General features: G+C 61.2%; 54 protein-coding genes, 4 pseudogenes and 1 riboswitch (2 of these 59 only partly in view). Of the genes and pseudogenes, 31 read left to right on the top strand and 27 right to left on the bottom strand.

Annotation, left to right across the window (positions count from 1 at the left end):
- On the bottom strand, positions 1-1,472 hold the 5' portion of the coding sequence (locus O7A70_RS06670; protein ID WP_337139659.1) for a conjugal transfer protein TraG. It extends 520 nt beyond the left edge of the window; 1,472 of the gene's 1,992 nt are visible here — the first part of the coding sequence; the start codon lies at positions 1,470-1,472; its stop codon lies beyond the left edge, outside the window.
- A gap of 136 nt (positions 1,473-1,608) precedes the next feature.
- On the opposite strand from O7A70_RS06670, the pseudogene O7A70_RS06665 reads away from it, so the two are divergent.
- The 3 genes and pseudogenes from O7A70_RS06665 to O7A70_RS06655 form a co-directional block, all read left to right on the top strand.
- Positions 1,609-1,856: pseudogene (locus O7A70_RS06665) on the top strand (IS3 family transposase); the annotation flags it as partial.
- Between the two features lie 303 nt (positions 1,857-2,159).
- Positions 2,160-2,456: a hypothetical protein gene (locus tag O7A70_RS06660; protein WP_337139701.1), complete on the top strand. Its 297-nt coding sequence runs from the start codon at positions 2,160-2,162 to the stop codon at positions 2,454-2,456.
- Positions 2,453-2,659: a MucR family transcriptional regulator gene (locus tag O7A70_RS06655; RefSeq protein ID WP_442921166.1), complete on the top strand. Its 207-nt coding sequence runs from the start codon at positions 2,453-2,455 to the stop codon at positions 2,657-2,659. Before O7A70_RS06660 ends, O7A70_RS06655 begins: the two co-directional genes overlap by 4 nt.
- A gap of 320 nt (positions 2,660-2,979) precedes the next feature.
- Here the strand turns inward: O7A70_RS06655 and O7A70_RS06650 are convergent, their stop codons facing one another.
- Positions 2,980-3,192 (bottom strand): cold-shock protein, encoded by a 213-nt coding sequence (locus O7A70_RS06650; RefSeq protein WP_337128590.1) that lies wholly within the window; start codon positions 3,190-3,192, stop codon positions 2,980-2,982.
- A gap of 537 nt (positions 3,193-3,729) precedes the next feature.
- Here O7A70_RS06650 and O7A70_RS06645 point away from each other — a divergent pair.
- Positions 3,730-3,918: a hypothetical protein gene (locus tag O7A70_RS06645; protein WP_337139658.1), complete on the top strand. Its 189-nt coding sequence runs from the start codon at positions 3,730-3,732 to the stop codon at positions 3,916-3,918.
- Between the two features lie 448 nt (positions 3,919-4,366).
- Here the strand turns inward: O7A70_RS06645 and O7A70_RS06640 are convergent, their stop codons facing one another.
- The 4 genes from O7A70_RS06640 to O7A70_RS06625 all read right to left on the bottom strand — a co-directional run bounded on the left by O7A70_RS06640 (position 4,367) and on the right by O7A70_RS06625 (position 7,713).
- Positions 4,367-4,609: an ABC transporter permease gene (locus O7A70_RS06640; protein ID WP_337139657.1), complete on the bottom strand. Its 243-nt coding sequence runs from the start codon at positions 4,607-4,609 to the stop codon at positions 4,367-4,369.
- The gene (locus O7A70_RS06635) at positions 4,606-4,947 is read right to left on the bottom strand and encodes a DUF3307 domain-containing protein (RefSeq protein WP_337139656.1); all 342 of its coding nucleotides are present in this window, start codon (positions 4,945-4,947) and stop codon (positions 4,606-4,608) included. Before O7A70_RS06635 ends, O7A70_RS06640 begins: the two co-directional genes overlap by 4 nt.
- A 142-nt stretch (positions 4,948-5,089) precedes the next feature.
- Positions 5,090-5,323: a hypothetical protein gene (locus O7A70_RS06630; protein WP_337139655.1), complete on the bottom strand. Its 234-nt coding sequence runs from the start codon at positions 5,321-5,323 to the stop codon at positions 5,090-5,092.
- A 557-nt stretch (positions 5,324-5,880) separates the two neighbouring features.
- Positions 5,881-7,713 (bottom strand): potassium transporter Kup, encoded by a 1,833-nt coding sequence (locus O7A70_RS06625; protein ID WP_442921165.1) that lies wholly within the window; start codon positions 7,711-7,713, stop codon positions 5,881-5,883.
- A gap of 662 nt (positions 7,714-8,375) precedes the next feature.
- Positions 8,376-8,492, top strand: a riboswitch (TPP riboswitch).
- Positions 8,493-8,597: 105 nt separating this feature from the next.
- On the opposite strand from O7A70_RS06625, the gene thiC reads away from it, so the two are divergent.
- From thiC to thiD, 6 genes are read left to right on the top strand one after another with little or no spacing between them, the layout of a single operon-like run.
- Positions 8,598-10,421, top strand: coding sequence for a phosphomethylpyrimidine synthase ThiC (gene thiC, locus O7A70_RS06620; RefSeq protein ID WP_337139653.1), 1,824 nt, complete (start codon positions 8,598-8,600; stop codon positions 10,419-10,421).
- Positions 10,418-11,416, top strand: a complete 999-nt coding sequence (gene thiO / locus O7A70_RS06615; RefSeq protein ID WP_337139652.1) for a glycine oxidase ThiO — start codon at positions 10,418-10,420, stop codon at positions 11,414-11,416. The genes thiC and thiO overlap by 4 nt, the downstream gene beginning before the upstream one ends.
- Entirely contained in the window at positions 11,385-11,582 is a 198-nt protein-coding gene (thiS, locus tag O7A70_RS06610; protein WP_337139651.1) for a sulfur carrier protein ThiS, read from the top strand. Before thiO ends, thiS begins: the two co-directional genes overlap by 32 nt.
- A gap of 1 nt (position 11,583) precedes the next feature.
- Positions 11,584-12,357: a thiazole synthase gene (locus O7A70_RS06605; RefSeq protein WP_337139650.1), complete on the top strand. Its 774-nt coding sequence runs from the start codon at positions 11,584-11,586 to the stop codon at positions 12,355-12,357.
- The gene (locus O7A70_RS06600; protein WP_337139649.1) at positions 12,354-12,959 is read left to right on the top strand and encodes a thiamine phosphate synthase; all 606 of its coding nucleotides are present in this window, start codon (positions 12,354-12,356) and stop codon (positions 12,957-12,959) included. Before O7A70_RS06605 ends, O7A70_RS06600 begins: the two co-directional genes overlap by 4 nt.
- Positions 12,950-13,711, top strand: a complete 762-nt coding sequence (gene thiD, locus O7A70_RS06595; protein WP_337139648.1) for a bifunctional hydroxymethylpyrimidine kinase/phosphomethylpyrimidine kinase — start codon at positions 12,950-12,952, stop codon at positions 13,709-13,711. Before O7A70_RS06600 ends, thiD begins: the two co-directional genes overlap by 10 nt.
- Positions 13,712-13,954: 243 nt before the next feature.
- On the opposite strand, the gene O7A70_RS06590 is transcribed toward thiD, so the two are convergent.
- Positions 13,955-15,349, bottom strand: coding sequence for a dicarboxylate/amino acid:cation symporter (locus tag O7A70_RS06590; protein ID WP_337139647.1), 1,395 nt, complete (start codon positions 15,347-15,349; stop codon positions 13,955-13,957).
- Positions 15,350-15,568: 219 nt separating this feature from the next.
- On the opposite strand from O7A70_RS06590, the gene O7A70_RS06585 reads away from it, so the two are divergent.
- Complete coding sequence (locus tag O7A70_RS06585) at positions 15,569-17,440, top strand: sensor histidine kinase (protein ID WP_337139697.1); 1,872 nt, start codon at positions 15,569-15,571, stop codon at positions 17,438-17,440.
- A 6-nt stretch (positions 17,441-17,446) separates the two neighbouring features.
- Positions 17,447-18,877, top strand: coding sequence for a sigma-54-dependent transcriptional regulator (locus O7A70_RS06580; RefSeq protein ID WP_337139646.1), 1,431 nt, complete (start codon positions 17,447-17,449; stop codon positions 18,875-18,877).
- A gap of 130 nt (positions 18,878-19,007) precedes the next feature.
- Here O7A70_RS06580 and O7A70_RS06575 read toward each other — a convergent pair whose 3' ends face one another.
- From O7A70_RS06575 to O7A70_RS06545, 7 genes are all read right to left on the bottom strand, one after another.
- Positions 19,008-19,169 (bottom strand): hypothetical protein, encoded by a 162-nt coding sequence (locus O7A70_RS06575; protein ID WP_442921164.1) that lies wholly within the window; start codon positions 19,167-19,169, stop codon positions 19,008-19,010.
- Positions 19,170-19,270: 101 nt separating this feature from the next.
- Positions 19,271-19,792, bottom strand: a complete 522-nt coding sequence (locus O7A70_RS06570) for a hypothetical protein (protein ID WP_337139645.1) — start codon at positions 19,790-19,792, stop codon at positions 19,271-19,273.
- Between the two features lie 384 nt (positions 19,793-20,176).
- Positions 20,177-21,916 (bottom strand): relaxase/mobilization nuclease domain-containing protein, encoded by a 1,740-nt coding sequence (locus tag O7A70_RS06565; RefSeq protein ID WP_337139644.1) that lies wholly within the window; start codon positions 21,914-21,916, stop codon positions 20,177-20,179.
- 246 nt (positions 21,917-22,162) lie between these two features.
- Complete coding sequence (locus tag O7A70_RS06560) at positions 22,163-22,867, bottom strand: lytic transglycosylase domain-containing protein (protein ID WP_337139643.1); 705 nt, start codon at positions 22,865-22,867, stop codon at positions 22,163-22,165.
- A 389-nt stretch (positions 22,868-23,256) separates the two neighbouring features.
- Positions 23,257-23,583 (bottom strand): DUF736 domain-containing protein, encoded by a 327-nt coding sequence (locus tag O7A70_RS06555; protein WP_337139642.1) that lies wholly within the window; start codon positions 23,581-23,583, stop codon positions 23,257-23,259.
- A gap of 35 nt (positions 23,584-23,618) precedes the next feature.
- Positions 23,619-24,179, bottom strand: coding sequence for a S26 family signal peptidase (locus O7A70_RS06550; protein ID WP_337139641.1), 561 nt, complete (start codon positions 24,177-24,179; stop codon positions 23,619-23,621).
- The gene (locus O7A70_RS06545; RefSeq protein ID WP_337139696.1) at positions 24,176-24,640 is read right to left on the bottom strand and encodes a DUF2840 domain-containing protein; all 465 of its coding nucleotides are present in this window, start codon (positions 24,638-24,640) and stop codon (positions 24,176-24,178) included. Before O7A70_RS06545 ends, O7A70_RS06550 begins: the two co-directional genes overlap by 4 nt.
- Positions 24,641-24,965: 325 nt before the next feature.
- Between O7A70_RS06545 and O7A70_RS06540 the strand changes: the two genes are divergently transcribed.
- From O7A70_RS06540 to O7A70_RS06525, 4 genes are read left to right on the top strand one after another with little or no spacing between them, the layout of a single operon-like run.
- Positions 24,966-25,544, top strand: coding sequence for a TnsA endonuclease N-terminal domain-containing protein (locus tag O7A70_RS06540; RefSeq protein ID WP_337139640.1), 579 nt, complete (start codon positions 24,966-24,968; stop codon positions 25,542-25,544).
- Positions 25,541-27,208: a Mu transposase C-terminal domain-containing protein gene (locus tag O7A70_RS06535; RefSeq protein ID WP_337139639.1), complete on the top strand. Its 1,668-nt coding sequence runs from the start codon at positions 25,541-25,543 to the stop codon at positions 27,206-27,208. Before O7A70_RS06540 ends, O7A70_RS06535 begins: the two co-directional genes overlap by 4 nt.
- A complete protein-coding gene (locus O7A70_RS06530; RefSeq protein WP_337139638.1) occupies positions 27,199-28,101 on the top strand; it encodes a TniB family NTP-binding protein in 903 nt (300 codons plus the stop codon). The genes O7A70_RS06535 and O7A70_RS06530 overlap by 10 nt, the downstream gene beginning before the upstream one ends.
- On the top strand, positions 28,088-29,626 hold the full coding sequence (locus O7A70_RS06525) for a TniQ family protein (protein WP_337139637.1): 1,539 nt from the start codon (positions 28,088-28,090) through the stop codon (positions 29,624-29,626). The genes O7A70_RS06530 and O7A70_RS06525 overlap by 14 nt, the downstream gene beginning before the upstream one ends.
- Before the next feature lie 249 nt (positions 29,627-29,875).
- On the opposite strand, the gene O7A70_RS06520 is transcribed toward O7A70_RS06525, so the two are convergent.
- Positions 29,876-30,739 (bottom strand): replication initiator protein A, encoded by an 864-nt coding sequence (locus tag O7A70_RS06520; protein ID WP_337139636.1) that lies wholly within the window; start codon positions 30,737-30,739, stop codon positions 29,876-29,878.
- Between the two features lie 23 nt (positions 30,740-30,762).
- Positions 30,763-31,044 (bottom strand): helix-turn-helix transcriptional regulator, encoded by a 282-nt coding sequence (locus O7A70_RS06515; protein WP_337139635.1) that lies wholly within the window; start codon positions 31,042-31,044, stop codon positions 30,763-30,765.
- Between the two features lie 285 nt (positions 31,045-31,329).
- On the opposite strand from O7A70_RS06515, the gene O7A70_RS06510 reads away from it, so the two are divergent.
- The gene (locus O7A70_RS06510; RefSeq protein WP_337139634.1) at positions 31,330-31,572 is read left to right on the top strand and encodes a hypothetical protein; all 243 of its coding nucleotides are present in this window, start codon (positions 31,330-31,332) and stop codon (positions 31,570-31,572) included.
- On the opposite strand, the gene O7A70_RS06505 is transcribed toward O7A70_RS06510, so the two are convergent.
- From O7A70_RS06505 to O7A70_RS06490, 4 genes are all read right to left on the bottom strand, one after another.
- A complete protein-coding gene (locus tag O7A70_RS06505; RefSeq protein ID WP_337139695.1) occupies positions 31,564-31,914 on the bottom strand; it encodes a DUF2285 domain-containing protein in 351 nt (116 codons plus the stop codon). The two genes, O7A70_RS06510 and O7A70_RS06505, sit on opposite strands and share 9 nt — an antisense overlap.
- A 214-nt stretch (positions 31,915-32,128) precedes the next feature.
- Positions 32,129-32,353 carry a transcriptional regulator domain-containing protein gene (locus tag O7A70_RS06500; RefSeq protein ID WP_337139633.1) on the bottom strand — a complete coding sequence of 75 codons (225 nt, stop codon included), beginning with the start codon at positions 32,351-32,353 and terminating at the stop codon, positions 32,129-32,131.
- A 133-nt stretch (positions 32,354-32,486) separates the two neighbouring features.
- Positions 32,487-32,765, bottom strand: a complete 279-nt coding sequence (locus tag O7A70_RS06495) for a DNA -binding domain-containing protein (protein WP_337128555.1) — start codon at positions 32,763-32,765, stop codon at positions 32,487-32,489.
- Positions 32,758-32,916 (bottom strand): hypothetical protein, encoded by a 159-nt coding sequence (locus tag O7A70_RS06490; protein WP_337128554.1) that lies wholly within the window; start codon positions 32,914-32,916, stop codon positions 32,758-32,760. The genes O7A70_RS06495 and O7A70_RS06490 overlap by 8 nt, the downstream gene beginning before the upstream one ends.
- Before the next feature lie 37 nt (positions 32,917-32,953).
- Between O7A70_RS06490 and O7A70_RS06485 the strand changes: the two genes are divergently transcribed.
- Positions 32,954-33,214: a helix-turn-helix domain-containing protein gene (locus tag O7A70_RS06485; RefSeq protein ID WP_337139632.1), complete on the top strand. Its 261-nt coding sequence runs from the start codon at positions 32,954-32,956 to the stop codon at positions 33,212-33,214.
- 194 nt (positions 33,215-33,408) lie between these two features.
- Here the strand turns inward: O7A70_RS06485 and O7A70_RS06480 are convergent.
- Positions 33,409-34,050, bottom strand: a pseudogene (locus tag O7A70_RS06480) (DUF932 domain-containing protein); the annotation flags it as partial.
- A gap of 183 nt (positions 34,051-34,233) precedes the next feature.
- Between O7A70_RS06480 and O7A70_RS06475 the strand changes: the two are divergent.
- From O7A70_RS06475 to O7A70_RS06460, 4 genes are read left to right on the top strand one after another with little or no spacing between them, the layout of a single operon-like run.
- Positions 34,234-35,379 carry a tyrosine-type recombinase/integrase gene (locus tag O7A70_RS06475; protein ID WP_337139631.1) on the top strand — a complete coding sequence of 382 codons (1,146 nt, stop codon included), beginning with the start codon at positions 34,234-34,236 and terminating at the stop codon, positions 35,377-35,379.
- Entirely contained in the window at positions 35,369-37,135 is a 1,767-nt protein-coding gene (locus tag O7A70_RS06470) for a hypothetical protein (RefSeq protein ID WP_337139630.1), read from the top strand. Before O7A70_RS06475 ends, O7A70_RS06470 begins: the two co-directional genes overlap by 11 nt.
- A gap of 4 nt (positions 37,136-37,139) precedes the next feature.
- Entirely contained in the window at positions 37,140-39,002 is a 1,863-nt protein-coding gene (locus O7A70_RS06465; protein ID WP_337139629.1) for an integrase, read from the top strand.
- Positions 38,992-39,450 (top strand): TetR family transcriptional regulator, encoded by a 459-nt coding sequence (locus tag O7A70_RS06460; RefSeq protein ID WP_337139628.1) that lies wholly within the window; start codon positions 38,992-38,994, stop codon positions 39,448-39,450. The genes O7A70_RS06465 and O7A70_RS06460 overlap by 11 nt, the downstream gene beginning before the upstream one ends.
- On the opposite strand, the gene O7A70_RS06455 is transcribed toward O7A70_RS06460, so the two are convergent.
- Positions 39,451-40,341, bottom strand: a complete 891-nt coding sequence (locus O7A70_RS06455) for an ArdC family protein (RefSeq protein ID WP_337139627.1) — start codon at positions 40,339-40,341, stop codon at positions 39,451-39,453.
- 41 nt (positions 40,342-40,382) lie between these two features.
- Positions 40,383-40,977, bottom strand: a pseudogene (locus tag O7A70_RS06450) (DUF932 domain-containing protein); the annotation flags it as partial.
- 422 nt (positions 40,978-41,399) lie between these two features.
- Here O7A70_RS06450 and O7A70_RS06445 point away from each other — a divergent pair.
- Positions 41,400-41,933 (top strand): MucR family transcriptional regulator, encoded by a 534-nt coding sequence (locus tag O7A70_RS06445; RefSeq protein ID WP_337139694.1) that lies wholly within the window; start codon positions 41,400-41,402, stop codon positions 41,931-41,933.
- Between the two features lie 98 nt (positions 41,934-42,031).
- Here the strand turns inward: O7A70_RS06445 and O7A70_RS06440 are convergent, their stop codons facing one another.
- Both O7A70_RS06440 and O7A70_RS06435 read right to left on the bottom strand, forming a co-directional pair.
- Positions 42,032-42,343: a DUF736 domain-containing protein gene (locus O7A70_RS06440; protein WP_337128550.1), complete on the bottom strand. Its 312-nt coding sequence runs from the start codon at positions 42,341-42,343 to the stop codon at positions 42,032-42,034.
- A 932-nt stretch (positions 42,344-43,275) separates the two neighbouring features.
- The gene (locus tag O7A70_RS06435) at positions 43,276-45,321 is read right to left on the bottom strand and encodes a ParB/RepB/Spo0J family partition protein (RefSeq protein ID WP_337139626.1); all 2,046 of its coding nucleotides are present in this window, start codon (positions 45,319-45,321) and stop codon (positions 43,276-43,278) included.
- Between the two features lie 442 nt (positions 45,322-45,763).
- On the opposite strand from O7A70_RS06435, the pseudogene O7A70_RS06430 reads away from it, so the two are divergent.
- Positions 45,764-46,171, top strand: a pseudogene (locus tag O7A70_RS06430) (IS66 family transposase); the annotation flags it as partial.
- Between the two features lie 215 nt (positions 46,172-46,386).
- On the opposite strand, the gene O7A70_RS06425 reads toward O7A70_RS06430, so the two are convergent.
- Complete coding sequence (locus tag O7A70_RS06425) at positions 46,387-47,085, bottom strand: host specificity protein (RefSeq protein ID WP_337128548.1); 699 nt, start codon at positions 47,083-47,085, stop codon at positions 46,387-46,389.
- A 404-nt stretch (positions 47,086-47,489) separates the two neighbouring features.
- On the opposite strand from O7A70_RS06425, the gene O7A70_RS06420 reads away from it, so the two are divergent.
- From O7A70_RS06420 to O7A70_RS06395, 6 genes are all read left to right on the top strand, one after another.
- A complete protein-coding gene (locus tag O7A70_RS06420; RefSeq protein WP_337139625.1) occupies positions 47,490-47,711 on the top strand; it encodes a hypothetical protein in 222 nt (73 codons plus the stop codon).
- 287 nt (positions 47,712-47,998) lie between these two features.
- Entirely contained in the window at positions 47,999-49,096 is a 1,098-nt protein-coding gene (locus O7A70_RS06415) for an ABC transporter substrate-binding protein (RefSeq protein WP_337139624.1), read from the top strand.
- A 39-nt stretch (positions 49,097-49,135) separates the two neighbouring features.
- The gene (locus tag O7A70_RS06410) at positions 49,136-49,903 is read left to right on the top strand and encodes an ABC transporter ATP-binding protein (protein ID WP_337139623.1); all 768 of its coding nucleotides are present in this window, start codon (positions 49,136-49,138) and stop codon (positions 49,901-49,903) included.
- The gene (locus tag O7A70_RS06405) at positions 49,896-50,696 is read left to right on the top strand and encodes an ABC transporter permease (RefSeq protein WP_442921163.1); all 801 of its coding nucleotides are present in this window, start codon (positions 49,896-49,898) and stop codon (positions 50,694-50,696) included. Before O7A70_RS06410 ends, O7A70_RS06405 begins: the two co-directional genes overlap by 8 nt.
- 360 nt (positions 50,697-51,056) lie before the next feature.
- Positions 51,057-51,779: a winged helix-turn-helix domain-containing protein gene (locus O7A70_RS06400; RefSeq protein ID WP_337139621.1), complete on the top strand. Its 723-nt coding sequence runs from the start codon at positions 51,057-51,059 to the stop codon at positions 51,777-51,779.
- A gap of 880 nt (positions 51,780-52,659) precedes the next feature.
- The gene (locus tag O7A70_RS06395) at positions 52,660-53,364 is read left to right on the top strand and encodes a Crp/Fnr family transcriptional regulator (protein WP_337132400.1); all 705 of its coding nucleotides are present in this window, start codon (positions 52,660-52,662) and stop codon (positions 53,362-53,364) included.
- A 331-nt stretch (positions 53,365-53,695) separates the two neighbouring features.
- Here the strand turns inward: O7A70_RS06395 and O7A70_RS06390 are convergent, their stop codons facing one another.
- A complete protein-coding gene (locus O7A70_RS06390) occupies positions 53,696-54,391 on the bottom strand; it encodes a conjugal transfer ATPase VirC1 (RefSeq protein WP_337139620.1) in 696 nt (231 codons plus the stop codon).
- A 356-nt stretch (positions 54,392-54,747) separates the two neighbouring features.
- Between O7A70_RS06390 and virD4 the strand changes: the two genes are divergently transcribed.
- Positions 54,748-56,574, top strand: partial view of a type IV secretion system ATPase VirD4 gene (virD4, locus tag O7A70_RS06385; RefSeq protein WP_337139619.1) — the 5' portion only. Its footprint extends 132 nt past the window's final position; the window shows 1,827 of its 1,959 coding nt (coding positions 1-1,827); the start codon lies at positions 54,748-54,750; its stop codon lies off the right edge, out of view.

Genomic DNA, 56,574 nt, shown 5'->3' with positions numbered 1-56,574 from the left:
CCGGCATAGTTCTTCATCGCCCGCATTTCGGTTGCCGTTCCCAGCGAGTCGGAGACGCGCTTGGCGGTTCGCTCGTCGTTGGTCGCGAAACTCACACGAACATGACAGTTGTCGAGAATGGAATTGTTCGGCCCGTAGGCTTTTTCGATCTGATTGAGGGACTGGGCAATAAGGAACGACTTGATGCCATAGCCGGCCATGAACGCGAGGGCCGACTCGAAGAAATCAAGCCGGCCGAGTGCCGGAAATTCATCGAGCATCAGTAGCAAGCGATGCCGGCGATCCTTCGCATGGAGATCCTCTGTCAGCCTGCGGCCGATCTGATTCAGGATAAGCCGGACAAGCGGCTTGGTGCGGCTGATATCCGATGGCGGCACGACCAGATAGAGTGTCGTGGGTTGCGCGTTCTCCACCAGATCGGCAATGCGCCAATCGCAACGGGACGTGACCTGGGCCACAACCGGATCGCGGTACAGGCCGAGGAAGCTCATCGCGGTCGACAGCACGCCAGAGCGTTCATTCTCCGATTTGTTGAGAAGTTCACGTGCTGCCGATGCCACAACGGGGTGCGGACCGACATCACCAAGGTGCTTGGTTAGCATCATCGTTCGCAACGTCGTCTCAATCGGCCGCTGCGGATCGGAGAGGAACTTGGCAACACCGGCCAGCGTTTTGTCATTCTCGGCGTAGAGGACATGCAAGATCGCGCCGACCAGCAGCGCGTGGCTCGTCTTTTCCCAATGATTCCGGCGTTCCAGAGACCCCTCTGGGTCGACCAGCACGTCAGCGACGTTCTGGACGTCTCGGACTTCCCAAGCGCCACGCCTGACTTCCACCAGCGGGTTGTAAGCGGTTGAGGCAGCATTGGTTGGGTCGAACAGCAGCACACGGCCGAAACGTGCTCGCCAGCCTGCGGTGAGTTCCCAATTTTCACCCTTGATGTCGTGAACGATTGCGCTTCCAGGCCAAGTGAGCAGGGATGGCACGACCAGTCCGACGCCCTTGCCGCTTCGGGTCGGCGCGAAGCACAGGACATGCTCCGGGCCATCGTGGCGAAGGTAGTCCAAATCAAACTTGCCCAGAACGACGCCATCGGCGCCGAGCAGTCCTCCGGCTTCAATCTCCTTGCGCACAGCCCAGCGCGCCGAGCCGTACGTAGCCACGTATTTGGCCTCCCGAGCTCGCCATAGTGACATGCTGATAGCCATAGCAATCGCGATGAAACTGCCGCTCGCCGCGATCACCGCGCCCTCGACAAAGACCGTCGGCGCATAGGCGTCGTAAAAAAACCACCACCAGAAAAATGCCGGTGGCGGATAGATCGGTTGGCCGACGAGTTCGAACCAGGGCGAACCAAGTTGCTCCTGGTAACCCAGTTGCCAGGCGGTCCATTGCGTTGCTCCCCAGGTGGTCGTAAGCACGATGGTTAAAACAGCGACGATCTGACCCCACAATATTCTGGTTGCCGGCATCACTACTCCCGATTCAAATCCCGGGAGCGAATAAGCAGAGTACGAACGCAGGCAGTGCAATAGCGAAGGCTTCATCGAGGCGGCTCATTGTGAGCAGACCTAAAAAGACTTGCGATCTGCGCTGGGCATGGGATAGCAATCCGCCAGCGAGCAGTTCCAGCGGCTGATGACCGATCATGGCATCACCTGCTCAATGAGCCGGTCGCGCAACCTCTGGGACAATGCTGCGACGGAAAGCTTCTTCTCGCCGCTGAAAGCCGATCGGACAGCCCGCAAGGTCTACAGGAGGAGCAATAATGCCAGGGCCATGTTCGATTGCGTCGAGCGCTTCCACAGCCCTCGGCGAAGGCAGCGACCCCCGGCTATCTGAGCTCGGTCAAGTAGAGTGACAAGCTACGCTTAATCCCCCGTCTCCGAAAAACCCCACCAGGCCGGACAAAAGCTGCGAGCGGTTTAAGAATGGGCCTACGGCGCAGGCCTCATCTGCTACGCGCTTCATCCTGCCGACAGCAAACAGCGAAGCCTCCACCGGCGCGAACAGTTCGCGATGGCGGGTTGATTGCGGGACCGGTCCGCCATTTCTGGCAGAGAAACCGTGCAACTGGCTTGTGTATGTCGTGCCGCCCATCGCCTGACCGCAGCATTTCCATCGTCCTCTTTCAGCCGGCCGTTCCTCCCGACCGCCGGTTGGATGATGATGATCCCCTGTCGAGAATAGTCACTGTTGTCGAGCACGACGGGCTGAGCCGTCTTGTGGGTCCTTCACCTTTGCCATTCCTTGCAAATGAGGATTTGTGTTCCTGGTTCGGCCTAACCCTGACAGGCTCGGCACTCGGCTCAACTCCAGCTTTCTCTGAACTTTCCGGCCGCACTAGCCAAGCGCCATTCTACCGCGCGATGGCCGCAAAAAATATGACAGGGCAGACCACAAATGAGGTGGGTTGGACCAAAGACTTTTTAGCGAACTCGCAAAAAAGGAAATGACAAACCTTCCGGTTTGCAAGGCGCCGGTCGGCCAACTTCCGGCCCTGATCGGCCAAGTGCATTCAGATCTGAAGAGCACGGTCGATGGCGTGGCGCACGAGAAGCCGGAAGCTCCCAAGCCTGCCGTTCCGATCAAGAAATCGGTCAGGCCGGACTACATCGTCTGCCTAGATGGGGTCTGCCGACGGACTATCGGATGGTGACGCCAAACTATGCCGCCACACGCTCGGCATGGCCAAGATCATGGGTCTCGGACGCAAATCCACGCAAATGGAAGATCAAGGGCGTGCGAAGCGGATACGCAAGGACCCGACGGCTGATCGATCGGCCGGCCGGTCGTTCTGGCGCATAGCAGCCGCCCAGACATATGCCGATACCAAAGGCGGGCCCCCCCGCCTCGCTTCACATGCTGTCCTGCCAGAAGTCAGAAAAGCCAACAGTGGCTCTTGAGCCCTGTTCCCGCGCTGCTGAACGACAGCCAGCAGATGCGCGTGTTCCGTGTCGTTCCGGCTTGCGCCGGCGGTCAGCCTGCTTTGCTAAGATTGCCGGCCGAGGACTTGCCGCTGCGGCGGTCCTGCTCGATCTCGTAATTGATCTTCTGGCCGTCGGCGAGGGTCGAAAGACCCGCTCTCTCGACGGCGGAAATGTGGACAAACACGTCTTGGCCGCCGGCATCGGGCGTGATGAAGCCGAAGCCTTTGGAGCTGTTGAACCACTTCACGGTTCCAGTCGCCATACTGTATTCCTTCCTAACGATTGATCGCGGCTTGGCTTAGAAGCCAAACCGGTTTCATAAACGCAGCAAAGTCGAGAAATCGCAAGACATGGATCGATCGGGCCGAAAATCGCGGCCGTCATGTGTGGTTCCGAGTCCCTATGTAGCCAACAGAATTCCGTCCACCGATGTCAGAGCAGCTTCGTGGACGCTCTGCCGTCCGATGTGACCGTCGCTCTTGTTTCAACGGCAATGCACGGGAGGCAGTGTTTGCGCGCCCGTTTACGGCTCAGTCATGGCAAATTTTAACTGGCAAGCAGCTTGTTTATAAAAACAAAATGTGGGAGTTCTGCGCCGTTGAAATTGCCTCTCGAAGCTTTACTTTATCGGTAAAAAACATCTGAGGATGCCATAAGTATTGCTGGGCGAGAGTTTGTGATCTCACTGCTTGGTTGTTCGATTCCGTAACGGCCCTGCTAGGCGGGTGTTTTCTCGTTATTGAATCGGTTGAAACGCGATTTGGCGTGTTTCGTTGACAGGATAATTGAGGGGGATCCCATGAAACAGGTAAAAAAGTTGGATAATTTGAAGTTTGTCCAAGCAATGTTGCGAGAGATTCGTCAGACGGTGCAGGCTGACGGGGAAAGCCTGCTGACCTATTTGATCGACATGGCTTATCTGGAGGCCAGCGATCGAATTAGGTCGAGCTGGGCCGTGCAAAGCGACAATGGCAAGTCTGACGCCTAACTGGCGACACAACCATCTGTTAGGTGCGAGGAAGCGGACCTGTGGAAACTTTCAAGGTTGAGGAGATGGATGGCGCAAAAGCAATCCGTAGCGTGTCAGTCGACGCACAATGCCATGTGCACGCGGCCATGAAAGTGATACCGCGACCGCTCCAGCTTGATCGAGGACCTGGTAGGCTGTGGATACGAGTAACTGACGCCAATCGTAGCTCTCGAGCCTTCTATTATGGAGACTAACCGATCCACCTCACTCTCGTTCTCACACTCACTCTCTCTCAAGTCGCTTGATATTGTTGCTATGGCGTGCGGCCTATTTTCTTAGGGTAGCGGCGGGTTACGACTTGTTCGAACGCTGGAAATCTGGCGGGACCGGAGATCAGACGTGTTTGTTCTGGATTTCCTAACCGGTGAGCGGCAGCTTTTGGTCTTCGAATATCCGGTCGATCCGCTCATTGAGCCGTCGGGTTCGCGCCATGGATGGCCGCTAGCGTCCCGCGTACGCGGCCGGCCACGGCATCACCGATCTGCTCGCTCTTCGGTTGTGGTCTGGCGCCCGTCGCGATTTGATTGAGCCGTTCAGCCTTGGCCCCGGTGAGGCGTCCATGCATCCACGCGCCGGCGGCGCCAATCATGCCGGCGCCCACCGCGAGGATGGTGGGGTTGGACAATAGGAATGCGAGTAGAACGGTCATGAGAACGTTCCCCAGAGCATCAAAATAACCACCCAGCAGAGTTTGCAGGAGATGTGCAGAGATTGGTCCATATTGTAAGAAATCCGCCCCATGCACTTCGCATCGTCGATGAGGCCGTGAACGACGAATTCAGCGATACCGAGCGCGAGACTGCCGGTTATCAGCCCGACGATCCCGCCGTGGATTGCCGCATGAGGGAGAAGGCCATGATACCAGGGCACGCCCGGAATCGGGTTGGCGCGGTTCTTGGCCCTGGCAAGGAAGTCGCCCTGAAGCGGATAGTCAGCCAGCGCGTGACCGGCCAGAAGAAGCGCGATCGTGGTCAGTAGCGCGGTCATCTCACTGCACCTTGCCTGTCTTGAGGTTGCTGGCCGAGAGTGGGATCAGTCCCGCGGCGCGCATTCGGTCAGTGCGCCCGCTAGTCAGGTTGCTTTGGCCGTTGGTTGAGCGCGATGCAGCGCATTCACCCAGTCAGGAAAGTCACTCACCTGGTAAATCGGCCCACTGCCCACCGGGGAAAGCGTAGTTGTGTTCAAAGCCTGGAACACGAGCCTGGCAGTGCATGGCGCCGCCTTGCATTTCCATCGGCTTGCGCCAGGTGTCGCCTTTACAAAATTCATGATCACGTTCTTTCGCAACAAACCCTGTAGGGCTTTTTTCGTAACCGGTCGTGCGCGGGTTTGAGCGCGCGAGACCACAGGCGCGTGCGCTCATCTAAATTTTGATGAGACCGAGCGCCCGAAGGACATGGATGTGTGCCAAGACTAGATTTCCAAAACCTGACGGGTCGCGAGAAAGCTCGCTATTCGGTTCGCGCTTCGGCCTCTGGCCCGTGATGTTCGAAGGAGATGGGGGACGACGACTGGGAGCCCCGCCACTGTTCAGCGCGATCAAGCGCAGCCTACCCGCGATGCACTCCGGCGAATTCCTTTGCGGAAGCCTCATCCCGCCGGGCAATCCAGAGCGAAAATCGCCAGCCTGCTCGGGAACTCTCGGCAGACAGGTATCTTGATGAGAAGCAGCCCATTATCGCCGCTATTGCAATCAGGCTCGAAGAGCTATGCGGTAACGGGGCTCAACCTGCGGGAGCTTTACGACCTGGAGCCGCCGAGCGCGCTTGGTCCGACTCTGGAGGTCGCGGTTATGTCGGTCTTACATCGATGCGGCCTCGGACGGGCACGCCTTGAATCGGCGCTCGGGGCGGGACGAACGCGGCTTATGAGTTGCCCCGTGGCCTGGCCAGGACGTGTACCGGACCGACGTGGGGAGAGCTAGACAACCACCTGCGTGCCGATCTCGACCACACGTCCGGTCGGGATCTGGAAATATTCCGTCGCATCCGCCGCCGTGCGCGCCAGGCCGATGAACAGCCGGTCCTGCCACACCGGCATGCCGGAATTGGGCGAGGCCTTGAGCGAACGCCGCGACAGGAAGAAGGACGTCGTCATGATGTCGAACTTCCAGCCCTGCTTGCGGCAGATCGACAGCGCGCGTGGAATGTTGGGCTGTTCCATATAGCCGAAGGTCAGCGTCACCCGCATGAACAGCTCGTTGACCGTCTCCATCTTGACGCGCTCGCTGTCGGGCACCACGGGCTGCGGGGCGGTCACCACCGAAAGGATGACGTTCTGCTCGTGCAGCACCTTGTAGTGCTTGAGGCTGTGCATCAAGGCGGTCGGCGCGCTGAGCGGATCGCTGGTCAGGAACACCGCGGTGCCCGAGACGAGCTGCGGCTTCTTCTTCAACAGGTTGCCGGCGAGGACATCGAGCGGGATCTCGTTGCGGCGCGTCTTGTTGAAGAGATAGCGGCTGCCGCGCACCCAGGTCCACATGCCCAGCACGATGGTGAAGGCCACGACCAGCGACGCCCAGCCGCCTTCGAACACCTTGACGATGTTGGAGGCGAAGAAGCCGACATCGATGAAGGCGAACAGCACGGTCAGCGGGATCGCCACCGACAGCTTCCACTTCCAGATACGGGTCATGACGACATAGAGCAGCACCGTCGTCACCAGCATGTTGCCGGTTACCGAGATGCCGTAGGCGGAGGCGAGCTTGCTGGATTCGCCGAAGCCGACCACCAGCATCACCACCACCAGGGCCAGCAGCAGGTTGACACGCGGCATGTAGATCTGACCGGACTGCTTTTCCGATGTGTGCAGGATCTCCAGCCGCGGCAGCATGTTGAGTTGCACTGCCTGCCGGGTCAGCGAAAAAGCCCCTGAAATGACCGCCTGGCTGGCGATGACGGTAGCCGCCGTCGCCAGCACCACCATCGGGATCAGCGTCCAGCCCCCGTTCATCTCGAAAAACGGATGGCCGACCACACCTTTGTTCGCAAGGATGAAGGCACCTTGCCCGGCATAGTTCAGCAGCAGGCAGGGAAACACGATCGTCAGCCAGGCCAGCACCATGGGCTTGCGGCCGAAATGGCCGAGATCGGCATAGAGCGCCTCACCGCCAGTGACGGCAAGGAAGACCGCGCCGATGGTGACGGAGGCGACGCCTGGCGAATGGATCAGGAAGGCGACGATGTAGTACGGGCTGATCGCCCACAGGATTTCCGGATCGGCGATGATGTGGTTGAGGCCGGACAGGCCGATAGCCAGGAACCAGACAGCGGTCACCGGCCCGAACACCAGACCGACGCCGCCCGTGCCGAAGCGCTGTACCGCGAACAGCATGGCGAGAACGACCAGTGTCAGGGGCACGACATAAGGCTGGAACGTCGGCGTGACGACATCCATGCCCTCCACCGCCGACAGCACGGAAATCGCTGGCGTAATGACGGCATCGCCGAAAAACAGCGAGGCGCCGATGATGCCGATGCCGAGCATCACCGCCGAGCGCTTCGGAAAGCTGCCGCGCGCCAGCGCCATCAGCGACAGCACGCCACCCTCGCCGCGGTTGTCGGCGCGCAGCACGAACATGATGTATTTTACTGTAACTGTGATCGTGAGCGACCAGATGATCAGCGACAGGACGCCGAGAATATCTGTGCGATCAGCGACGTTGCCGCCCGACGAGGCATGCAGCGCTTCGCGGAGCGCATAGATCGGGCTGGTGCCGATATCGCCATAGACCACACCGAGTGCGCCAAGCATCAACAACTCAGTATTTTGAGACGAGCCGGGATGTCCCGCTAGTTCCTCAACGTCACAACTGTTGGCAGAATCCACGACAGCCATTCGTATGCTTCCCACGGGTGCTGTGCTCTACGGCCAACGCAATTCTGCATTTCCGAGGCACGCGTCCTTGCGACGGGTAGCCTCGGCCGATTGGGCGGTGCGACAAGGAGAGGGAGGAGCTCGCTGCACTGCCGCTATCGGCCGAGGCGTCTGGAAATTGCCAATCGGGACTGCCATGTTGAAGTCGGCTGGCATGTCACCAGCCCATTACTCCATCAACCAGCAAATTAGCAATTTTTAAGATTTAACTATGGATGAAACAAGATTACGTCATTAAACTGATGTCGATTGAACTGCTATGCCGAAGTAATATTTTCATTAAGTCACGAGTTCCTGGATATTATCGAGCTACAACTATCAACGAGCAATTTATGAAAGTCAATATCTTCATGGTTTCAGATGTAGCATTTCGATCGGTTTGTCATAGACCATGAGCATTTCACCGCCCCCCGCGACTACAGAATCGAGCGCGGACCGAGCCGGTCCGAGTCCTGTTTATACAACCCTTCCTTCTGGCTTCGACCTACCGCCCTGGACCGAATGCGCTTGACAAAAGGCCACCGGCTCGGTCCAATTGACCCATTCACCAGGGGAGTCCCGGCAAGGGGCTGAGATACTGCTGGCTTTCGCGGCGCAGTGACCCGTTGAACCTGATCCAGTTCATACTGGCGTAGGGACGGTGCAAGCGCTTTGCGGGAGTTCATCCCCGAAGACCTGTTTCGAACAGGTCGACCAAGGTGTCTTTTCATCCTTCCGGCACAGAACTGGGTCTCCATTGCAAATGAGCAAAGGAGCCTCAAATGAATGCCTTGACCCCCGCAGTTTCGACGGGACCGCTACCCGCCTCACGCAAGATACACAAGCAAGGCACCCTCCACCCGCAGATCAGGGTGCCGATGCGCGAAATCTCCGTCCACCCGACCGCCGGCGAACCGCCTGTGACGGTCTATGATCCATCCGGCCCCTACACTGATCAAACGGTCGAAACGAGTATAGAGAAAGGCCTCGCCCGGCTTCGGCACGAATGGATTACGGCTCGTGGCGATGTCGAATTCTACGATGGCCGCGACATCACGCCGGAAGACAACGGATTTGCGACTGGCGCGCGCCTGACGCCGGAATTTCCCATTCGCAATCGGCCGCTCAGGGCCAACGCAGACAAGGCGGTGACCCAGCTTGCCTATGCCCGCGCCGGCATCATCACGCCCGAAATGGAATTCGTCGCCATTCGCGAGAACCTTGGACGCGAAAGCCTGCGCGGCAAGCTGCAGCGGGACGGCGAGGCCTTCGGTGCGGCGATCCCCGATTTTGTCACGCCGGAATTCGTGCGTGACGAGGTAGCGCGGGGGCGGGCAATCATTCCCGCCAACATCAACCATCCCGAAAGCGAGCCGATGATCATCGGCCGCAATTTCCTGGTCAAGATCAACGCCAATATCGGCAACTCTGCTGTCACCTCCTCAATGACTGAGGAGGTCGAAAAGATGGTCTGGGCGACCCGCTGGGGCGCCGACACGGTCATGGATCTGTCGACCGGTCGCAACATCCACAACATTCGCGAATGGATCGTTCGCAACTCGCCGGTGCCGATCGGCACCGTGCCGCTCTACCAGGCGCTGGAGAAGGTGGGCGGCATCGCCGAGGACCTGAACTGGGAGGTCTATCGCGACACGCTGATCGAGCAGGCCGAGCAGGGCGTCGACTATTTCACCATCCACGCCGGCGTTCGGCTGCATTACATTCCACTCACGGTCGAGCGGGTTACCGGCATCGTCAGCCGGGGCGGTTCGATCATGGCGAAATGGTGCCTGCACCATCACCGGGAAAGCTTCCTCTATGAGCATTTCGAGGAGATCTGCGACATCGCCAGAGCCTATGACGTCTCATTTTCGCTCGGCGACGGACTTCGTCCGGGCTCGATCGCCGACGCCAATGATGCCGCGCAATTCGCCGAACTGGAGACGCTTGGCGAACTGACGAAGATCGCCTGGGCCAAGGACTGCCAGGTGATGATCGAGGGCCCGGGCCACGTTCCCATGCACAAGATTAAGGAGAACATGGACAAGCAACTCGCAATCTGCGGCGAAGCACCTTTTTATACCCTCGGGCCGCTGACGACGGACATCGCCCCGGGTTACGACCACATCACGTCCGGCATCGGTGCGGCCATGATCGGCTGGTTCGGCACCGCCATGCTCTGTTATGTGACGCCGAAGGAGCATCTCGGTCTGCCGGACCGCAACGACGTCAAAACCGGCGTCATCACCTACAAAATTGCCGCGCACGCGGCCGACTTGGCGAAAGGCCACCCGGCGGCGAAAACCAGGGATGATGCCCTTTCTCGCGCCCGTTTCGAGTTCCGCTGGGAGGACCAGTTCAACCTGTCGCTCGATCCGGAAACCGCGCGTTCCTTTCACGACGAGACCTTGCCCAAGGAGGCGCACAAGGTCGCGCATTTCTGCTCGATGTGCGGGCCGAAATTCTGCTCGATGCGCATCTCCCACGACATCCGCGCCGAAGCGCAGAAGGAGGGGATGGCGGCGATGGCGGAAAAATACCGCGCGGGCGGCGATCTCTATATGCCGGTGAGTGACACCACGCCCGAGGTGCCGGAGCCGTCATGAGGGTGCTGGTCAAGGGGGCCGGCGTCGCCGGCCTCACCGCGGCCTTCGAGCTCACCACTCGCGGCGCGGCGGTCACCGTCGCTGAAATCGGGTATGATCTCGGCGGCAGCGCATCGTGGTTTGCCGGCGGCATGCTGGCGCCCTGGTGCGAGCGCGAAAGCGCGGAGCAGCCTGTGCTGGACCTCGGACGCGGCGCCGCCGAATGGTGGGATGCCGTGCTGCCAGGTCAGGTGACGCGGGCCGGAACGCTGGTTGTTGCAACGCGGGATGCGGGCGAGCTTGACCGCTTCGCAAGCCGCACCTCGAGCCATCGCTGGATCGATGAGGAGGAAATCGCGCGGCTGGAGCCCGACCTCGCCGGCCGTTTTCGCCGCGCCCTGTTCTTCGCCGGCGAGGCGCATCTCGAGCCGCGCACTGCAATGGCAGCGCTTCACGAAAAGCTCGTCGCGATGGGCGTCGACTTCCGCTTTGCCACGGACGCCCGGCAGCTTTCCGGATTCGACCGTGAGATCGACTGCGTGGGAATGGCGGCGGGCGATAAGAGGCTGCGCGGCGTTCGCGGCGAAATGCTGATCCTGCACACACCCGATATCTCGCTGTCGCGCCCGGTCCGGCTGCTGCATCCGCGCTTTCCGCTCTATGTGGTGCCGCGCCCCGATCACCGATTCATGGCCGGCGCCACGATGATCGAGAGCGATGACAGCGGTCCGGTCACGGTCCGTTCGATGATGGAACTTCTGAGCGCGGCCTGCGCGCTCCACCCGGCCTTTGGCGAAGCCTGCATCATTGAGACAGGCGCCGGTGTTCGCCCAGCCTTTCCTGACAACCTGCCGCGTGTCGAGGCCCATGGAAGCACCGTCGTGGTCAATGGGCTTTATCGCCATGGTTTTCTGCTCGCCCCAGCCATGGCGCGCCAGGCGGCCGAAATTGTCTTCAGTCACGACAAACCCGTGGAGCTTGCTCATGAAACTGACCGTCAACGGCGAAGTGCTTGAGATTGACGCCACGACACTGGCGGCACTGCTTGCCGACCTCGATTATGAAGGCGATTGGCTGGCGACAGCCGTCAACAGCAACCTTGTCCACAAGGCCAGGCGGGCGGAATTCCAGTTGAGCGACGGCGACCGGATCGAGATCCTCTCGCCGATGCAGGGAGGCTAGCATGTTCGAGCTTTTCGGGACGCCACTTCCCTCCCGGCTGCTTCTCGGCACGGCGCAATATCCTTCGCCGGCCATCCTTGCTGATGCGGTCAAGGCGTCGGGCACCTCCGTGGTGACCGTCTCCTTGCGGCGTGAGATGGCGGGCGGCAGGGCCGGCGAAAAATTCTGGTCGCTGGTTCGATCGCTCGGCACGAAAATCCTGCCCAACACTGCTGGCTGCCACTCCATCAAGGAAGCGGTCATGACTGCGAACATGGCGCGCGAAGTGTTCGGGACGAGTTGGATCAAGCTCGAAGTGATCGGCAACCATGATACGTTGCAGCCAGACGTGTTCGGCCTGGTCGAAGCCGCTCGTATCCTGTCCGAAGATGGTTTTGCGGTTTTCCCTTACACCACCGACGACCTCGTCGTTGCCGAACGGCTGCTGCACGCGGGCTGCAAGGTTCTGATGCCGTGGTGCGCGCCGATCGGTTCCGCCCTCGGGCCGGTCAACATCCCGGCGCTGCGCTCGATGCGCGGACATTTCCCCGGCGTCCCGCTGATTGTGGATGCAGGGCTCGGACGACCGTCGCACGCGGCAACCGTGATGGAGCTCGGCTTTGACGCCGTGCTCCTGAACACGGCGGTCGCCAAGGCGGCCGATCCGGTCGGCATGGCGGGTGCGTTCGGCAAGGCGGTCGATGCCGGATATGAGGCTTTCAAATCGGGAATGCTCGATCCGCGCGATGTTGCCGTGCCATCGACGCCGACATTCGGCCGGGGGGTCTTTTCATGAAGCTCGATCCCTTCTACCTGATCGTCGACAGCGCTGCCTGGATCGAACGGCTGGTGCCGCTTGGCGTCAAGCTGGTGCAGTTGCGCATCAAGGACAGGGATGAGGCCACGCTGCGGACGGAAATCCGCCGCGCAAACGACGTCTGCACGATCCATGGTTGCCAACTGATCATCAACGACTATTGGCGGCTGGCCATCGAGGAAGGCTGCGACTTCGTCCATCTCGGCCAGGAGGATTTAGCTGCGGCCGATCTGCTAGCGATTAAATACGCTGGATTGAAGCTCGGGCTTTCGACCCACGATCACACTGAACTGGAAACGGCGCTGGCGGCCGAGCCGGACTATGTGGCGCTGGGACCCATTTATCCGACCAGCCTCAAGAAGATGAAATGGGCGCCGCAAGGGCTCGAACGGATCAGCGCGTGGAAGCGACAAGTTGCACCGATTCCGTTGGTTGCCATCGGCGGCCTCAACCCTGACCGGCTCGACAGTGTCTTCGAGGCTGGCGCAGACTGCGCGGCAGTGGTCACCGACATCACGCTGAATGCCGATCCCGAAGCGCGCACGCAACAATGGATCGAGAAGACAAACCGATGGCGCTAAGGCAAGAGCCGCACGTGCTTGTCGTGGGGGGATCGGACTCCAGCGGGGGTGGCGGCGTTGCACGCGATATTGAGACGATCTCTGCCGTCGGCGTGCGCACCTGCCTTGCCGTCACCGCAGTGACGGTGCAGACCCACGATGCCGTCATCGCAATCCATCACCTGCAACCCGGGCTGGTCGCCGACCAGATGCGCGCAGCATTGCGGGCCAACAAGGTGTCGGCCATCAAGATCGGCATGCTCTCAACCGGGCGGGTCATTGTCGCGGTCGCGGCCGTGCTCAGCGAATATCCATGGATACCGGCTGTACTCGACCCTGTACTGGCTTCCTCTTCGGGCAGGCCACTGCTGGAAGCGAAAGCGATCGGCGCCATGAAGCGGGATCTCATGCCGCTCTGCCGGCTCGTCACGCCAAATCTCATCGAGTTGGCGGCCCTTGTCGGATCGGAACTGGCAGCAGACGAGGATGACGCGCTCCAGCAGGGAAAAAGATTGCTTGCAGCCGGGCCGCAGGCGTTGTTGCTCAAGGGTGGCCACGCGACGGGACCGCGATCAACAGATATTTTGCTGAGCTCCAACCAAGAATCCATTCGCTTCGAGGCACCGCGTGTTGCCGGAACGATGCGCGGGACGGGATGCATGCTGGCCAGCGCGATCGCCGCGCATCTGGCCAATGCGAGATCGCTTCACGACAGCGTGGTCGAAGGCAAGCGATTCGTCCTCAACAGACTTAAGGAGAATTCTGCCGGGTGACTCTATAATCACCCGAGCTCGCATGGAGGAGATTGTGCTTGCCTCCATGCGCCGGCCCCGGGAGATTGTACACTTCGCTGATTGCGCACATTGAGCATCATTCCTCGACGTCACACCTCCCCTTCGGACCATGAGGTGCAAAGGTAAGCCGAGGGCTGACGGCCAGTTGTTTCGACGCCCGGCTTTGGAATGGCGCGAGTACCCGACAAGTCCGGCCGGCATATCGGCCCGAGCTGAACGATCTCAGTGAGGTTTGCCTTCGTACATATCGTTGCCCCAGAACCGTGGTCGATCGTCCGGCGAGATAGAGATATCCTGCACTTGCGGCAGCGACAGGTCTGCCTCGTCCGGCAATTGACCGGCCATGGCCGCGGCGAGCTTCGTCACATCGAGTTCCTTTTCCCAGCGCGCCACGACGATCGTCGCGACCGCATTGCCGACGAGATTGGTGAGCGCCCTGCACTCTGACATGAAGCGGTCGACGCCGAGGATCAGCGCCATGCCGGCAACCGGTACGGAGGGTACGACCGACAGCGTCGCCGCCAGGGTGATGAAGCCAGCGCCAGTGATGCCAGCGGCACCCTTGGAGCTCAGCATGGCGACGAGTAGCAAAAGGATCTGGTCGCCGAGAGTGAGCGGCGTGTCGGTCGCCTGCGCGATGAACAAGGCCGCCAGCGTCATGTAGATGTTTGTGCCGTCCAGGTTGAAGGAATAGCCGGTCGGAATGACCAGGCCGACCACCGAGCGCTTGCAGCCGGCACGCTCCATCTTGACCATGAGGCCGGGCAGCGCCGCCTCCGAGGAAGAGGTGCCGAGAACCAGCAGCAACTCTTCCTTGATGTAGCGGATCAGCGCCAGGATCGAGAAGCCGTTGTAGCGGGCGACCGTGCCAAGCACCAGCAGTACGAACAGCAGTGAGGTCGCGTAGAAGGTGCCGATCAGCATGGCGAGATTGGCCATCGAGCCGATGCCGTACTTGCCGATGGTGAAGGCCATGGCACCGAAGGCGCCGACCGGCGCGGCCTTCATCAATATGCCGACAAGGCGGAAGATTGGCGCGGTCAGCGCTTGCAGGAAATCGAGGACCGGACGGCCGCGGTCGCCGACGAGCCCCATCGCGATGCCGAACAGCACCGAAAAGAACAGCACCTGCAATACGTCGCCTTGGACAAAGGCGCCAGTGATCGTGTCGGGGATGATGTTCATCAGGAAGCCGACGATGCTGGTGTCATGCGCCTTTTCGGTAAAGGTTATCACCTTCGACGCGTCGAGCGTGGCCGGGTTGATATGCATGCCGGCGCCGGGCCGGACAACATTGGAGACGATGAGGCCGACAACCAGCGCCAGGGTCGAGAACACCAAGAAATAGATCATCGCTTTGCCTGCGACGCGGCCGACTTTCTGCAGGTCGGAAACGCCGGCAATGCCGGTCGCCACCGTCAGGAAGATCACCGGCGCTATGATCATCTTCACCAGCTTGATGAAGGCGTCGCCGAACGGCTTCATCGCGGCACCGGTCTCGGGATAGAAATGGCCGAGAACAATGCCGGCAGCGATCGCCACCAGAACCTGTACGTAGAGATGCCGATATAGGGGAACCTTGCCGCGCGGCTCGGCGGCAGCGATTGCTGTCTGCATGATATCCTCCGTTGCGCCCCGATCGGGAAGCCCGACCTCCCGGGACCTTGAGCTCAACAGCCTCGCGGCTGCTGAATCGGACTTCGCAACTGGCGTGCCAGACGCAGCCTGTTACCGGTAAGTCTCTGATCTCGCGGAATGATCTTCAATTCCCGATGCTTGCCGGCGGGCAAACAGTGCGGCCGGCCGCACAAATCGGATTGCCCGTTGTGCGAAGTTATGCACAAATGGGCGATGCTACAGCGCCGCGCCGACCAATCTTCGACGCAAGAGCAACTCGGCAGGCGTGCGGGCCGAGCCTGGTTCGCTTTCGCGGCAGTAGGGCTCGCGATCATTGCGGCGGCGCTCTATAGCGCCGGTCTCTACGCGCGGGGCATCGAACTCAAGGCGCTGGCGGCGCAGGGGCGCACAGATGTCAACCTGAAAGTGGCGCTACTGAGCGCTGTTCTGGAAAATCCACGCGCGCTGCCGCTGTTGCTATCGCAGGACCAGCAGGTGCACGATGCTCTGGCACGGCGCGATCCCGTCGCGATCAATGTGCTGAACCGCAAGCTCGAGGGGCTGGTCTCCGGCACCAAGGCGTCGGTGCTCTACGTCACCGGCGCCAATGGTGTGGCGGTCGCATCCAGCAACTGGCGCGACCCGAACAGCTTTGTCGGCAGCGACTACGGCTTTCGCGCCTACTTCTCTAGGGCGATGCAGACCGGAACAGCCGAATATTTCGCGCTCGGCAATGTCAGCAAGCGTGCGGGCCTTTACATTTCGCGACGTGTCGGCAATGCCACAGCACCACTCGGGGTCGTCGTCGTCAAGATGGAGTTCGATCAGATCGAAGCGAACTGGCGCGAGGCGAATCGGCCGACCTATGTCAGCGACGAACATGGTATCGTGCTGATCACCAGTATTCCGTCCTGGCGTTTCAGGACGACAGCAGCTCTTGCTGGGCCTGACCTTGTCGCGGTCCGCGACAGCCAGCAGGTCGGCCATGCGCCTCTGAAGCCGTTACCGATCACACGCCCCAAGGTCTTGAGCCAGGATGTATCGATTGTCCACGCCATGGTGCCAGGCGGCAACGACGCGGAATATCTGCGCCTCTCGACCCAGGTCCCCACGACAAGCTGGCGACTCGACTATCTCCTACCTGCGGAAGCACCGCTAGCGGCCGCTGTCCGCGGCATGCGGCTCCTGGCGCTTGGCATCATGCTTCCGCTTCTGAGCCTGGCTGCTTATCTGCTCTGGCGCCGGCAATCGGCGCAGATGAGAATCGCGACCGAACAGGCGGCCCGCTCTGAGCTCGAACGCCGCGTCGCCGAGCGAACAGAGGATCTAAGCCGCGCTCGCGATCGGCTGCAGTCCGAGATCATCGGCCACCGCAGCACGGAAGCCAAGCTCCAGGTGGTACAGCAGGATCTGGTCCAGGCAAATCGACTGGCCATCCTGGGGCAGGTCGCGGCCGGCGTTGCGCATGAGATCAATCAGCCGGTTGCCACCATCCGGGCCTATGCCTGCAACGCCCGCGTCTTCCTGGAGCGCAAGCAAACCGCTCCGGCAGAGGAGAACCTCGGCGCCATAGCCGCGCTGACGGAACGCATCGGCTCAATCACCAATGAACTAAAGGCCTTCGCCCGCAAGGGCCGCACGGCCGCTGCGCCGGTGGACTTGCGCGGCGTCATCGACAGTGCAGTCGTCCTGCTGAGAAGTCGTTTTGCGGGCCGGCTCGACGCGCTTGTCATCGAGCCCGCGCCTGCCTCCTTCAAGGTCATGGGAAACCGGGTCCGGCTCGAACAGGTGCTAATCAATCTCTTCCAGAATGCCCTGGAAGCGCTTGACGGCTGCGATCACGCCAGGGTGGACGTCTCGATCGATGAAACGGCCGATGGTGTGACGCTCAGCGTGTTGGACAACGGGCCCGGCATTCCGCCGACCATCCTGAAGTCGCTGTTCACGCCGTTCAACACGTCGAAGGAAACCGGCCTCGGCCTTGGCTTGGTGATCTCGAAGGATATCGTCGCCGACTATGGCGGCCGCATCGAGGTAGAGAGCGGCGAGAGGGGCACCTGCTTCACCATACATCTTTTGAAGGCAGCGTAGTCGAACATGACGCACCAGAGCCCAGCACCAGTGATACTAATCGAGGACGACCGTGACCTCCTGAAAGCCACCGCCCAGACGCTTGAGCTTGCCGGATTCTCGGTATCGGCCTTCTCGATGGCGGCGAAGGCCTTGGCCGGGATCGATTCCGATTTTGCCGGTGTGGTGGTGTCCGATATCCGCATGCCCGAGATCGACGGGTTGCAGCTTTTCGACCGCATCCTGCGGCTCGATCCGGACATCCCCGTCATTCTTGTCACCGGCCACGGGGACGTCGCAATGGCTGTCAAGGCGATCAAGGATGGCGCTTACGACTTCATCACCAAGCCGTTCGCCGCTGAGGGCCTGGCACAGAGCGTGCGGCGGGCCGCGGAAAAGCGGCGTCTGACGATGGAGAACCGGGCGTTGCGCGAGGCGGGTGAGCTGGCACAGGACAGCCTGCCGCTGATCGGCCAGACCCCCGCGATGGAAAGGCTGCGCCGCACCTTACGGCAAATTGCAGACACCGATGTCGACGTGCTGGTAACCGGCGAGACTGGCTCCGGCAAGGAGGTGGTGGCCGGGCTGCTGCATCGCTGGAGCCGCCGCGCCAAGGGCAATTTCGTCGCTCTCAATTGCGGCACCCTTCCGGAGACGGTGATCGAAAGCGAATTGTTCGGACACGAGGCCGGCGCTTTCACCGGCGCGCAAAAGAAGCGGATCGGCCGTGTCGAACATTCAAGCGGCGGCACGCTGTTCCTCGACGAGATCGAAAGCATGCCGGTTTCGACACAGGTGCGCATGTTGCGGGTGTTGGAAATGCGCGAGGTCATGCCGCTTGGCACCAATGACGTGAGGCCGGTGGATCTGCGCGTCGTCGCCGCCGCCAAGGTCGATCTCGGCGACCCGCGCCAGCGCGGCGATTTCCGGGAGGACCTCTATTACCGGCTCAACGTGGTCACCGTCTCCATTCCACCGCTGCGCGAGCGCCGCGATGATGTCGCTCTTCTGTTCGGCTACTTCGCAGAGCGCGCCGCAATCCGCTTTCATCGCCCGGTGCCCGCCGTGCCAGCCGCCGTCCAGCACCATCTCCGGCAACATGATTGGCCCGGCAATGTTCGCGAACTCGCGCATTTTGCCGAGCGCTTCGTGCTCGGGTTGGAAGAGATCGGTGGCAGCTCTTCTCTTCGGCCGGCCGATCCGGACACCGTCATGTCCTTGCCCGAGCGCCTGGAGCGCTATGAGGCACACATCATCCGCGAGACGCTCGGCCGCAACGGCGGCGATGTCAGGCGCACGGTCGAGGCGCTCGGCATTCCGCGCAAGACGTTTTACGATAAGCTGCAGCGCCACGGCATCGTACGCGGCGATTTTTCCAAGCAATCGGGGATCTCCGAACTGAGTGCAAAAGCGCTGGACGCACGCGAGAAAGGCAGGCGGCAGTTCGGCCCAGGCTGAAAAATCGTCCGACGCCGCTGAATCGGCCGTGTGCTGTGCTCCGTGGCGCGGCGATTGTATTCAGCGGGCGCCTACCACCGGCTGCGCGTGCAAGCCGGCGCGTGATGGGCCGTCGCCTTGGACATCAGAGCTATTCACCCGGCTCATCTGCACTGCCGATCTTGTATATACCATTTGGAGTGACAATCGGTGCGCAATGGTCGGGAATAACGAACCACTTCCAGCCGTTTTCGAACAGGAGTCCGTATGTGCCGCCGTCTGCGGCGAGCGCTGCCTCGGCCTTGCCGATCAAGGTCTCATGTACATCAGCGCGTCGCCGGCGAGGACGCCGCTACCGAACAGCCGCTGACCGACAAGTTCTGAGAGCCTCAAGCTGAAGACGTAGAGGCCAGCCTACAGACCCGTCGGCATCAGGCTGGCTAGCCAGTTCACTGAGCGTTTTGCGGCCTCGGCGATCGCCGAGACGGCGCGGCCAAGATCGGTCTCGACCACCGCATATCCGTTTTTCGTCCGATAAAGCACGCCGGTCCCGCCATCGACCACCTGTTCGTAGGCGACAGGTCGGGCGGCGGCGGCCTCCGTGGCCGTGGTCGGTGAACCGACCGGCACACTGGGGCGATGGCTTAGCTCTGCCGGCAGCGCTCTTTCAGGCTCAGTGGTTGGGCTCGCAGACTTCAGTTCCGGGCGGGAAGCGGTCGCGGCCCCTTTCGCGGTGGACGACGACCCTTTGGTGCGGCAGATGCCGGAGACGAGCGGGTAGTCGAAATTGCGCTCATGCAGGATCTGGCTCTTCATCGCGGCTTCGCACTCGGCGATGGTCGACCATTTGGCCGGCGTCTCGCCGATATATTCGCACAGCTTGGCGTCGCAGTCGCAGCCGACAATGGTCATCGCGACGAGGGCGATCTTGGTCATGGTCTTGTCCCTTCGATATGCCCTCCGGCAACCCATTCATGCATCGGGGCAGCGAGCGTCCGCGCGGCGGTCAAGAGCAGGACGCGCAGAGTGTCAACTCTGGATCTCAGCTGTTTGAACAAGGTCGTCGTCTGTTTGAGATACCCAGATCGCAGGATGTCGCCGCCAAGCCAACTCTGCATTCGCGCGCGCATGATCTCTCTGACGACGACGGTTGGTCATATTCTTCCTCAGATTGATTAGCAGGGGACAGACTGGAATACGGCGACCTTATTTTGTCGGGAGAAGTCAGACTCAAGAGCCGCGCCGACTGCGCAGCAACGGGGATGCTCCTATGAAAAAAGGGCCTCGACCGGACTATGTCGCGTACCTGACCAACCAGCCTCATAGCCCGAGCCCTCGTTTCCTGCCTAGTGTCCAATCCACACCACCCCCGGCCCGCATGACGCCGGTGACATGCCTGCCCAGGTGAGTCTCGAGTCGGGGTGACCAAGGCACAAGCTTGAAGCCGAGCCCATCGTCGATCATCGCGAAGCGGCCTGTGGCAAGAGAGAAGCGCCGTCGGTAGGCACCAGCAATTTGGTCACCTTCAGCTGCCTTCGCGAATACCAGACCTGTCGCGGCGGCCAGCTGCGCGCCCAGTGCATCAATCTCGCGACCGCGAAGCTCTGCAATGAGGTTGCGCGCGAATATGACACGTTCAGCCTCACGCCGCGCCAAGCCTTGCTCGACAAGGTGTTGGGTGCGGTTCTCCAGCGCCTGTCTAACCTCCTGTGCAAATCCGCCCTCGCCTAGTCTGGCTGGCCGATGCGCCACCAGTTGCCGATCGAGCCACGTCGCGCCGTCAGCACCGACCTGTTCTTTGATCGAAAGATCCGAACGGACAGCAAGGGCGACCCGGCTCCGGCCCTGCCCGTCTTCGTAGCGCCGAAGCTCGACAATCGAACCTGGTGCAGAGTCTCCCGTGGTATCCAGATCTTGAAACCGGATGTAGTGGGTGCGGCCATCGATGCCGTCGACAATTGCGTACGCAGACGCGCGCAACTCGTCATCCAGGCCTCGGCCCATGAGCCTGCCGATGATGGGCGCGTCGCTCGCCTCGCCCGCAAGAACTTGGTCGGCAGTGCCTCTGTCGAGCCCATGTTCGGCCAGCGTGCGATGCATCCGCTTGATGATGTCGTTGCGCTCGCCAAGCGCCCGCAGGGTGGCTTCGGCTTCGGCGACCACTGTCCACTGACCGCCACCGATCGGGTGCGCGAGGCCAAGGCTTTCCAACTTTCGTAAGCGGCCGACTTTCACCGCGAGATACTCATCAGGCTTCCGACCCCCGATAGGGGCGACGTCGACCATGCCATGCCTGTCGAATTCATGAGCAAGCTGGCGGTCGAGTTCCGTCCAGCGTTCGGCTTCGATTTGTCGATGGAATGTGCGATCAATTTCACGATCGGTCCTTGGCCCAAGTTCCTGAGTGATCAGATCCTGCGCACGACTGCGCATCCCATTTTTTATGTAGTCGCGAGAGATGACGAGATCCTGACCGTCCCCGGATCTGCCGCGCAGGATGATGTGGACGTGGGGATTGTCCGTGTTCCAATGATCGACGGCCAGCCAATCTAGAGTGGTGCCAAGGTCCTTCTCAGCCTGCACCATCAGGTCGCGAGTGAAGGTCTTGAGATCGGCCATGTCGAGGGCGTCTTGGGGCGAGACGATGAAGCGAAAATGGTGCCGATCATCCGCGCACCGGTCGGCGAAATCTTTGACATCGACATCGTCGGTTTGCAGTCCAAACATGCGCGCCTTCTCGCCGTCGCGGGTGACCCCTTCGCGCCGCAGATAATTGAGGTGTCGGGCAAGCGGGCCATTCTGTCGCTTGTGACGGACCACGAGCGCCTTGACTGTGCAGGAACGAGAGCGGCGGCTGATGAAGCGACTGGCGCGAATGCTCGCCACCCGGCCGCGTCCAAAATAGGAGCCGTGCCCGTTCGTGATTCTGCCATGGCGAGAAATTCTCCCCCCAGCTTTCCGCGCGGCGGCAAGCGCTTGGGCGATGAAGGGCCGTGCCCTTTGGCTTTGGCGCGAGCGGATACGGCCCGGCCGCACGCGGAAATCATCGTCACCTCTCACGACAATTCCCCTGCGATGTGCGAACCACGCTGAAACGGTTGCAGAATACCAATTCGCGCGATGTGCGTGTGTTTCTGGCGATGTGCGCAAAGCTCGAGAAAAGCCAATCAAAACAACCGACCGACCGAGCCGCACATCGCGGCCTTTTATCTTGCCATCCCTCGCCGACCTCCCTAGCCGCCAGCACTTCCGCCGCCCATTCCGCGACAAAACAGGCCAGAACCAGATCGACGCGAAAACCAGCGCTCATCGAGATGCACCGCGCGATCGTGGGATGAAGAGGCTGTTCGCAGCCGGCTTTGGGGTGGGATAGGAGTTTGTGCGCAAAGTAGCCGGCTCCGGCTCAAGCGCTGTGAGATCGCTCAACGTCGCGTCGCTCTGTGGCGGCATTGCGATTAAACGCATCTGCGCGAACACCGTTTGGTCGACGGAATCGAAACCTCTTTTGTCTCGCCATTCGACGTCATTTATCCGAGCAAACTCGCGAGCAAAAAGCTGCGAACGATCCGCGCTCGACCGCTTTCCCAATCGTTCCAATTGGGGCGGGATCGCAACAGCTCCCTTGATCAACGGCATCAGCTTCGCAACGTAGTCGATCGTTTCGCGAGGCAGCGGACGACCGGTTGAAAGATGCTCCTGGTAGCGTTGTGGTCCGGCGTTGTAGGCGGCAAGAAATCCCTTCGGACCGAAACGATCGAGCATCTCGCGAAGATACGCAGCGCCGGCAATAATGTTGTCTCGCGGGTTGTATGGATCGTTCCCGCGACCATGTTTGACGCGCAGTTCTTCCCAGGTGGTGGGCATGATCTGCATCAAGCCCATGGCACCCTTTGGCGAGAGAGCACGCACATCGGCGGCGCTCTCGACATGCATCACTGCGCGTATCAAGCGCTCGGGGAGTTCATAACGTTTCGCGGCTTCACAGATGTAAGCGGACCACGTCCCGCTCATCCCGATCGCTCTCCCGGCGCAGGATTTTAGCAGGTATGATGGAGGTTCTGCTGCCGGGCTGGACACAGAGACAAACATGAGCAGCGCGCATGCCGAAAGCGTCGACATACGTAGGCGAGTGACGCGTGGACCACAGTCCCGACCCGCCGAGAGACTGCCGCCGTGCTCGCTTCCGTCAAGGGCAAGGCTTCGCCGACCGACCATGCTTCTCATGCAAGACTGCAGCGCAAGCAGCGCCTCAGTCGATGGAGAACCGTTCGGCCGCCCTTGACCTCCGCTGCGCGCGACGGCCGCCTGACAGGCGATCGGGTCGAAGGGTTTGACCGGCATTCGATCGATCAAAGGGTTTGCCATGGCAAGATCGATGGTGCGCGATCGAAACATCGAACTCAGGCCCGTTCTTCGCGCTTCGACGGCCGGCTCCAGTGCAGATTCCAGACGTCCTTTTCCGTGGGGACCTGGAACAGGTTGGCGCGTATTGGCTGCGTGAAGGACGGATCGTCGATGAGCACCGAGAGGTAGGCGCCTGCCTTCTCCCCGGTGCGGTCCCACGCCGCGCCGATTTCGACGCCGTCGCAGTAGATGCGGTGTTCGGGGGCATTTTCCGCATCCGTTTTCTCGACAGGCAGGATGGCGAGCTTGGCATCGATCGTCAGCGTGCAGATGTTGCCGAAGAAGCCGTCATCGTTGCGGGTGAAGGTGCCGATCTGACTCATGTGATTGTCCTTTCGTCGGGAGAGAAAACGCGCCGTCATGGCTCGCCGGGAGCCGGTTCGCCGGAGGCATCCGGCGCCGGAGTTGGGCGGTCGATGGTCCAGATGGGGACCGCACGACCAACGATGCTGGTGATTGGGAGTGGACCGAAATAGCGGCTGTCGAAACTGCCGGCGGCAGCCCAGTTCATGAGGAACATTTGGCCGTCGGCAAGCACATGGCAGCCTTGCCACACAGGCAGCGGTCGACCGCGACTGTCGCGCTCGAGCGCGCTGCCGTAGATCTTGCCGTGCGCGATGATGGCCGCCCCACGGCGACAGACGGTTTCACCGCCGTGCGCCAGGACATGCTTCAAGAGGGGCACGCCGCGCGGCAGATATTGGCGTTCGGTGAGGACATCGGCGAGCGCTGCGGGCGGCATTATGACGGCGAGATCACCGTCAGCGATCTTTTGGTCTGGTTCGATGCGATAGAGCCCAATCGGAACGCTCGCCGAAGCGTTCCAGATCAACCACGGCGTATGTCTGCTCAAGGCCGGGGTGACGATCAACGCCGTGCCGGCGAGCATCGTCGCGGCAATCTTGCCGCGCGCGCTCATGGCTCGATCCGGCGGCGCAGCAGCCACGCTTCATGCCGCTGCCGTGTGTAAGGCCTGGGGCTTTCACGCGCGGCGAGCCGGCTATGGACGTGCCGCCAATATTCCGGCGAAACGTCTGTTGCGTCGATGCTGATCGCTTCGACGGCATCGATGATCTCCAGAATTTTCTCTACCTTCGGCCATCCGATGGCGGTCAGCAGGATCTCGGCGCCGGGCCGAACATAGGCGACGCTCGAGCAGCGCCTGCCCGCACCGACGGCGCGCAGAATGTCGATGCGTGAGGCGACGGTGCCAAAGTCGCTTGCCGTCCAGCGGACGAATGCGAAGATGCTGCCAGGCGCGAAAGCGATGACGCGGCGGCTTCTGTCGATAATTCTGTTCTCGACGGATTTGCCGAAGCGGATATAGTTCTCGATCCGCTTCTTCAGCCAGAGCAGTTCGACGAAGGTGAATTCGCTCACGCCGCCCTCCCCTGCATGGGGGGGGCAGTCGCAAGGCTGTGCGACCCGGTTGAAGGGGCGGCCGACACGTGGGTGCTCCAACGGATTTTGGTCCCTCCGCCGACGCTCCGGTGGGCGCATCGCGAAGGTCGTCCACAGTCTGTTGTCGGTGCGACGAGTTTCGTGAATCGGCGCGCAGCGGAAACTGAGTCCGCGCAAAGGCTTGGCGACATAGATATTGTCCCATGTTTGTGAACTGACCCCAAGATGTGCGATGTTTGCGTACTGAGTCGTTTGAAGGTGGAGGCCGATGCGGCGGCGCATTCCCCTCAGCCGGCGATCGCATGTGACCGGCTTCCAGGCCCTCGCGACGGGGGTGGCGCAGCACGAAAGCGCGCTCGAACGAGACTTCGTGACGCTCGCGAACTGGACGGATGCGGGTGCGTTGGTGACCGAGCAGCCGGTCACGATCCGGTTCCGGCACGGGCAGCGGTCGCGGCGATACACGCCTGACTTCCGCGTCGACTGGAGCGCCGGGGGCTCCGATCTCGTCGAGGTCAAATATCGCGCCGACCTCAGATCGGACTGGCATCGGCTGAGGCCGGCGTTCGTCGCCGCCCGGGCCTGGGCTGGCGAGCATGGCGCCCGCTTCAGGATTGCCACGGAGCGCGGCATCCGCGGTCCGCGCCTCGATGCGGCGAAGAGGTTGCTGCCGCTCAGGAACGTGCCGATCGACACCGCGCTGGCGGAGTTGGCCGTGGCGCGGGCGCGCGCCGACGCCATCGACTTCATCGGGCTGGTCGACGCCTTGCCAACGACGCGCGAAGCCGGATTGGCCGTGGTCTGGCGCCTGATCGCGCGGGGCGCCCTTGTCGTCGATCTGTCGGCGCCAATCGTGCCGAGCACGCGCGTGGGTGCGGCGTGAGCGTGCCCGACATCGCGACCGTGAGCGGCGCCGCGTGGGATGAAGCCCGCCGCTTCCTGCCGATCATCCGGCGCCTGGCGGATGATCCGAGCCGAACCCGAGCGGACGTGGAAGCTGGCGCGGCGGAGCTGGGCTGTGGGCCGACCCACGTCTATGCCCTGATCCGCCGCTACATCGCCGATCCGCGACTGACGAGCCTGTTGCCGCGCAAGCGAGGGCCGAGCGCCGGCTTCTCCCGACTCGAAAACGAGGTGGACGCGCTGGTCGACGAGGCGATCGACGGCGTCTATCTCACGCGCCAGAAGCCCAAGATCATGCACCTGGTCGAGGAGGTGCAGCGCCAGTGTGCGGCGCGCGGCCTCACCGCGCCGAGCCGGCGAACCATCACAGCCCGGCTTCGCGCCCGCCCAGGTAGGGACGTGATCGCCAAGCGCCAGGGCGCCAAGGCGGCGCGCGACCGCTACGCTCCTGTCGTCGGTTCGCTGGAGGCCCGCTGGCCGTTGTCGTTGATCCAGATCGACCACACGCTGGTCGACGTGATCGTGGTGGACAGCGAGACGCGCGCACCGATCCAGCGCCCCTGGCTGACCCTGGCGATCGACGTCTGCACGCGCTGCGTCGCCGGCTTCCACCTGTCGCTGGAGCCGCCCTCGGCAACGTCCGTGGCGCTCTGCCTGACCCATGCAGCGCTCGCCAAGGAGAGCTGGCTGGCCGAGCGCGGCATCGATGCGGAGTGGCCTGTGCGCGGCATCCCCGAGCGACTGCACCTCGACAACGCCAAGGAGTTCCGGTCCGAGGCGCTGAAGCGCGGTTGCGAGCAATATGGCATTGCCGTCGACTACCGTCCCGTACGCACCCCGCACTATGGCGGGCACATCGAGCGGCTGATCGGCACGATGATGGGCAAGGTCCATCTGCTGCCGGGCACGACCTTCTCCAATATCCAGGAGAAGGGCGACCTGAGGCCCGATCGGACCGCCGCCATGACGATCGACGAGGTCGAGCGCTGGCTCGGCCACGCAATTGCCGGCGTCTATCACCGCGAACTGCATCGCGGCATTGGCATGACGCCGCTCGCCGCCTGGGAGCGTGGCATTACCGGCGAGGGCGCCACGCTCGGCCGTGGCGCGCCGGTCGCCGTGCCTGATCCTCGCCGCTTCCTGATCGACTTCCTGCCGATCGAGCGCCGCCGGATCCGGCGCGATGGCGTGGCCCTGCACTCGATCGCCTATTGGTCCGACGTGCTGAGTACCTGGATCGGCCATCCAGAGCGGATGATCGTGCGCTACGACCCGCGCGATCTCAGCCGCATCTATCTGCTTGGGCCCGATGGCACCTATTACGACCTTGCCTATCGCGACCTGCGGCGGCCGCCGATCAGCCTGTGGGAGCACCGCCTGGCGCTGAAGCGCCTGCGGGAGGAGGGACGGTCGCTGGTCGACGAATCGGCGATCTTCCGCACGATCGAGGCGATGCGCACCATCGCCGACGATGCGGTGCGCACGACCAAGACGGCCCGCCGACAGCGGGAGCGCCGCCTCCGGGTCGTGGCAGGTGGTGCAGCCGAACCCGCAGCCGTCCCGGATCGGAGTGCGGCAGTCGGCCCCGTCGAGGCCGACGCCCCGCTGGAGGACCGCATCTTCCCGTTCGAGGAATGGTCGTGAGCGAGGATTACCGGCATCTGCACCCTGCAGTGCGACCGCTGGCCGACGCCGCCGCGGAGGCACGGGTGCGGCGCATTCGCACGGATCGCTGGATCGGCTATGCACGGGCGGACGCCGCCCTGGCGGCTATGGAAGATCTGCTGACCTTCCCGAAGCGGATGCGGATGCCGAACCTGCTGCTGGTCGGCCCGACGAACAACGGCAAGACCATGATCGTCGAGAAGTTCCGGCGGGTGCATCCACCCATCACCGCCGTGGAGACAGCGGACGGCGTGGCGGTCCTGCCGGTGCTGAGCGTGCAGATGCCCCCGGGGCCGGACGAGGGCCGGCTGTTCGGCGCGATCCTCGACGGGCTCGGAGTGCCGTTCGGCCCTCGCGACCGCATCGCCGCCAAGCAGGACATGGCGGTGCGGATGATGCGTGCGACGGGCACGCGCCTGCTGGTGATCGACGAGCTGCACAACCTGCTGTCGGGCACCACGATGCAGCAACGGCGGCTGCTCAACCTGCTGCGCTGGCTGGGCAATGAGTTGCAAATACCGCTCGTCGGCGTCGGCACGGCCGAGGCGTTGCGCGCGATCCGAAGCGACGACCAGCTCGTCAATCGGTTCGAGCCATTCGCCTTGCCGCTGTGGCAGGACGACGAGGAATATCGGCGGCTTCTCGCGACGCTCGAAGCGGCCTTGCCGCTGCGCAAGCCGTCGCACCTCGACGATCCGGTCATGGCTGGCCGCATCCTCGCGGCGGCGGAGGGCGTGCTCGGCGAGATCATCGCTGTCGTCGTCAAGGCGGCTGTGCTGGCGGTCGAGACCGGGACGGAGGCGATCCCAGCACGCATGATCGAGGATGCGGGCTTCATCCGGCCCTCCGAGCGTCGGCGTGTTGCGGTCTGATCTGTTCGCCGTCTCGGCCATGCCCGAGGCGTTCCCGGCACGGGCGATGCTGCCCGTTCACATCGAGCCGGCGGCGGATGAGGCGCTCGTGTCGTGGCTCGTCCAGCTGAGCTGGGCGCTCCGACAGTCTCCGCTCATGTTCAGCCGGCACGGCTTCAAGGTGGATGCCGCGGGTGATCCCGAGTGGTGGCGTCGTCCGTCGGCAGGCCAGCTCGCAACGATCGCGGAACGGACCGGAGTCGAGCAGGCCCGGCTGAAAGCCATGACGCTCCTGGGCTGGTCGGTCGCACGTGACGATGAGGGCGCGCAGCGCTTCACAAGCCGGCGCTGGACAAATCCGAAGCCGCGCCGGAAAGGCCGGCGTGTCGATGTCTGCGGGCAATGTCTGGCGGAAGACGAGCGACCCTATCTGAGGCGGCTCTGGCTGCTGGGCTGGATCGGTGTCTGCCCGCGGCACCGAACCCGGCTGATCGGGGAATGCCCGGGATGCCGGTGTCCGATCCGGTTCAAAGGGCTGAACGCGAAGGCGCCAGTCGACCTGCTTGCGTGCCAGAAGTGCGGCCGAGGGTTGGCCTGCTTGCAGGGGCAACGGGCGAGTGATCGGTCGGTCGATCTGCAATCGCTGCTTGTTGCGGGGAAGAAGACCGGCGTCGTGCTCCTGCCAGGCGTGGGCGAGGTCGAGTGGGCCACGATGATGGCGGTTGCAGACATGCTGCTCGGCATGATCTGGACCGGTGTCGCCACCCAGCACCGCGAGCAGCTGTTCAACCGGATCGCCCGCGAACTTGATCTGGGCTGGGAAGATCGGCTCTCGCTCTCGCTTGGCTCGAACTATGGAAGCTTGCTGATGCTCGACTGGCTGGTGGCGGACCTGCCGCACCGCCTGCCTGCGGCGATCGGCATCCTGAAATCTGTCCGCTTCGAAGGTCTCCTGGGCCGCCACAACGATATCGACGACGATATGGCCGCACACCTGCGCACGATCCTGGCGGCGGCAATAGCCACGCCGGCTGTCGGACGAGGTGCGTGGCGTTCCTGGATCGACAGCTTGCCTGATAGCGCCTCCGAATTGCGGGAGCGAGCCGCCCGCGAACGCTTCAAGCACCGGCGCCAACGGCTGACGGCCTTTGCCGCACTCAAGGCGGGGGCGACCGTCGGGGAGGCGGCAGCAATAGCCCGTGTCCAGCAGGTGAGCGTTTATCGCTGGCTCGACCGCGGGATCGAACATGGGCTCGAAGCGGCCCTTGAGCGCCCAACCGGAAAGCCCGTCCTGACATCGGCTCAATCGGAGGCGCTTGCACAATGGATCCGTGCCGACCGCGCCAACCAGAATCGCCACGCCATCGTTGCTCAGGCGCAGGCGCGGTTCGGGATCGAGCTGAGCCTCGACATCGCGTCGAACCTCCTGAGGAAGCATCGCGACCGAAAGCCAGGCAGCGTCCGCCGTCGCCGGCGTCTGTGGGGGCCGATGAAGCCAAGGGGACCGCGGGCCAAGCCTACTCATGACCTGGCTCCCGGTTCGTGAATCGAGTCCGCGAAACTTCGCCCCGGTACACGAAACTCTGCGCCGGTTCGCGAAACTCGTCGCACCGACATCTGTCTACCGGAACCGAGCCTTGCGTTAGAAAGAATCCGAAGGATTCGAAGTTAGATAAGTTAGGGGCGCGATTTCGTCTTTCGGCTCCGTGGGTTGATTGTGGTTTGGGTTCCTGAAATGACGAGGATCGGGTTCCCGAAATCCCGTGCCGTCGGGTTCCTGAAATGCCGAGCTGATTCACAGGCTGTCCTCCGTTGACCTGGCCTTGCCGAAGCGGTTGAACGGATCCAGGTGACAGGCTTTGAACGTGAGCAGTTGTTCGCCGGTCTGCGTCACGCCCAGAACTAGGCGATAGCCCGGCAAGGATTGCCGGCGCACGATCCCGCGAACCTCGAAGGCAAAGCGCTTGTAGGCCGAGAGGCTGCCGGACTTTGCGTGGAGATGGCGCAAGTCGAACGACCAGCCATGCGCCTGTCGGCCGCCGTGCTTGCGCACGAGGCGATAGAGCCAGCGTTCGATGCCTCCGGTCAGCTCGAAGTAGGCGCGGTCAATGGTGAGCACGAAGGCGTCGACCATGATGCCGGCGTAGAACCAGTCGGGCAGGACAAGCTCGATGCCAAGCGGTCGAGCGCGATGGTCGGCCCGTTCCTTCCACTCGTTGATCCAGGAGAAGCGGTGCATGCGCCGCTCGGTCGGTTGGCGGATCGAGGTGGCGACGGTGGTCGACTGCAATCGATCCAGGGCCGCCTTGAGCAGCAGATATTCCCGGGCGGATGTGCCGCGACCGATGAAGGTCAGGATCTCGTGTGGTGTTGCTGCCATCACGCGCGAGGTTCGCAGCCCATTGTCACGGGCATCAACAATCTGAGAGGCGGCCCAGATCAGGATGTCGGCATCCCAGATCGTCGCCATGCCATGCTCGATGGTTGCCTCGACGCGGATGGCGACTTCGCCCATGCGAAAGTCGATCGGCCTGATGCGCCGCGATTTGGCCAGCGAGAAGAATGGCCACGCCATCAGGTCCTGTGCATCCCGCAGCGCCAACTTGCCGGGGCGCGCATGAAATAACGTAATCGACGCCAGATCTCCCGGAGATGTCATGTCCGTATCCCGCAACGAAAGGCTCAGCGCGACTTGCCGGCATAGGCCGGGGCGCGCGCCGCATGTGGCTTGGCGGGAGGAATATCGATTGCGTTGATATCACTGGTGGACGTGCGTGCGCCGAGTTCGATCCAGGCGTGCAGGTCGTCGATGTCGTAGAGAACGCGACCACCGACCTTGCGGTATTTGGGACCGGTGCCGTAGGTCCGGTGTTTTTCCAGGGTCCGGACGCAGAGGCCAACGATAGGTGCCGCCTCCTTGGTCCGAAGATATTTTTGGCGCGCGTCCGCGGGACCCTTCGACATCGCTCGATCTCCATTCGGTTTTGCTGTCGTCCTGGCCTGCCGGGACGCGCGAAACGGACGATGGCCGAATCGAGAAATGGCGAGGGAGGGCAAAGATCGACGGGCGTGTTTTTGCTACCCCAGGCGCCGAGACCAGCGTCGACACTGGTGAGGCGGACGCGGCATCGTCTTAGGAGACCGAGCTGGCTGTGAATCGGGGCTATGGGCGACCTTGGTCAATACCAAGATCCGATGATCGACCTCAGCTTCGTTTTTTGAACTGTTGCCGGCGAAGGAGGAATCACCATGCCATCGATCAACTGCCGTCTCGCCGAGGATGATGCCGGAACATGGCAACTGGTTTTCGATCCTGAAGAGCTACAATTATGTATCGAATTCATCCACTGTGGCTCTGCTTCACAGCCCCGACAATGGATGTCGGTTGAGGATTTTCTGGCTTGGGCACCACGCAATCCTCTTCATCGAAAGGCGCAGGATTGCTTCATCAAGTTCTTGGCGAAGGCTATTTTCGCCCAGAGCCTAATCTGACTTGGAATTGCCCTGGCGGCTTTGCGGATAGAGGAGAAGGTCGCGATAGCCGCCGGCCACCAGGCGGTCGGCCCGGCGCAGGATCGCCCGTACCTTGTGGCGCAGGTGATGGTCGCGCCAGTCGCGCGCGGCGATGGGCTCGTGGCAAAGCAATTTCTCGGCGAGCCGGCGGTAAGGCGCCCGCGCGTGCCTTCCATCAAAAGCACGGAGATTGAGTATGTGCCTCAGCTTGGTTTGCTGTGGCAGGGAACCATAGCGCGCGCCGAGCCGATGGCCCTTCAGCGCCCGCCGGAGCCGGCGCGCCGCGTCGAGCCTGGTTTCGAAATTGTCATCAAGCGGCAGGACAACAGCATTGATGTCGAGCAGGCTTCCTGGTTCAGCCGAGACGATGTGATATGTCTCTTGTGCCGACGGCCAGAGAACATGAACTTGGTCGGCTTCTGTCCAGCTCTGAACCCTGCTGAATCGACGGGCCGGCTGCGAGGAGCCGGCGGCAACTGTCCACCGCGTTGCGCGAAGAACCCGTGGCGAGGCCTGTTCTGTCCAGACGATGTGTTCAGGCGAGAGAGGCTCGGCACCCGGAATCGTGAAATCGCGCGCCCCAGCGAACGGCGAAGTCGCGCGAGCCGGTGATTTCTCCTGTCGTCAGCGGCCCTGAGGCCAAGCGCTCACATTCGGCGACGAAATCGGCGTTCCGGATCAGATACTCGGCGGCAAACGCGTCGGCTTCGTAGCCGCGCATGTGCTCGTATACTGCCGGATCGGTCCAATCGCTGTGCATGGCCACGGTCCCCACACCGACGCCCGCGGTCTGCCGCGAGCTTCGCCATCAGCTTCCGAGGCAACTGTTGCTTTGAGTAGTCAGAGGTTCGGCAAACCGCTTTGCTGAATGAGCACAGCGTCGGTTCGCGTGCCTAGTGTGGTGCACCGCCGGCCAGGAGGTAGCGATAGCCGTTGGTGGTCATCCACCGGGCGCGAGCGAGATGCGTCTCCCACGCCCTGAATGCCCGTTCCGGCTCCTTTGCGGGATCGATGTGCAGAACGATCCTGGCCACCTCGCGCCAGTCGGCGTCTTCGGCTGCTGCATCGAGAAGGCGGATGTAGGTGAGCAGCCGCTCCTCGTCGTAGCCGGTCAGGATGGGGACGTCTGGCGCGACGTCGGCGACATCGGGATCGAGGAGAGGCTTAAGCATGGCAATCTCGTGCGCCGAGACCTTTTTCTTCGATGTGCTGCCAAATCCTGATTGGGATGCCTGGATGCACCACGGCTTTCACCTCGATGAGTTCATGCTGATCGATGAGGGCGACCAGATTATCAGATTTTCTGGTTATCTGATTTTCCATTTAATTGATCTGCCGGCTTCGTCAAGGACCGGCAAAAATGCAGAAGACGCTTCGATCACCAAGACATCTGCGTCTTGTCCAACTGATCGTCGAAAAGCGCAGGAAAGCCGGCCTGAGCCAGGCTGATTTGGCAAAAGCGCTGGACAGATATCAATCGGTGGTCGCGGCCATCGAATCCGGGGGCCGGCGAATCGATGTCGTCGAATTTCTCGATCTGGCTGAAACGATAGGCTTCGATCCGCACGAGCTATTGAACGAGGTCGTATCCGTTCAAAACGTCAAGTCAAAGCATCGGTAAAATTCGATGTCGTGCTTGATGACCAGCCACGCATCGCAATTAGACTGCAGTCGCATCGCGAGCCGGGCACAGCCCGGCGAGCGGGCGGCCGCCCAAGAGGCGCGGCCGCCGCTGTCAAACCCAGATAGCGGAGGGGCTGAAGATTCCAGCATGACGCTGCGCGGCCGAATTTCGACCGCGCAGCGTCGAAACGATCAGGCTGCCTTTTCCAGCAATGCCTTCGCCTTCCCCTCAAGCTCAAGCCGGCTGTCCTGATGGGATTTGGTGCGGGCATGCGCGGTCATCCCTTGCACGAAATCGAAAATGCTTTCGGGCGGCCTGCCCTCCTCCTGCAAGACGGCATCGATGATCTTCCCGGTTTCGGCCTTGGAGAACCCGCGCTTGCGCAGGAAGGTTTCGCGGTCGTCATCGTTGCGGGCGACGATCTTCTCACGCGCAGCCTTGATGCCGGCGATGAAGGGCGCCGGCGAGGAGTTGGCGAAGCGGGTCAAGGCGGGTGCCGCCTCGTGGGCGAACCGCTGTGCCGCAAACTTCGAATGGCGAATGCTGATTTCCTCGAAGCCTTCCACACCCCAAAGGTTGCGGTTCATGCAGACAGCGCGAAGATAGAAAGAGGCGATGCCGAGCGTCTTGCTGCCGACTTCCGAATTCCAGCAATAAAATCCCCGGAAATACAAATCCGGCTCTCCGTTCGGCAGGCGTCCGGCCTCGATTGGGTGGGTATCGTCGACCAGAAACAGGAACACGTCGCGGTCGCTGGCGTAAAGCGTGGTGGTATCCTTGGTGACGTCCACGAAGGGATTGTGCGTCATGGTCGCCCAGTCCAGCATACCCGGATAGATCACGTCATCTGACTGTCTCCATAGTCCTGTATGCGACGGCAGCGCAGGCTCCTCAAAGGGAAGCATCAGCGTGCCTTCAGCGTTGCGCCGGGAGATCCGCGCAGGGCGGAGGCGTAGCCGAAGCCCGGAGCGGATTTCCCGGCGCAACGCCGATCCAAAGCCCGCTGGAGGCATGATATGGCCATGATCGTGCGTGCAGCTCCTGGGCATCCACCGATCCCGCCCGACTTTCCCATTCTCCTTTCCAATCGGATGCAGATCATCGAACCTGCCTTCGCCTATCTGATTGGACAGGCCGAGTTGCGGGCGCACTCGCCGGAAACAATCCGGACCTATGGCGAGCATCTCTACGACTGGTTCGACACGCTTGAGCAATCGGAGCTCTCCTGGGACAGGGTCGATGAAGGCACCATTCTGGCCTACCGAAACAGGATGCTCGAGACGCCGAGCGCGTATACGGGAAGGCCTTATTCCCGGTCGACCATCAATGACAGGGTGCGGTCGGTCTGCCGCTTCTATGCCTGGGCGCATCGCCGCAACATGATTGACGAACTCCCGTTCAGCTATCGGGAGGCACCGCCAATAGGAGCCGCCTTAAAAGGTTTCCTTGCGCACGCGGCGGGCAAGCCCGCGCCCGGAAACATGCTGACGGTCTCGGAATATGAAACATTGCCTAGGCCGTTGCGCGTCCACGATCTTCACCAGTTGCTCGCCGCTCTCGACATGCCCTACCGACTGATCGCGGAATGGGCGGTGACCAGTGGCATGCGACGGATGGAGCTGTGTGCGCTGACGGTGGACCAGGTGCCGCGCAGCGACAAACTGCACATGGAGGATCACCCGCTGGTGGGGATCCCGCTCACCGTCACGAAGGGAAACCGAAGGCGCACGGTCTATCCGCCGCTGAGGCTCATCGACCGCACCAACTGGTATATTGGAGAAAACCGCGCGGCGCTGATAACGCGGTTGCGACGGCGAGACCCAGACTACGTGCCGTCGAACACCCTCTTCCTCAACAAGCGTGGCCTGCCCGTCAACAAAGCCCGGCTGTCGGCCGCATTCGCGCGTGGCTTTGCCGCAGCGGGGCTGGATGGCTCTGGCCACTGGCTGCGGCACACCTTCGCGACGATCATGCTGGTGCGGCTACAGGCGGAAGCGCAACGCAATCCCGACATCAATCCCCTCAAGGTCCTTCAGGTCCTGCTTGGTCACGCTTCGATCGAAACGACGGCGATCTATCTGCGCTGTGTCGAATTGCATGGAGACAAGATCGCCGAAACGATCGAGTATCTCTACGGCCGTGTGATCGACGATGCGTACTGACCGCCGACGCATCGACCGCCGGCTATCGGATGAGGCACAGCCCACGGTCTCGATTGAAGGTGGGCCGATTGTGCTGTTCCGCGATGCGTGGGGCGAGCTGGTTCAGCGATTCGACCTCGGGCAACTCAATCTTCCAGCCGAGCTGGTCGCGCCCTATGCCGAGGCGTTCCGGGGACATCATGTGGCGTCGTCGCCCGCCACGCGTCACCAGTGCTGGAACGCACTGAAGTTCTTCGCTCGCTTTCTCGCCGATGGCAGCAGTGTCCAGGTGCCGGCGAATTTAACGACCGAACTGTTTGGCCGATACATATTGTGGCTGGACGCCTTGCCTTCGCGAACCGGAAAACCCTGTGCTCCGGGCCTGCGTCACAATCGCTATCAGCCGGTCAAGCTTCTGACCGAGCGGATCGCGAGACGAAGGCCCGATCTGCTGCCGATCCGGCCATCCTTCCCCTTCAATCCGTTTCCCGGCAGGCATGCGCCGAAGGAAGGTAGCCGGCTGTCCGGCTCGCAGCTCAAGGCAATCTTGCGGTCGTGCTATGAAGAGATCGACGATGCCTGGGCGCTGTTCGAGGAGGGACAGCGACTGCTTGAGGCGCCGGCAAAGGGTGATAATCCGGATGGCTTTGAAGCCATGCTGCGGGAATTACATTGTCTCGGGCACGGTGTGATGCCGTCGCGTCATGCCTTGCCCGACCGGCTCGGCCGCAGGTTACACCTCCATGGCGGGCACGACAGGTTCGAACGTCATCTTCACGCAACGCCGGACTGTCTGGCCCCCTTCTTCATCGCCATTGCGATCCAGACAGCGGGAAACGCCGAAGCGCTTCGGCTCATCGACCGCGATTGCATCGAGCCTCATCCCCTGATCGAACATCGGACGATGATCGACTGGCAGAAGGGCCGCGCCGGACATCTGGTAAAACGGGCGCAGCGACGGTCCTTCGATCGCCGGCGGCGCTATGCGGCACCCAATATCATCGACAAGCTGCTGAAAATAACCGCGCCGCTGGCGGTGCGCACAACCGCGAGCGAAAAGGATCGACTGTTCCTGATGCGCAGGCCGGGCCGGGACGTCGCCGTCATCCAGCGCACGACCCTCGAAGGCGCCATGGCTCGATTCATCGAGCGGGCAAACCGGCGTATCGATGCATGGAATGTCGAACATCCCGATCAATTGCGAACGGCGTTGCCGCGCTTCCACACGAGTATGTTCCGGGGCAGCGTCGCCGTCGAACATTATCGTGCATCGGGAGGGGACGTGCGGGCGGCGCAGAATGTGCTCAATCATAACAGCCCGGAACTCACGGATCGCTATATTAGGGGAGATCAGAGCCGTGGGCTCCAGCACGAAACCATCTCCAAACTACAGAGGATGATGGTGGCCTGGATTCTCGAAACTCCTCAGGTCTCCAATCCCTGTTCGTCAGCATCGGCTCGTGCCGCGGAGTCGTTTGGCCATCGCTGCACCGATCCCATGGCTGGCGGGGAAAAGCTCTGCCCGCACTTCGGCGGCTGCCTGACCTGCCCCGGCCTGGTGGTGCCGATCGATGCAACGCATCTCGCCCGTATCCTTCTGGCGATAGAACAGCTGGAGAAGGCACGCACGCGCCTCGACCCGCAACGGTGGGCGCTGATCTACAAGCCCAGCCACGATCTTCTCGTCGGTGGCATCCTGCCCGACTTCCCTGCCGAGCTTCATGACGATGCGCGCGCCCTGATGGCCTCGTTGCCCGCCTTGCCGACGCTGGAGTGAAACGATGGCCCAGACTGCGACTACCCTGCGAAATGCTTCGTTCCTGCCTCGCTCGATCTCGTCCACCTCGACCTGGTATGACGACACATGGCGCTTCGATCTCACCCGGCCTGGCGTCACCGACAGCAGCCGGACAATCGACTGGACGTTCGAGCTTCCCGATGGCAGCCGGTTCACCGAGCCGACATGGACAGCGCTGCGCGACACCGTCAAACGCTTTCTATGGTCGCTCAGGACCGATCCACCGGCGGGCAAACGAAGACTCGGACCTGGCTCCCTCATCTCGATCTTCAACCAGACGCGCGTTCTGGTCTGCTGGATGGTCGGTGAAGGATATGACAGCTTCAATCAGCTTGATGCCGATGCTGCAGCCCGGTTTATGACCACGCTGAGGGAGCGGCCGGGACGAAAGGGCGAAGCGTTGTCGCTTGCCACCCGGGCCGGGTATCTGTCGACGCTGTCGCGCCTCCATGGCCAACGGGAGAAGCTGATCGACGGCGTTCCCGATGATCTTCGCAGGTTCCTGGATGAACACGGTTCCCGACTTCCGCGCCTTGATCGCCAGGGTCGAGGCTTTCCCTATACACCCGACGCGGTTGCAACCGCGCTGGTCGGCGGCGCTTTGCGGCTCATTCGCACGCCGGCCGACGACGTGATCGCGCTCCGCGATCTGGCTGCAGTTGCCTATGCCTACCGGCTGGATGGCAAGCCGACGCCTGCGAGAGAGGCGCGGGCTCGTCGCATGCTCGACAGCTTCTCGTTCTCGACGTTGCCGAATGAGGACAGTCCTTGGCATGCGCCAGTTGTGCAATTGAAAGACATCCATGCGCTGATCGATCGGATCTACGATGCCTGCTTCGTGGTGATCGCCTGGCTTGTCGGCGCGCGCGTCTCGGAAATCCTCGGGCTCGAGGCCGGATGCATAGAACGTCATGTCGGCCCGGATGGCCAGAAGGTCACCTATCTGCATGGACGGATTTACAAGATGGCGACGGGCGACGGTGGCAAGCCTCATCGTTGGATCGCACCCGAACCCGTGGTCCACGTCATCGACGTACTGGAGCGGTTGTCAGCACCCATCCGCAAGAAGCTTGCGACAGGCAAATTGTGGATGCTGACGCGGGATCCAACGCTGCTGCGACAGCCGATCGGCATTCCACACAGTGGGGCCTTCGGCGGCCGGCTGAACAGCAGGTTCAAGACAATGCTCGACCTTCCTCTTCATCAAGGAAGGCCCTGGCACCTGAATGTGCATCAGGGACGAAAAACATTTGCGCGCTTCATCGGCAAGCGTGACAGGACAGGCCTTCACGCCCTCCAGGAGCATCTCGGGCACGTGAGCCGGGTTATGACCGATACTGCCTATGTCGGTACGGACTTCGAACTCGCCGAATTGATCAACGACGAAATCCTGAAGGAAACGCGGGCAGCACTGGAGGACCTTCTGACAGCATCTAATCTGTCGGGTCATGCCGGGCGCATGATCGCCTCGCGGTCGCCGTTCCGGGGCCGCACACAGGATGGCGATCTCGGAGAATATTTAGACTTCATCCTGAAAGACAGCGGGATGGTGTTGGGCGTGTGCGACTGGGGTTATTGCCTTTATCGTCGCGAGCATTCCGCCTGCCAAGGTGATGACCATGGACCGAATGCAGTCCTGCGAACACAGAGCGCATGCGCCCGCTGCGCCAATTTTGCGGTAAGCGAGCGCCACAGATCGGTCTGGGAGGATCGGAAGGTGCGCAATGCACAGTTGCTTGAGCATCCTGCCCTCGACGATGAAAGCCGAAAACTCGCGCAAGAGCGCATCGTCGAATGCGATCGAATCCTCCGAGGACTGGATCGGGAGAACGATAGTGCCCGCTGATAGAACGGGCATCACGCCCCAGCAGAAGCGCCGTGATGCCACTGGCCAGCGCCTGCATGCGGCGCTGGCGCGATTGTTGGCGCAAGAGGGCGGCGCGAAGCTGTCGGTCGCCGCACTTGCGCGTGAAGCGGGCGTCGGGCGCAATGCAATCTACGTCAATCATCGCGATGTCATTGCGGAGTTGCTGGAGGCAGCTCCGCACCAGATCGACGATACCGTGGCATCGAAAGAAATGCCGGAAACCGACTGGCGCGCCGTGGTAACCGAATTGAAGGAGCAGGTTCGCGGGTTGGCGACCGAGAATGCGAGGCTGCTCAGGCGCGCGCAGGATGCCGAACTGGCAACTGCGCGCGCCGAAAAAAGAGCCGCGAAGCTCGATGCGGAACTGCGAGCGTTGCGGTCTCCCGTGCATCTGTACGGGACGGCGCCGAACGCCCGCAACCGTTGATCAGGCGGCCTGTTCATGCCGAGCGGGTTGCTGCGCGTGCATCCAATCGGCGGCTTGTTGCGCCTTGTTCGCGGCCGTGAAGATGGCGCGGGAGTCGTCCTTCAACACCTTGGTCCACGAGGCAACATAAGCCGCATGATCGGGGCGCGGGTGGTGGGCAATCCCGAGATCGGCAAGGACAAATCCGCTGAGAATCTCAACGCAGCATTCCTCGGCGGCATAGGCAGCGGAGCCAAACCGGCCCGAGAGATCGCGATCAAGCCGCTTCTTCGACCCCGAGGCGTGCCCGCATTCGTGCAGCAAAACGCCATAGAACGACGCGGGGTCGCGGAAGGCGGTAAAGTCAGGCATGAACACCGTGTCTGAAGACGGAAGATAGTAAGCTTCCGATCCGCCGAATACAGTCTTGATGCCGAGGTTGGCGATGAACGCCTCCGCGTGTGCGAGACGCTCGGTCTCCGGCAGCGTCTCCATCGGCGGGCGCTCATATCCGTCCACCTGAGCGACGTTGAATACCGAAAATGCCCGCGCGAACATCCGGCGGTGACCTTCATCATCACCATCGTCGTCAGCCGTCTCGGACGAAGCGACCTGCTTCCAAAGCACCACGGTGGTCGACCGTTCGCCCTTGCGTACCTGCGAGCCAGCGTCCTGCCATTGGCGGTATGTCCCCCATAGACCGTCGCCGTAACCTGCGGCCATGGCTGCGACCCAAAGCGCCACCGTATTTATGCCTCGATAACACTTGCCAGACGAAATATTGGTTGGCCGTGCAGCGCTGGTGCCGTTGTGGAACCACGGCGCGCGCCACTCGCCTGCACCTTGCTCGATGGCCGCGATGATCTCCGCCGTAACGCGCGTGTAGATGTCTGCCCGATCTTGAGCCGCCATGATCAGGCCCTCCCTGCGCAGGAGGTGTTCGCGCTCAAGAATACAGTTGCAAAATGACCTAAACCCGGCACCTTCCAGCGGGTGTCGCCGGTGCCGTTGCCGGCGATCTTTTGCACGGCCTCGATCAATTCAGCGTCAAATATTCTGTCCGTAATCAGGGCCGGTGACCGCACGAAGCTCGATGCGTCCGTCCTCCGCCTCCAAGGTTTTGACAAGCTCCGCGCGATGATTGAGCAGGCCGTGCTGCAGGTTGATGCCTGCCAAAGGTGCGGGAAGCTGGCGCATGTAGGTTGCGGGCGCACCGACAAGGCTGCACAGCTGGCCAAAACTCCAATGCGTGGGCGCAATCATCTGCTCCTGTCCAGGAACGATCAGCGAAAGCCGCTCGGCGTTGTCCCGACTTGCCTCGACGCGGACCGCGCGGCTCTCGACAGTGCGGGCCGTGGCACGATCCGCACGCGTCCGCACCGCATCGTAAAGTTCGGTCAGCGACAGATAACGCTCATCGTCGGGGCGTGAGAACCATTCCGACGAAACGCGTCCGCTGCGCTCGCCGCGCGAGATATCGACGCGAAAGGCGCCGGAAACGGGTTGCTGCCGATGGTTGTTGTCGGCGCTGCCGATGGTCGTGGTCATGTTCATTGGGGTCACTCCTTTTTTTCAATGCCGAAGGCATGTCCTGCGGCATGCCTTCCGGGGGCGCGTGAGCGCGCGGGAGTGATGGGGGCCATTGCCGGCGCGCGGAGCCGGGCTGCACGGTCGAGCGAAGCGGATAGGATTTGATCGTGATGGTTGGCGGTTGGTGGTCCGCTTTGCGAGCCGGCGGCCCTGCTCTGCACAGGCGGCAATGGCGGGGAAGCGAGGGGAAAGTCTCCTCGCTTCCCTTAGGGCAGTTGGCAGATTCTTCCGCGGCGATCACAATAAATCGCAACGAGGTTTAGCCGGAAGTTTCGCGCATTTGGCGATTTATGGAGCGAACAAATCATAATTCGCTTGATCTATTGTACAAACTGCACAAATAGCATGGCGACGTGATTGATGACAAAGAAGGAATCTCCATGACCGTTTCCGATGAGCAACAGGACAAAACCGATCTCATGGCGATTGCTGCTGATATCGTCTCCGCTTATGTGTCGAACAATCCAGTGCCCGTCGCGGAATTGCCGAAGCTGATCGGCGATATCCATTTTGCTTTGCGAAACGTCGGCACACCCGTTGCCGAACCTGCGGTTAAACTGGAGCCAGCCGTGTCGGTCAGAAGGTCGGTAACGCCGGACTACATCATCTGCCTGGAAGACGGAAAGAAGTTCAAATCGCTGAAGCGGCACCTCGCTACCCGTTACAATCTGAGTCCTGGGGACTATCGGCACAAGTGGAGCCTGCCTGCCGATTATCCGATGGTGGCGCCAAACTACGCCGCCGCTCGCTCCGCGATGGCGAAGGCAGCCGGGCTCGGGCGCAAGCCGGCGGCACCAGAAGCAGCCAAGGTGGAGAAACCGAAACGGATGCCGCGCGCCGCGCCCGCCGCGGTAACGGCGCCCGCTGCAAAATCGCCTGCCAAGAAAACGCGCAAAGTTGCTGCGAAGGGCTAGCCTGCTGCGGCCAATTGCCTATTGTCCGGCGGTGGCGGACTGAGCATGGTGAAGCCCCGGCGCTGCGCGCCGGGGCTTGTTTTTTGGTTAGGCCGATTTCACTCGGCGGTGCGGCGGGACCAGATGAGCGAGAACTCGCCCTGCGTTTCGGTCTCGACCAGGCTGGCATAAATCGGAGCGGGGAAGCTCGGATCGTCGAGTTTGACCGAGTGATAATCACGTCCCTCGCGCGAGGTCTTCTTCCATGCCGCCCCGAATTCAGTGCCCCCGGCGAAGATGCGGAAGTCCGGACCCTTTTCGTTGTCGCCATCGGCGGGGATGAAATCCACGGTCTTGACGTTGAGGTTGAGGGTCTTGACGGAGCCCTTGAAGCCCTTACCGGTGCTGGTGAAGATGCCGATCGTAGCCATTGCGGTGGTTCCTTCTGTTGATCGGGCCGCGCCCATCGCGGCCCCGATGGGGGTCGTGAGACCGGGGACGATCGGATCCGCACCCACCGGGGTCCCCGTTGCGCTTGCGCAATGGGGTGGTCCTCAGGGCTGGAACGAAGTGAAAGGCGGCTGACGCTGGCTTTTTTGTCTCGCGATGCAAAGCCGGCCGCTTGGGCCGGCGGCGGAAAAAAGCCAGCGGCGGCCGTTGCGGGAAGACGATCGAGGCGAAGCCGGTCTTCGGTCAGACCAACCCATCCGAGGGCGCCGTGGGCGTGGCTTGCCAGCAGATGAAGAGGAACCGCCGCAATCGCGGTCGGCTGGATTCACACCGCAACAGGCTCTTGGATCGGTGCGGGAGCCTATTCAAGGCAAGGCAGGGATCACTTCACCGCGGAAATATGATGGTGGCAATGGAAGGTCCAGGCTTGTCGGGCCCTTGCCCTGCACCCCACTGCATTCGATGCGACACGCAAACAATACGCGCAGCGAGGCAGCGACTAACGCCCCATCTTACAGAAGATCCGAGTTGTCGCGCTCCGATCCAAGCGAGCCTGGTCGAGACCACAGCGCGGCACGATACATTTGCACCTGATCCTGCGCAGCGTCGCCGCGTGATCCGCCAACCGGGAAGCTTGCGTGCCTCGCCGGAGCTTCGGCGGGAGAGTCCGCCAGCATCGTCGCCGTCGTGGGTTGACGCGCATTACGCGTTATCGGAGTGGCCTTTTCGTTGCTGCGACCGATGGTGTCGTGCTGTCGAGGTCCCCGGCCGCGCTTCCGCGCGGCCGGAAAATTCTCCTACCTGTCAAAGATGCCAACCGGAGCCACTGATGCGGCTCCGGCCTTTGCCTATCACTCGGCCGCAATGTAGAAGGGTTGGCCTTCCTCGGCCATGCTGCCGCTGTTGCCTGCGATCAATCCGTTGCATCCAGAGGTGCAAGGTCTCCCGCTGGCGGTTCGTTCGCCTCCTCGCTGCGAGCGTTACCTGTCTCGGCAAGCACAGTGGGCTCCGTTCGCATCAGCGGCGGCAGCCAACCGGTTCCGGCGAGCAACTGCTCGGCGGCTTCGGCCATCGGCTGCTTCTTCAAGGCAGCGAGCCTTTCCGCCGCCTCTTCGCTCACTGCCTCGCATATGGCGGCGAGGATATGTGCCTTGGTTATGCGCCCGAGGTAGGTGCGTACCGTCGGCGCCCAGTGGGTGGTCATGTCGAGGCTAAGCGCCGCTGCCAGCCTGTCGGCCGTTTCATGAGCGCACGGCTTGCGCTCCCAAGGTTGCTTCATGGCGTTGACCGTGAGTGAGGCGCAATGCGCAAACAACGCCATAACACTGGCATGGTCGAGCGAAGCGATGAAGCCCCATAGGTTCGCCACATCGCCGGGCATATCCGCTGCCCATCCTGCGTGGCGATCCGCCAGAGCCTTGGCCGCTGCCGTGTCCTCGATGCCATTCGCGTGGCCGGCAAGGTAGGTGCTGGTTGGCCGGATTTCCAGGCAATGCGCTTCCGCGCCCTGATAGAATGCCTGCGCAGCAAGCGTGTGCGTTACTGCGATCAGCGCGACGTCCGGTTGCTCGCCGAGCGCAAGCCGAAGGCCGAGTGTCCGGTGGGCGGTGAGGTCGCGGACGAGAAGGTCGGAAAGCGGCTTGCCAGCGTCCTGCGTTTCCTCGTCGCTATCGCCATCGCGTTCCGGACCGATACCTTCCTCGATGATCTCACCATCATCGTTGATGGTGTAGCCATCGCTACCTTCTTGCACTCGCCTTTCCGGCTGATCGTCTTCGGCGCGGATGAAGCCGCGTTCGATGCGCGCCGTCCCGTCATGGGAAAGCACGACAAACACACCGCCGTGCGTGATGACATCCGGGTCGTAGGCGTGACGCAAAGCGTCGATGCGCTCGAGTTCAGCCTCTAGTTTGCCAAAGCGCTTGTCGACATCATCGGGAAGTTCCTCGGCGCTGCTCCATTCTTCCGTCAGCCGGTTGAGCTCGTCGGACGCCGCCGCATAGGCGGCTTCGTCTTCCTCCGACAGAGCGACCGGCTGCGCATAAATGCGGCGCAGGCCATGCGCATGCGGATAGTCGATATGGACATCAGCCCATTTCCAGCCTTCGGCCTGCCTGACGCTTTCCGCGAAGCCTTGCAGCTTTTCGATGACCATTCGGTCGAGCAAAGCCGCGTCATCGTAAAAGCCGCCGCGATCATCCGTGAACAGGTCGCGGATGATCATACCGCCCGCGCCGATGTATGCCTCCGCGCCGATGAAGACGGCGCGGCGGTCGGCGGCCGCAACATGGGTCTGTGTAAGCTGGCGGCGGATCATGTAGGGATCGCGATTGTAGGTGAGGTTGTCAAAAACCTGCTCCTGCCTTGCATGATCCTCAGTGATGGTGAACGCCATCAACTGATCGAGGGTCAGATCACCATCGCGATAAACCTGCATCAGCTTGGGGCTGACAGAGCCAAGTCGCAGGCGCTGCCGCACGACATGTGCGGTTACACCGAAGCGGGCGGCGATTTCTTCCGCCCCCCAGCCGCGCTCCTCGTTGAGGCGTCGGAACGCCTCGAACTGGTCAGCTGGGTGCATCGCCTCGCGCGTGACGTTCTCGTCCAGGCTGATTTCGTGCGCATCGTTCACTGTGTCGATGACGCAGCGGACAGGTTCGGTTTTCTTGATCTGCTTGCGCTTGACGCGAAGCAGCTGCGCCAGCCGGCGACCTTCGCCGATGCTGACGAGATAGAAGCCGGTTTCAGCGCCCTCGCCGTCAAGCTCCGGTTCAACCACAAGGTTTTGCAGGATGCCCTTGGCGGCGATGCTTGCCGCATAGGCTTCGATGATCGCCTCGCTGTGTGGTGTCTTGCGCGCATTGCGCGGCGACTTTTTCAACTTGTTCAGCGGAATGAAAACCTCGGTGCCGCTTGCGCTGACATTGGCGGTTTCAACGTTCTTTGCATGGATGGTCATGGTTCTGGTCCTTTCCCGTTACATGCCGAAGGCATGCCCCTCGGCATGCCTTCCGGGGGCGCGTGAGCGCGCGGCAGAGAGGGGGGCGAATGCGGGCGAGCGGAGCTGGGCTGCGCGTCGAGCGGGGTGGATCGTGTCAGCTCAGACGATGTGGATCAGCGCCGCCTTGCGAGCGGGCGGCCCCGCCCTGCGCAGGCGGCAATCGCGGGGGAGAGATGGCCAAGACCATCTCTCCCTTCGCCCTTCGGCTCATAGGTAGAGGAGATATATAGCTGACAGACGGACGATCGAATTTTTGGGCAATTCCCACATGAGCGGGCGGTTGGCTTGTGGGACGAAGTGGATAATTCTAACTGCTTCACGCTGACCATTTCCGCACCGCATTCCGAAACTCGTCAGGTGCGCCAAGCTCGGCTTTGATCACGCCGAAGCGGTACATGAACAGTCATGCAGCCGTCACCGAACGACTCTCGTCAGCTGGCATATGCGTCCCATTCACGAGCGGCGGCTGGAGAAGCTGAAGGCCCCGCCCAAGCTCTTTGTCGGGCAGTTATGGGTCTATGCCCGCGATGACCGGCCATGGCAGGGCAGCGAACCGCCGGGTGTAGCATATGTCTATGCGCCGGACCGCAAAGCCGAGCGGCCGATTGCCCATCTCTCCGGCTTTAGTCTAGCGGCTTCCTGCAGGTCGAGGGTTATGGCGGCTATCGCACGCTGGCCGAGAAGAGTGCCTTCTGCAGGGCACACGTCCGCCGGCGCTTATGAACTGGCAGTTGCCGGTCCAGCGCCGATCGCCAGCGAGGCGCTGAGGCACATCGGCGAGCTCTATTCAACCAAGGCTCGAACTCGGCCATGATCGGCCGGCTCCTCTCCTGGCGCGCGACGCGGCGGCCGTTGCGCTACAGTCGAGGAGGCACAAAATGACAACCAGGCCGCTGACGCGTGGGGTTGCTGCCCGAGCGCGTTCAGCCATCTCAAGCGTCGGATGAGATAGATGGAGCTTTGCTGAGAGCCGGAAATCGGTTCGGATCCACTTCCTTAGTCCTCAGCTCGGCTGTGTCGCGCTCACCTTGTATAATCATCTCGCGTCCGCGGCGCACGGCCCCGCTCGATATTACGGTCCCGCTCGATATTACCGTCCCGCTCGATATTAAGGCGTTCGAAATACCAGGACGGATCATCATCATCGGACGAGTCTGTCTCTACGCTTGCTTCCCTATGGTCGTCACCGCTCTTGGAAAGATATAGCGTAGGCTTGTCTGTCCGCCGCCATTCACCGTCATCATTATTCCATTTTTCCGGATGCTGTGCAGGATCAAGGACCCAGTTATCTCTTCCCACATGAGCAAAACCCATCTGCGTGAGACGGCCCTCTGCCCCCCTAGCGGCAGGGCGTGACAGGACCAATGGGCGTTCGCCGTCAAGCCGAAGTTGATGCTCAAGCAGGATATCACCGGCATTCTCGACAAGGGGGTGAGTAACCCGAAGAGCTACTTGGGAGGTGATTTCAGTTCGCCCGGGAAACTGGGCGTGAAACCGTCCACCACCCGGGGGGACCCTCAAGCTGCCTTCTGTCTTCAGAAGGCCAACGCTTTTGTCGCCTAGCTTATAGCTGAAATATCGTGCCTCGGCCGCATCGTTGTTGGTGTTGGCGTAGCCTCTAGCAACGTTTGCCGCGCTCAAGGCCTTTAGCGACACGAAACCCGAGTACTCTTGCGGATTATCGGCAATGTGCTTGATATCATCGCCATAGAAAGCCTTCACTTCTCTCCTGAAGGTGGACCTGTCGATCTCCTCGATCGGAGGTTGCGAAGTCAGGAAATATGACCGCGGCTCTCCCGAGGATGAACTTGGGCGAAGATCGGACGCCACGCCTGCAACATTCTCCGCAAAGCGGTCAGTATCTGCTGCCCGATTTGATCCGCCGGCCCGGTTAGGACTTGGGGACCGGCTGGACGAGGCATTGATTCGGCCGTACATCAGATTCGCTCTCCTGTCGGTAGGTTTGAATGGCACCCGGGCTGATTGTTCCCAAGCACTGAAGAGCACGCTAGACCGGTTAGCTGACCATAAGCTTACGCGTGGATTTGAATTCGTTGCGTTTAAGCTAGGAGCCGGTCCGAGTAGTCACTGGTCAAGTTGGGACGGGTCTGATTCTTTGCGGATTTATGAGCAAGGAATTTCGCCCCTGGAAGATCGATGAGGCACAGCTTCTGCCGCCGGGCGTGCGGGATTACGTGCCCAACCGACGATTGAGTTTTGGGCAATTCCCATATGAGCGGGCGGTTGGGTCTGGCTGGTCGGACGAAGTCGATAATTCTAACTGCTTCACGCTGACGATTTCCGCAACGCATTTCGAAATTCGTCAGGTGCACCAAGCTCGGCTTTGATCACGCCGAAGCCATACATGAACAGTCCATGCAGCCATCACTGATCGACTCTCGTCAGCTGTTCGTAAGGTTGAGCTTGCAATTTGAGCAACGGAGAATCGCAGCTAGCTGCTGCGACCTGCAAGCCTGCATCCAACGGAGATGTAGAACGGTTGAAATCAATGGTCCCGCCGGAACATCACACCGCATATGGATCGAACGGACCAAGCGGCCATTTGAGCGAGGCAGCAGAGCGGCAGGCGTAACAAATCGATGCAGGTCCTTCGGTCGCCTGGTCGCGCCCGGGCATGCGCAGCGGCTCGATACGCCGGCCACCAGCCAGACACAAAAGAACCGCTCTTGAAAGGACGTGGAACGTGACCAAGCTCGCGATTAACCGCCGCCAGGCAATTGTCGGTCTCGGCGCAGCCGGGGCTTTGACCTTGCTTGGCCGGCCGGCCTTTGCTGCCAGCAAGGTGAAGCTTGGTGTGATGCGTCTCGCCAGCCATGCCCCCAGCTACATCGCGCGCGAGCGAGGCTACTATAAGGACGAAGGGCTGGAGGTCGAATTCGAGTTCTTCGAGGCAGCTCAGCCGATGGCCATGGCGATTGCCTCGGGCGACGCCGATTATGCGGTTACCGCGATGAGCGGCGGACTCGTGAACCTCGCCGGAAAAGGCGCAATCAAGGTGATCGGCGGCGCGGTATCTGAGGAGAAGGGTCTCGTCGGCGCTATCATCCTGGCCTCCGAAAAAGCGTACCAGGCCGGTCTTACCACGGCGAAGGACCTGAGCGGCAAGAGCTTCGGCGTCACCACGGCCGGCTCCTCCTTTCATTATATGTGCCACAAGATCGCGGAAGCGAACGGCATCCCGATGTCGGAAATCAGGCTGCGCCGGCTCCATAAGGTCGGTGCAATCGTTGGTGCGCTGGGCACCGGCCAGATCGACGCTTGGGCGATCCAGGGCAGCATCGCCAATGAGATGCTGGCCGAAGGCAGTGCCAAGCAGATCGGCCTCGTGTCCGACTATGCGCCCGACTATCAGGTGACGACAGTGGTAACCTCGACAAACAACGCCGCCAACGAGCGGGAGAAGACCGAAGCCTTTATCACCGCCCATTCGAGGGCGATCGACGACTACAACGCTGCCGTCGTAGACAAGACCGCCACACCGGAGGAAGTGGATGAGGTGGCCAAGATCATCCACAAATATGTGGACTCTGACCATCCGTTCCCGGCCGCGAAGAAAATCTTCGTCGGCAGCGCCATGCGAATCAACAAGGGATGTGCGCTTACACTCGAGTCCGCGATGAATCAGCTTGTCTGGCTCAAGGCGGAGAAAATGGTGAGCGAGACGATCAAGGCACAGATGCTCTTCGATATTTCTTACGTCGAGACGATCTGACCCCCTCCGCCGGCCGGCTCAGGAGGCGGGACAGAAGATATGGAACTGCTGCTAAAGAATGTCAGCCACCGCTATGGCCCCGTAGAGGTTCTGAGCGATCTCTCGCTTAGGATCCCACGGGGCGAGATCATGTGCATCATCGGCCCGTCGGGATGCGGTAAATCCACCTTGTTGCGCCTCCTGGGCGGGTTGGAGCGTCCGACAGAAGGCATGGTGCTGCAGGTCGGAACGCCGCCCGCTGAATCGCTCAATCCTCTTACCTACGTGTTCCAGCATCTCGCTCTGCTGCCGTGGCGGACCGTGGAAGGCAATGTGAAGCTGGTACTTGAGGATCACAAACTGCCGGCGAAGGAGGTCGAGCGGATCGTCGCCGACGTCCTTGCCCGCACGGGACTCTCTGAGTTTCGCGCCACTTTGCCGAAGCAGTTGTCGGGGGGCATGCGTCAGCGCGTTGCGATTGCGCGCGCGTTGGCGGTCAGTCCGGCGGTGATGCTCATGGACGAACCGACGTCGGCCCTCGACAGCCAGACGCGCGAGCTTCTGATGGATGATCTCGTCTCGCTGTGGACGCGTCAGCCCTTTACCGCCGTCTATGTCACGCATGATTTGAGCGAAGCCGTGCGGCTGGGACATCGCATTGTCGTGCTTTCCCGTCGCCCCGGAGCCATCCACGATATGCTCACAATCGAGAAGCCGCTGGCCGAGAGATACGTCGGCGCTCCGGTTCTGGAGAAGATGCAGCTGCATCTCTGGGCCCTGATGAGAGATGAAGCAATGGCCGCCGATCAGGAACTGCTCGATGGCTGATATCATCGTAGTGTCACAGCTCGTAAAGTTCCGCGGCGGCTTCGCGCCCTCACGCGTCCCCCTTGTCGGTTTCTTCGTTGCCATCCTCCTGATTGGGCTGGCAGAGGTCGGCACCCGTACGGGCTTCATCTCGGGCCTGACGCTGCCTCGCCCCTCAGCGGTCTTCGAGACCTTCGTCCAGCTTTACCAGACCGGGCTGCTCTGGCAGCACTTGCTGCCATCGCTGCGGCGCCTCGCTGTTGGCGTTTCCATCGGCGTCGTGTTTGGCGTAGGGCTCGGTGTTCTGATTGGCTTGTGCAGCCTCATACGCGCTGGTCTCCTGCCTTTGGTCGCGGCGCTCTTTCCTGTGCCAAAGATTGCATTGCTACCGCTCTTCATTGTCTGGTTCGGTATCGATGAGGCATCGAAATATGCGCTGATCGCGCTGGGTACCTTCACCCCCACGGTGGTCGCCACCTATGCGGCGGTTGACAATGTCGACCGCAGCCTGATCCGGATGGGCCAGAGCTTTGGCCTCGCTCGGCTCTCGATTGTGCGCAAGATCATTCTGCCCGGAGCGTTTCCGGGTATCCTGTCAGGCCTGCGCGTCTCCATTTCGATCGGCATAACTCTGCTGGTCGCAGCCGAGATGCTTGGTGCCGAGCATGGCGTGGGCGCCTACATCCTGGACGCAGGAGCACTCTACAACCTGGAACACCTGTTTGCCGGGGTGACGATGCTTTCCCTCATGGGCCTGGCCGTCAATTGCTTTATCGGCTGCATTGAGCGGCATTTCCTGGCTTGGCGCCCATAGCCGGCAGGACTGCGATCGCAAGCGTCTCGCAACTGCACGGCGCTGCTCAGATCTTTACGAGCGCGACAACACATCACGGTTTTTGTCTTTCGGCAACGATCCGAAAACAAGCTGTTTTGGCCGATTTTCCACTGTTGGCCGCTCCTCCCCTTGTCCTCCGCTCCACGACACGCCGGCGCGCGCAGCGCCTCGTCCGCCGGCAATCGCGGCGGCGAGCTGTCGTAACCAAGGTGAAGTTCCATCGGTTACAGCAGCAATTCCCCGGTCGTGCAATCCGAGGCTGCTGCCGCGCTCAAATGGGCCTGGTCGGCAGCGGGTGTTTTTGAAGCGGCAAGGTGGGTTGGGGAATGGAGGCGATATATGAGCGAGGCCCGCAAAATCGGGAGCGTGCTTTTAGTCGACGATGTTCTCGCGCTTCTTCTGACCATTGAGGAACACGTGCTGCGCTGCGATTTGTCGACCACTGTGGCGGGGGGTGCGCATGGGGAAGCGTTGAAGATTTCGCAAAAGCTAAAGCCCGACCTTGTCATTGCCAGTTTGACTCTTGGCCAGGAGGACCCTGGGCTTTTGCGTGATCTGCGCAACCTTGGGGACGTCTCCGTTATTGTCGTTGAGAACCGCCGGGGAGAGAACGATATGGTCCGGCTTGAATCCGAGGCCGACGAGTGTCTGACCAGGGTGCGTGAGCTTTTGGTGCGTGTGGACTCACTGGTGAGGCGGCGTGTTGCCGGCCCTGTAGAAACACAGAGAAAGTCACAATCGGGAAAGTGGCTTTTCGGCGGATGGGAGCTACGCCTAAAAACGCGACAGCTGCGCGATCCTGCAGGTGCACTGGTCCCTCTAACGCAGGGCGAGTATGCGCTCCTGATTGCCTTCCTCGAGGTGGCAGAACGACCTGTGTCGCGAGAATACCTGCAACGGGCCACGCGCATTCACGGCGAGATCTCAGACCGCAGCATCGATGTCCAGATATTGCGCCTGCGTCGAAAACTTGAGACCGATGCGCGCGCCCCAAAGTTGATAAAAACCAAACGTGGCGTCGGTTACGTGTTCAGTATCTCTGCGAAGCTGCTGGAGATTTGACACCAGCCAGAGCCAGTGAATGCGCCATCGCTTTTACAGCAGAGCAAGAGGTGCTGGGAGGAGCGTGCGTGCCCCATATCCATCCATGGCGTGGATGGGATAAATCGAAACAATCGATTTTCAATAAGTTCGGAAATGAGGGAAAACAACACCGCCGGGCCTCGGTCTTTAACCGGGTTGGCGAACCCCACCGAAGATAGAAAGGGCACCCGCAACTGCCAGCAGTTCCATGTTGCCGCGATCACCACGTCCATTTGTGCCAACCAATGCCGAAGCCGGCCAAGCTCTCACGACGCATATCCGTGCGCCCGGCATGACGCAGTTGACCAGCCTCCCCGATAACCAGTTCCCTGTTACATGCGTTGAACGTCAATGCCACGACCATGGCGCATCTGGCCCCCCGGCAGACGGCAGCGGCAGGCGCAGCGAGACCTGCGGATGCCCGCTCTCAGCGCGGCAGGCCGGTTCGCAGAGCGGGCCAGATCCTGGAGCGAGCTCACAGGCCACGGCTCGGATCGGCCTTCGGGCGACCGAACAATAAACTGAAGCGGCACGTCGAAGTGGTGCAGGTCATTGCCGGTTGCCACGCTTGCCGGCGTCGATCAGGAGGCGGGCGTTAGAGCCTATGAGAGATGCGCTGAGGCGCCATCATCAACCAGGCCACAGACAAGAGCGCGCCACGAACCCATCCCAAGCCACAGCCACAGGTTAACTGGTCTCGTCCGGTTCGCCGTCGCCGCCTCAGGAGATCGATGATGCGTGACAACGCGTCGGCGCGAGAGTCGCTTTTTCTGGGAGAGGGAACGCCAACGATGCTCAATCGACGTGATCACCCAGAAGCGCGCGTCATAGGACCAATCATTTCCAGCGAGGAAACTACATGGCCGAGTTCGATAGAAGCGCTGCCTTCTGGCGTTCCTTTCCGATTTTTCGGGAGTTCGATGACAAGACCATCGCGGCACTCGCCGGAATTTCTACCTTTCGCAGGTGGCTTCCAGACACGGTGATCTTCCAGCGAGGCGATGAGGGCAATTACATGGTTGGAGTGATCTCTGGACGGATCAAGGTGTCGCTGATCACCCCACAAGGGCGTGAATTGGTCCTCCGGCAACTCGAAGCCGGGGATCTGTTCGGCGAGATGGCCATGCTAGATGACCAGCCTCGATCGGCCGATGCCACGGCGCAGGTCGCCTCCGAAGGTTTCGTCATTGCCAAGAGGCCATTTATGGACCTCATCAAACTTTCGCCGGGGGCGGCCAGAGCCACAATCCGCTATCTCTGCTCACGATTGCGGGGTATCACCGAGCAGTTGGAAACCATCGCCCTGTATCACTTGAATTCCCGGGCGGCCCGTTTTCTCCTCGTAACCCTGAGGCAGATCCACGGCAATGAGCTGCCGGTAAGGGCGGATCTGAAACTGCAGCTCACTCAGTCCGATATAGCGGGAATTTTGGGCGCAAGCCGGCCGAAAGTAAATCGGGCCATATTGGCGCTGGAGGAGGCCGGCGCCATCCGGCGCAATAACGGAATCATTGAATGCAACACTGAGCGCTTGCAGTGGATTGCCGAACCAAGTGAGTATTAGGTCTCGCCCAAGAAGGAGTTCCTTACGCCGATGGATTCTATTCAGGATCGCTACGGGGCGCAGTCATGAACGTCTCTGGCTCGATGTCACCAGCAACTGCATAGGCCTCGACTCCAGTGCGATCGATCAAGGTGCATTGCCGCAAGCTCAAAGTCCTTCTGCGGCAAAGCTTCGGCGGGTGTTGCGTGCTGGCCAGCTGCCATGTTTGGCTGGTGCCATCGTCCGGCGACAATCTGCATGTCGGCTGGCGGCTATGGGACCTTGATCAATCGAAAACGCGGCAAATCGATCCGTGACCCTTGTCGAAGCTATCGGCTTGCGCATTTCCCTGTCAGTCCTGCAACACCTTCTCGATGAATGCACTGATCATAGCGAGTTCATCCAATGCTCTCTGGCTGTGATGCAGCATCAGTCGCGTTGCCGGATCGTTGGCCATATTAGCGATCGTCATGTGCAACATGCCTCGCTCTTTCATCGCCGCGAAGGCGTCCCGCTCATGCATCGGGGTGTCGCACAGCGGCAGAACGTCCAACATCTCGTACGCGGCTCGTTGGGACACTGTCAGTCTGCCGATTGGCACTCGCTGGCGTAGAATGGCAGTATGTGCTTCCAGTCCCTCTGCCATTAACAGTTCGATGATGAAGCGGCACGTTGCTAGCGCTTCATCGATGTCAAGAGATGACAGCATAGCGGGTACCAGCAGGCAATCGGAACTGCCGATTATAGAGTTGTTCAAGTCGCTGGGACTGCCTTGGGCATCGACTAACCCATAGTCGAAGCCGCCAAGATCCGCCTGTCCATATGCATCCACCATTACGGGCAGATCGTCGGCCACGAATACCTCGCATTGCCGGTCCCAAGCGTCGTTACGAAGGGCATTTTGTTTCCACCTGGTGAGCGGGCGGTTTTGGTCAGATTCGAACAACGCAATCTTCTTTTGCTTGGAGGCAAGCGAGGAGCACAGACCCATTAACGCCGTTGTTTTGCCCGCCCCACCTTTAAATGAATAGCAAGTGATCAGCTTCATGCCGCAATCCGTCCGCGCCGAAAGCGCTCTGTGCAAATATCGTTCGGACAATATCAACAGCTTCGGTGAGATATAGCGATGTGTTCTGCAGCGCCTTGTTACCTTTGTAACCGTTATTTTGTACGCCTTCGGATGACGCACCGCTATGTATTCTCTTGTTCAGATTTTAAGTGAATGGCGGCGCGCTGGGTCTGCGCTGTTACAAGAGTAATCGCGGTCAGCTGAAATCCGCGAGACGATATATTTTGACTCTGAAAGAGGGCTGCAGCAGGTCGAACCAACTGCGGCCCGTAGGACCAGCTGGCAAGGTCCCTGTCCGGGGCTAGCAACGCTGAACATTGCCAGAGCACAGGACAATGGCACGCACGAATTTCAAGCTCACCACATTCTTGTTCGGCCTTGCGCTGTCTTTGCCCCTCGGGCTGATCTTCGCCAGCCTGTATGTTAGCCTAAGGGTCGGGCTCAGCGTCCGGGGACTCCGCGACTTCGATCTCCTGGCGTTCTGGTATGAAACACCCTTCTATCTCGGCTATGCCAGTGCGACGTTTTACACCTGCTTGATCATTGTCGGCATGACATCGGTGATCATCATGGTCGCCCTCACCGTATTCTTGGTTCGCGCCAAACACTTCGGAACGGCACGATGGGCGCGATTTGGCGAAATGCGCCAAAAAGGGTTCATCAAGCCCTACCGCCGCATCACTGGTCCCATATTCGGCAAAACGTCCGGGCCGCGCGGGTTTGGACAGTATCTCACCAATGGCGAGCAACCACACAGTTTGGTGGTTGCGCCCACCCGCGCAGGCAAGGGCGTCGGCGTTGTGATTCCAACGCTTCTGACCTTCGATGGCTCGGTGCTTGCGCTCGATGTCAAGGGCGAACTCTTCGAACTGACGTCGAGGGCGAGGTTGAAGCGCGGCGACCGGATCATCAAATTCTCGCCGCTCGACAGGCAAGGACGCACTCATTGCTACAATCCAGTGCTCGACATCGTTGCTACACCGCAGGAGCGCCGCTTCTCAGAAACCCGGCGATTAGCGGTTAATCTGATCGCGCCCAAGGGTAAGGGCGCGGAAGGGTTCATCGAGGGCGCGCGGGACCTTTTTGTCGCCGGTGTTCTGGCCTGCATCGAGCGTGGCACGCCAACCATTGGCGCCGTCTATGATTTGTTTTCGCAGCCGGGCGAGAAATACAAGTTATTTGCGCAACTCGCGGAACAAAGCAAAATTCCGGAGGCGAGGCGCATTTTTGACAACATGGCCGGCAACGACACCAAACTCCTCACCTCATACACATCCGTTTTGGGCGATGGCGGGCTGAACCTTTGGGCTGACCCGCTGATTAAGAACGCCACATCGAGATCGGATTTCTCCATTGGCAACTTGCGCCGGGACCCCACGACAATATATCTCTGCGTCAGCCCCAATGATTTGGAGGTGATTGCACCTCTCGTGCGGCTGTTTTTCCAGCAAACCGTATCGATATTGCAACGCACTCTGCCGGGAAAGGACGAGATTTTTGAGGTCCTGTTCCTCCTCGATGAATTCAAGCATCTCGGCAGGCTCGAAGCGATTGAAACCGCAATCACCACGATTGCGGGTTACAAAGGCCGCTTCATGTTCATCATCCAGAGCCTCTCGGCCCTGACCGGCGCCTATGAGCAGCCTGGCAAGGAAAATTTCCTCTCGAACACCGGTGTGCAGGTGTTCATGGCGACAGCCGACGACGAAACGCCCCAATACATTTCAAAAGCGATTGGCGAATATACCTTTCACCAAAGGTCAAAGTCTTTCAGCCCTCGGGAATGGCTAAGTCCTAATATCCATATGTCGGATCAAGGCGCGCCGCTCTTGCGGCCCGAGCAGGTGCGTTTGCTCGATGACAACAAACAAATCGTGCTGATCAAAGGCCAGCCACCGCTGCAGCTGGATAAAGTGAAGTACTATTGTGATCGTCACCTGAAGTCGATTTTCGCCAGCCAGACAGGTGCATTGCCCGAACCAGCGCCGATCCCGTTCATTGCGGAGATAACGACCTTCCCCGCAGTCGACAGAGGACCGTATCCAGCAGCAGTGACTGCGCCGGGCGATGCCGCGCAGCTAACTTCTAGCCTCGCCATTCCAGAGTCGAAGGGGGCGCCTATCGCCGCCGGTCCGTCCACGATGCAGGACACTGCCAAGCAG

It is taken from the genome of Mesorhizobium sp. Cs1299R1N1 (assembly GCF_037179655.1).
Lineage (GTDB): Bacteria > Pseudomonadota > Alphaproteobacteria > Rhizobiales > Rhizobiaceae > Mesorhizobium > Mesorhizobium salmacidum.
The sequence above is the reverse complement of the archived record's forward strand: the minus strand, read 5'-3'. Positions and strand labels throughout refer to the sequence as shown.

Coding starts and splice junctions, on each gene's coding strand:
- thiC (WP_337139653.1), top strand. CDS start 8,598: ATGAATGCCTTGACCCCCGCAGTTTCGACGGGACCGCTACCCGCCTCA.
- O7A70_RS06570 (WP_337139645.1), bottom strand. CDS start 19,792: ATGACCAAGATCGCCCTCGTCGCGATGACCATTGTCGGCTGCGACTGC.
- O7A70_RS06585 (WP_337139697.1), top strand. CDS start 15,569: ATGCACAAATGGGCGATGCTACAGCGCCGCGCCGACCAATCTTCGACG.
- O7A70_RS06590 (WP_337139647.1), bottom strand. CDS start 15,349: ATGCAGACAGCAATCGCTGCCGCCGAGCCGCGCGGCAAGGTTCCCCTA.
- O7A70_RS06560 (WP_337139643.1), bottom strand. CDS start 22,867: ATGAGCGGGACGTGGTCCGCTTACATCTGTGAAGCCGCGAAACGTTAT.
- O7A70_RS06625 (WP_442921165.1), bottom strand. CDS start 7,713: ATGCTTGGCGCACTCGGTGTGGTCTATGGCGATATCGGCACCAGCCCG.
- O7A70_RS06500 (WP_337139633.1), bottom strand. CDS start 32,353: ATGCACAGCGATTGGACCGATCCGGCAGTATACGAGCACATGCGCGGC.
- O7A70_RS06455 (WP_337139627.1), bottom strand. CDS start 40,341: ATGGCGGCTCAAGATCGGGCAGACATCTACACGCGCGTTACGGCGGAG.
- O7A70_RS06580 (WP_337139646.1), top strand. CDS start 17,447: ATGACGCACCAGAGCCCAGCACCAGTGATACTAATCGAGGACGACCGT.
- O7A70_RS06390 (WP_337139620.1), bottom strand. CDS start 54,391: ATGAAGCTGATCACTTGCTATTCATTTAAAGGTGGGGCGGGCAAAACA.
- O7A70_RS06640 (WP_337139657.1), bottom strand. CDS start 4,609: ATGACCGTTCTACTCGCATTCCTATTGTCCAACCCCACCATCCTCGCG.
- O7A70_RS06445 (WP_337139694.1), top strand. CDS start 41,400: ATGACCGTTTCCGATGAGCAACAGGACAAAACCGATCTCATGGCGATT.
- O7A70_RS06395 (WP_337132400.1), top strand. CDS start 52,660: ATGGCCGAGTTCGATAGAAGCGCTGCCTTCTGGCGTTCCTTTCCGATT.
- O7A70_RS06630 (WP_337139655.1), bottom strand. CDS start 5,323: ATGAGCGCACGCGCCTGTGGTCTCGCGCGCTCAAACCCGCGCACGACC.
- O7A70_RS06555 (WP_337139642.1), bottom strand. CDS start 23,583: ATGAGTCAGATCGGCACCTTCACCCGCAACGATGACGGCTTCTTCGGC.
- O7A70_RS06490 (WP_337128554.1), bottom strand. CDS start 32,916: ATGGAAAATCAGATAACCAGAAAATCTGATAATCTGGTCGCCCTCATC.
- thiD (WP_337139648.1), top strand. CDS start 12,950: ATGGCGCTAAGGCAAGAGCCGCACGTGCTTGTCGTGGGGGGATCGGAC.
- O7A70_RS06440 (WP_337128550.1), bottom strand. CDS start 42,343: ATGGCTACGATCGGCATCTTCACCAGCACCGGTAAGGGCTTCAAGGGC.
- O7A70_RS06605 (WP_337139650.1), top strand. CDS start 11,584: ATGTTCGAGCTTTTCGGGACGCCACTTCCCTCCCGGCTGCTTCTCGGC.
- O7A70_RS06530 (WP_337139638.1), top strand. CDS start 27,199: ATGGTCGTGAGCGAGGATTACCGGCATCTGCACCCTGCAGTGCGACCG.
- O7A70_RS06495 (WP_337128555.1), bottom strand. CDS start 32,765: ATGCTTAAGCCTCTCCTCGATCCCGATGTCGCCGACGTCGCGCCAGAC.
- O7A70_RS06515 (WP_337139635.1), bottom strand. CDS start 31,044: ATGTCGAAGGGTCCCGCGGACGCGCGCCAAAAATATCTTCGGACCAAG.
- O7A70_RS06435 (WP_337139626.1), bottom strand. CDS start 45,321: ATGACCATCCATGCAAAGAACGTTGAAACCGCCAATGTCAGCGCAAGC.
- O7A70_RS06400 (WP_337139621.1), top strand. CDS start 51,057: ATGAGCGAGGCCCGCAAAATCGGGAGCGTGCTTTTAGTCGACGATGTT.
- O7A70_RS06655 (WP_442921166.1), top strand. CDS start 2,453: ATGACAAACCTTCCGGTTTGCAAGGCGCCGGTCGGCCAACTTCCGGCC.
- O7A70_RS06470 (WP_337139630.1), top strand. CDS start 35,369: ATGCGTACTGACCGCCGACGCATCGACCGCCGGCTATCGGATGAGGCA.
- O7A70_RS06485 (WP_337139632.1), top strand. CDS start 32,954: ATGCAGAAGACGCTTCGATCACCAAGACATCTGCGTCTTGTCCAACTG.
- O7A70_RS06645 (WP_337139658.1), top strand. CDS start 3,730: ATGAAACAGGTAAAAAAGTTGGATAATTTGAAGTTTGTCCAAGCAATG.
- O7A70_RS06465 (WP_337139629.1), top strand. CDS start 37,140: ATGGCCCAGACTGCGACTACCCTGCGAAATGCTTCGTTCCTGCCTCGC.
- O7A70_RS06410 (WP_337139623.1), top strand. CDS start 49,136: ATGGAACTGCTGCTAAAGAATGTCAGCCACCGCTATGGCCCCGTAGAG.
- O7A70_RS06510 (WP_337139634.1), top strand. CDS start 31,330: ATGCCATCGATCAACTGCCGTCTCGCCGAGGATGATGCCGGAACATGG.
- O7A70_RS06650 (WP_337128590.1), bottom strand. CDS start 3,192: ATGGCGACTGGAACCGTGAAGTGGTTCAACAGCTCCAAAGGCTTCGGC.
- thiO (WP_337139652.1), top strand. CDS start 10,418: ATGAGGGTGCTGGTCAAGGGGGCCGGCGTCGCCGGCCTCACCGCGGCC.
- O7A70_RS06405 (WP_442921163.1), top strand. CDS start 49,896: ATGGCTGATATCATCGTAGTGTCACAGCTCGTAAAGTTCCGCGGCGGC.
- O7A70_RS06550 (WP_337139641.1), bottom strand. CDS start 24,179: ATGAGCGCGCGCGGCAAGATTGCCGCGACGATGCTCGCCGGCACGGCG.
- O7A70_RS06520 (WP_337139636.1), bottom strand. CDS start 30,739: ATGACATCTCCGGGAGATCTGGCGTCGATTACGTTATTTCATGCGCGC.
- O7A70_RS06475 (WP_337139631.1), top strand. CDS start 34,234: ATGGCCATGATCGTGCGTGCAGCTCCTGGGCATCCACCGATCCCGCCC.
- O7A70_RS06420 (WP_337139625.1), top strand. CDS start 47,490: ATGAGCAAGGAATTTCGCCCCTGGAAGATCGATGAGGCACAGCTTCTG.
- O7A70_RS06600 (WP_337139649.1), top strand. CDS start 12,354: ATGAAGCTCGATCCCTTCTACCTGATCGTCGACAGCGCTGCCTGGATC.
- O7A70_RS06415 (WP_337139624.1), top strand. CDS start 47,999: ATGCGCAGCGGCTCGATACGCCGGCCACCAGCCAGACACAAAAGAACC.
- thiS (WP_337139651.1), top strand. CDS start 11,385: ATGAAACTGACCGTCAACGGCGAAGTGCTTGAGATTGACGCCACGACA.
- O7A70_RS06635 (WP_337139656.1), bottom strand. CDS start 4,947: ATGACCGCGCTACTGACCACGATCGCGCTTCTTCTGGCCGGTCACGCG.